Genomic DNA, 57,671 nt, shown 5'->3' on the forward strand with positions numbered 1-57,671 from the left:
CCTGCAGAAGTACATTATCGCAGGAGTGGTTGCCGGTGCGGTAAAATCCTGATTTTTTACGGAAAGGGCTTTTTCCCGGTTCTTCACCCGCTGTCCCGGCGGACGGCGGTGTGGGTAAGCCCTTTACACGATATATAAAAAAATGTAACCGTGATGGTACGGGACAGTGGGAGCAGAATATGGCTGAATGGTTAAAAAAAGCAATATTTTATGAGGTGTATCCTCAGAGCTTTAAGGACAGCAATGGAGACGGCATCGGAGACATTCCCGGCCTGATGGAGAAGCTTGATTATATCAGGGAGCTGGGGATGAACGCCATCTGGATCAATCCCTGCTTTGATTCTCCTTTTTATGATGCGGGGTATGATGTGGCGGATTACTACAGGGTAGCTCCCAGATACGGAACCAATGAGGACTTGAAGCGGTTATTTGAAAAGGCGCATTCTTATGGGATGCATGTTTTGTTGGATCTGGTGCCGGGGCATACGGCAGTGACGCATCCCTGGTTCCTGGAATCCATGAAGGCAGAAAAAAACGAGTATACTGACCGGTATGTGTGGACGGACAGTCCCTATAAGCGGATGGAAAATGTCCGGGGGATCGTGAGCATCCTTCGGGGGATTTCCCCCAGGTACGGAACCTGCGGGGTAAACTGCTTCAGTACGCAGCCGGCGTTAAATTACGGCTTTGCCAGGATAGATGATCCAGCGTGGCAGCAGCCGGTGGACGCGCCGGGGCCGCGGGCTTCCAGGGAGGAGCTGATGAATATCATGCGCTTCTGGCTGGGCCTGGGCTGTGACGGCTTCCGAGTGGATATGGCCGGTTCTCTGGTGAAAAATGATGATGACAAGACGGAAACCATCCGGCTGTGGCAGGAGGTAAGGTCTTTTCTGGATCGGGAGTTCCCGGAAGCAGTCCTGGTATCGGAATGGGGCAGGCCGGAGATATCGCTGAAGGCAGGCTTTCATATGGATTTTTTCCTGCATTTCGGCGATACCGGTTATATGGATCTGTTCCGGACAGAGCATCCTTTTTTCAATGAAGAAGGAAAAGGGGACATTTCCGTATTTGTGAAGCATTATCAGGAAAATGAGAAGGCGGCCGGAGGAAAAGGCATGATGTGCATGCCCTCGGGTAACCATGACATGATCCGGATTTCAAAACAGCTGGACACACGCCAGATGAAGCTGGCATATGCTTTTATCTACGCGCTGCCGGGAGCGCCGTTTCTGTATTACGGGGATGAAATCGGCATGCGTTATGTGGAGGATCTGGTTTCTGTGGAGGGCGGCTATGAGAGAACCGGGAGCAGAAGCCCGATGCAGTGGGATAAATCCACCAACGCAGGATTTTCCAGCGCGCCTGCTGAGGCGCTTTATATCCCTCTGGATCCGGGAAATGACAGGCCCGATGTGGCTTCCCAGATGGAGGAAACGGATTCTTTGTACAATACGGTAAAAAAACTTATTTCTGTGCGACAGGCCCACAGCGCCCTGCAGGGAGACGGAAAAATTGAATTTCTGTATGCCGGAGATCATACGTATCCGCTTGTTTTTGAAAGAAGCTCGGCAGAGGAAAAGGTGCTTGTTATCATTAATCCGTCGGGAAAGGAGCAGGAATGCCAGGTTCCCTGCGAGGGATCCTGGGAGGTTATTTATTCCTGCGGAGGGCTTCCGGTAATGGAAAGCGGGAAAGTGAAGGCGGCTGCTGTCAGCGCCTGCTGGATGAAAAAGATACTGATTTAAGAAAGTTTCTGATTGCCATTACAGTGAGGGCAAGGTATCATGATGACAGGAAGAGTGTCGAATTTTGGAGGAACGTTAATGAATTAACGGTTCCTGGAAAAACGGACGGATATTCACTGGGAGGTAAGTAAGAATGGTAACGATTAAGGATGTAGCGGCGGATGCCGGCGTATCAGTGGGAACAGTATCAAAGGTATTGAATAATATGTATGTCAAGGCTGACAACCGGCGGAGGGTGGAGGAATCCATACACAGGCTGGGCTATCAGGTAAATACCTATGCCAGGGGTCTGAAGGCCCAGCAGACATTTACGGCGGCGATTATTGTTCCGGATTTAATCAACCCATTTTTTGCCCTGCTGGTGAACTATGTGGAGCAGGTGCTGGCGGCGGTCGGCTATAAGCTGCTTGTATGCAATTCCCATTGTAATGAGGACAGGGAGCTTGCCTATATCAATATGGCAAAACAGAACAAGGTAGACGGCCTGATTGCCGTTACCTACAGCAATACGGATGAATATCTGGAGGCGGATATGCCTCTGGTTTCCATAGACAGACATTTCAAGCATCAGATATGCTGTGTGTCCAGCGATAATGAAATGGGCGGCCGCCTGGCTGCTCAGAAGTTTATAGATACAGGCTGCAAAAATGTAATTTACATCAGAAACGGTTCCAATGTGGAGGGGGAAACCCTGAAGAGAGGGAAAGCGTTTGTGGATACCTGTGAGCAGGGAGGCGTGGAGGCTACCCGGATGGATTTCGGAGAGGAAACCACGCTGTCCAAGCAGCAGATGAATAAAATTAACAGCTTCCTGGAGCAGTGCGTAAAGGGCGGAAGCTTCCTGTACGACGGTATTTTTACCAGCTCCGACGTACATGCCATTGTGGTAGAGAAGCAGCTGACTGCGATGGGGATCCGTGTGCCGGAAGACGTACAGATCATAGGCTATGACGGGCTCCGTATCCTGAACGTGGGGGATTACCCGGTGTCCAGCATCGCGCAGCCGGTAAAGGAAATGGCAGTGACCTGTGTGGACACGCTCATCAAGCTGATTGAGAAAAAGCCTGTGGAAAGGCGGATTATTCTGCCCGTTACTTTTGTGGAGGGCGGAACTACAAGATAAAGTTTGAAAGGCGGCAGTAAAATGAAAAAATTAGAAAATAAAGTCATGTTGATAACGTACTCCGATTCCATGGGGCATAATCTGAAGGATCTGGAGAAAATACTTTCCGAATATTTCAGGGATGCAGTGGGCGGCGTCCATATTCTTCCCTTTTTTCCCTCTTCAGGGGACAGGGGCTTTGCGCCCATGGATTATACCAAAGTGGATCCGGCCTTCGGCGGCTGGGAGGATGTGGAACGGCTGGCGGACAAATATTATCTGATGTTTGACTATATGATTAACCATATTTCAGCGCAGAGCGAGTATTATAAGGATTTTCTTGCAAAAAAGGAGGATTCGGAATATAAGGATCTGTTCATCCGCTATAAGGATTTCTGGGAAGGCGGCGAGCCCACACAGGAGCAGGTGGATGTGATTTATAAAAGAAAACCGCGCGCGCCTTATGTGGACGCACATTTTGCGGACGGGACGACGGAAAAGGTTTGGTGTACCTTTGATGAGGAGCAGATCGATATCAACTGCAAGTCGGAAACCGCGAAGAAATTTATCAGGGACAATCTTGTGGGGATGTGCAGGCACGGCGCTGCCATGATCCGCCTGGATGCCTTTGCCTATGCAACCAAGAAGGCGGGAACCAGCTGCTTTTTCATCGAACCTGAAATCTGGGAGCTGCTGGATGAGTGCACGGATATCCTGAAGCCTTATCAGGTGGAAATCCTTCCGGAGATCCATGAGCATTACACGATGCAGAAGAAAATAGAGGATAAGGGCTATTATGTGTATGATTTTGCGCTGCCCATGCTGCTTATCAATGCGCTGTATTACGGACAGACAAAGTATCTGAAGCACTGGCTGGAAATCTGCCCCAGAAAGCAGTTCACCACCCTGGATACCCATGACGGAATCGGCGTTGTGGATGTGAAGGATCTGCTTCCGGATGAGGAAATCAACCGGACAAAGGAGGATATTTTCAAATACGGCGCGAATGTGAAGAAAATCTACAATACCGCCGCTTACAATAATCTGGATATTTATCAGGTAAACTGTACCTATTATTCTGCGCTGGGCGATGATGATGACGCATATCTCCTGGCAAGGGCGGTCCAGTTCTTTGCACCCGGCATTCCGCAGGTATATTATGTGGGCCTGATGGCGGGGAAGAACGATCTGAAGCTTCTGGAAGAAACCAAGGTGGGAAGAAATATCAACCGTCATTATTACACGGAAGAGGAAATTGCCGAAGAGGTGAAGCGTCCTGTTGTGGAGAAGCTGATCCGGCTGATGGAATTCAGGAATTCCTTCCCGGCGTTTGACGGAAGCTTTGCCATGAAGGAATGCGAGGACGGAAAACTTGTCATTGTGAGAGAAAGCAACGGCTATACGGCGGAGCTGGAGGCGGACTTCGCGGAGAAGAAGTTTACGATATACACTACTCAGCCCGGAGGTGAGAGGCAGGTCCTGGATAAATAAGGCTTCTGCCGGGAGTGACTGGTTGTTATCAGCAATTGTTTATATTGAATGTGTATAAAACAGGAAGCAGCGGTGACTGCAGCCGGAAATTTTGGGCTGTGGCGCTGCTGCTTTTTTTGTGGTTTTTATGAGGTTTTCATGGGGGGCATGGGAAGTTCTTACGGGAATGGTGACCTTTCTAATGTGGGAGTATGACAGGGGAATGGTAAAGGTGGGAAAAACAGGAGGAACCGGGTGGACAGGAGAGGAGGAAGGTGATAGATTAAAGATAAAACCAGCCGGAGACAGTTATGCATTTCGGAAAAGGTAATAATAATAAATGATGGAAGCCGTAGAAAACGGCTTCAGGGAGGGGACTATGAAAATACTTATACTTTGCGATGATAAATGGCATCCTGCGGAGGTTGTGGAAAGGGGGCTTGCTTTTCTGGCAGAGGAAGGGCATGCGCTTGATTTTGTCCGGGATGCCAAGGATATTCTGACACCGGCATTTCTGGGCCGGTACCCGGTGGTGATCAATGCCAAGGGGAATGCGCTTACCGGGGCAAATGATGCGCCCTGGTTTGAGGAGGGAGTGACGGAGGCCGGGCCGGAGGAGCTGCGGGAGTATGTGGAAGCGGGCGGCGGATTCCTTTCCCTTCATGCGGGCAACAGTTTTAAGGCGGAGGAGAATAAAGCCTACACGGATTTTGTGGGGAACAGCTTTGTTAAGCATCCGCCCAGATGTACGGTCAGGGTAACGGTTGACAGAACACATCCTGTAACAGAGGGCGTACATGATTTTGAAATCAGGGATGAGCATTATGAGCTGGATCATCTGGCGGCGGATATCCTGCCTCTTCTTTCAACGGTATCGGAGAGCGGAGGGAAGCAGATGGGAGGGTATGTGAGAAGCATAGGCAAGGGGCGTCTCTGTGTCCTGACACCAGGTCATATACTCTCTGTGTGGGAGAATGAAGAATATCGGAAGCTTGTCAGAAATGCGGTTTTCTGGTGTGCAGGCGGTGTGAAGTGAGTTTTTTCTGCAATAAGGAATAAGATGAACAGTAAATAAAACAAAAGGTTGATACATTAACTTTTTTATAAGGGGAGGGCTTGCAGGGTTATGGAAAATGTATTTATCACCGGAGCGGACAGGGGAGTGGGCTTTGCACTGTGTGAAGAGTTTGCCGCGCATGGCTTCCGGGTGCTGGCGGGGCAGTATATGCCTGAATGGGGAGCGCTTGCAGAGCTTGCGGAGAAATACCCCGGACAGGTGGAATGCATTCTTTTGGATGTGTCTGATACGGCTTCGGTACAGGAGGCGGTCAGGACAGCTTCGGAGCTTGTGGATAGGATCGACATTCTGGTGAACTGTGCGGGAATCATCCGGGATGACAGCAGAAAGGGATTTTACGATACGCTGAATACGAATACCGTGGGGACGCTGCGCACTGTGGAGCTGTTTCTGCCGCTGATGAAGGCGGGCAGGCGGAGGCTGTGTTTCTTTTCTTCGGAAGCGGGGAGTATTTCCATGCTTCACAGGACTGGGGATGGAGACACCTCCTATTGCGTTTCCAAAGCGATGCTGAATATGACGGTGCGCCTGATGTTCAATGAACTGCGTCCCGAAGGGTACACCTTCCGGGTTTATCATCCCGGCTGGGTGCGATCTTATATGTCAGGGAAAAAGGCGGACCGGGGGCATTATGAACCTGAGGAGTCGGCAGCGGCTGCCTTCCGGCAGTTTACGCAGGAGCGCAGCTTTGAGGATGCGCTTGTCATGACGGATATTAAGGGAGAGGTTTGGCCCTTCTGATGGGCGGGAGAGGAGAAAAGTGATGAAAACAGCGTTCCTGTTTGATATGAAAATGCCCGGGGCCAGGCGGGCAGCGGACTGGCTGCAAAAAAACGGTTATCAGGTGGACGGCGCAGTGACGGGTGAAATGACAGAGGAAGCTTTGCAGCAGCTGGAGAGAAGGACTCTGGATCTGCTCGTTATCTGCCCGGATACGGATTATGGAGCTTGTGACGGTGCGGTAGGAAGCGGCCATGATTATGAGAAAACAGCGGAATTTGCAGCCGGGAGAATTGCGGAAATCCATGAGGTTTTGGAGCGGAGCATCCCGGCGCTGGACAGAGGCGGAGAAAAACGTATTGCTTTTCTTACCCACGCCTGTTCCAGCATCAACTGGTGTGTAGACAGGCAGGATTTTGCCGCGCATATGCTCCTTAGCGGGCTTAATATGCAGGCAAAGCTTCTGTTTAACAGGTTGCGGCCGCTGGGCTTTACGATGCGGTGCTATGCTTTAGGGGAAAATGGAGCGGGCATTGGCCCGGGAGAATATATCGGGCTGGATTTCTGCTTTGACCCGGGAGAGCCTGTTGTACATTCAGATGAAAACAGGCTTGTAATGCGTGATCGTTTTTTCAGGGAGATTGCGTGGTAGGATAATAATTTTTATCGCCGGATAAAATACGGGAGCCGCTCAAAGGAACGGCTCCCGTAAATATTGATTATTTTAATGTAATTTTAATCCGCAGTGTTAAATTTCAGTGCCATCCTCAGTGTTGTTATCATTTTCCGCCGCTTCACGGGCGGTACTGCTGATGTCTGCAGCATCCTTAACGCTGTCTGTAATGTCATCCGCCGCTTCTTTGACAGTGTCATCCGCCTGTGCCGGTTCCGGGGAAGGAGCTGCTGATTCATCGGTAGTATTTTCGCCGTCTTCGAAAGTGGAGCTGTCGGCCTTTCCGGCCATATCTTCCGCAGCGCCCATGGTCGCATTTATTTTCTGGCCGACCTTGCTGACTGCCTTTTCCGTGGCTTCCTTAACCTTATTGAGGGCGGATTCCATCTGTTCGTCAACATTGGCGTATTCATTGCTGTTCTTAATTCTCTCTACCGCGTCATTTATTTTGTGGGTGACCGACTCAAACTCTTCGGAATTCTTCAGCTTGGTAACCGCCTCGTCCACCTTGCTTGTCACCGTCTCATATTCTTCGGAGGCTTTGATTTTCTGAACGGTGTCTTCCACCTTTTCAGAAACATTATTGAGAAGGGCGTCCGCCTTTTCCTTCGCTTTCTTCAAATCAAGAGAAACATAGGAACGGTTTCCTTCCGTATGGGCCTCGGAGGAGTGTGTCTCCTGTTCCTTGCCTGCATCCGCATTCTCCTGTGTCTCTCCGGCAGCGGAGGAGGCTGCGTCCGTATCGTCATCGTTGAGTTCGTCATCATCAAACTCATCGAAGTCATCAAATTCATCACCGCTGTCGTCACTGTCATTATTGACGCGGGAATCCCTGTTTTTCAGGTAGTAATAGGTGCCGGCCGCTGCTGCGCCGACTACAGCTGCTGCAGCGAGTAATCTTCCAAATCCATTTGACTTTCTGGCCATCGTAAAATACCCCTTTCTTAAGGCTGTGATTAAGCTGAGCAGCACCCTGCGGACAGGTTCAGACGAAAAGTAACCCCTGAGAAAAGTAACCCCTGAACGGCCGGGCGCTATACTGCTATAAAACGGACCGGATGCACCGGACCTGAAATCCCTTCGCGGCAAAATCCGCTTAGTGTTATTTTAATACTATTTTGCGGAATTGAAAAGAAAATATGTATTAAAATTGTATTAATTTCCCAATATTTTTATGACAGGGTTTCCGTATATTTGTTAAAATGCGTGGAGGAACGGTTCCTTTTGACAAAACGGACGGTTTAACTTATAATATACTTAGCAAGACAGCCGGAAGGTGAGTGCACTTCATCCGTCCCGGCGAACATCAGCAAAAATAGCCGTCAGCTTTCCAGGGCAGGACGGCTATTTTTTATGTACATAAGTCAGTATTGCAACAATTAGTAAAGCCACAGATGTGATTAACTGCAATTCTTCATATGTAGATATAATTACCACCCCTTTCCACAAGACCTGGAACGGGTGGGAGCACGTCCTCCGGCTGCCCGGGTAAATATATTAAAAATTAATGTATCACTAAAAAACCTCAGCTTCCGCTGGTATCCTTACAGCGCATCAACTCCTTATCTAATACCGTATCCACCATGTCTTTACCGTATTTATCGAGAAGGCGGTACTTCCCTATATGCTTCATTTCCTCATATCTCAGCCTTTCGGGACAGTAATCCACAGCGTTCAGTTCATCCTGATGCAGGTAATTGGCATCACATTTCAGGGCATTAAAAAGCCTGTACATATATTCCGGCCTCGGGGAACTGAAAGCTTGTAGATGTAGGTTGGTTATACAAGAATAGTGCTGTATACTGCGGGATGCTGCGGGACATAGGTGTATGAGACATGAGTCCTGTATAAATGCCCGGAATATTATGGGTAGGATAACCGAAAGAACAGGGATTTCCTGGTTTAAAATGTTTATTTTTCAGGGATTTCAGGGGTGTGGATACGGAGAAGCTATAAGATATCCCAAAAAAGAAAAAATATGTTTTTTCAGGGTGTATTGATGTAAGATGACGTGTATACTAAATGACATATAAAGGTTACCTTTTTGGGATTGGAGGAAATAAAATGGAATACAGGAAACGTGTGGAAAAGCTGCTGCTGTCTTCAGGGAGAGAGGGGATGGAAAAGCTTCTGGAATGGATGGCGGAAAACGGCTATTATGATGAGCCGGACTGTGACAGCCAAAGCTCTCCGGTGGACGGAAGCCTGGCAGCGCAGAGCTTGTATGTTCTGGGAATCATGGAGGACATGGCCTATCTTCTTCTGCATGATAATGAGGACACATTGGAAGCAAAGCGTAATTCACTGGCTGTCTGCGCCCTGCTGCACAGGATTGGCATTTTGGGGACAGGACTTGAGGAAACAAAGGAGGGCGAAGTGGAAAAAAAGGCTGTCGATATCGTATCTTCTTTTATTACGCTGGACAAGGAAGAGGAGCGGGCGCTGTTATGTAATGAGGTGGTAGGTCGTGACTTCGCGGCCAATAAGGGGGCTGCCGGGATGGATTATGCCCTGCTGTTATTCTTTGCTGAAAAATGGGTGGCAAACGAAGGGAAAAACGGGGTAAAAGGGTGAAGGATATGGTATAATGGCGTTATGTGATTGGCGGCAGAATCATAGATGGCATAAATCTGCAGGCAGAAAAATATGATTGGAGAATCGCGATATGAAGATGTTGCTTGTGCTGTTTGATAAGCAGGGGCAGATTCTGCTGTGCAGGAACCCATCGGGATATTCTGTTCCGACGAATGGGGCCGAGGTTGATGAGGGCTTTGGCTTTGGTTCACCACAGGAAGAAAACAGGTGGTTTTGGGAAAACTGCGGTCTGCTTGTATACCGGCGTTATATTTGCTTTTATAAGGATTATTGTGCCGCTGTATTTGAGCTGTATGGCGAAGGTAATGTGGGAAAAGAGTTTATCTGGATGGACAGCGGCAGTTTAGATAAATTTATTGTGGGGAACAGCTTAACAGTCCTGCTGAAAGCTGTGATGAAAAACTATAATTGCAGCAAAACAGTTTCCTGGGTAAATAAGGACGGATTTCAGCCTTATCTGAATTGGGCATTGAAGGCTGCAGGCAGTGACACTCAATTGACATACGGTAAAATAGAACAGATAAAAAATACTTATGTTTCAACGATTTTCCGATTCCAGGCAGGTGAGGAAATCTTCTATTTGAAGATTCCCGGCAAAACATATCTTAATGATGCTGTGCATATAGAAAAATTTCTTGTTAATTCTACCTATGGCCTGCCGGAAATTACAGCGGTATATCCGGATGGAAATGCCTTTTTGGCAAAAGCTATGGGAGGGCATGATTTATCTGTGGAAACGGATATGGTTTTTCTGGAGCAGGTAGTAGAACAATGGGCTGACATGCAGCAGAGATTTACAGAGAAACAGGATGCATTTTCCTCCAAAATACCATTATTACATAATTACACTGCTGAAGGGATTATGAAGAGAATTGATAACTTCCCGTCAGAGGTATCCGACATTTTTGCATTTTTGAATGAACAGTCCAATGCGGTAGATGCGGCGAAAACCGGACAAATGATACGGGAAGTGAAAAGGCTTTTATCCCTGTTGGCAAAGTGTAAGGTACCGGATACTCTATGTCATGGTGATTTGCGGCCTGGGAATATCCGGGTAGTAAATGGGTTTTGTTTTCTTTATGACTGGGGGATGGGGATGTATGGCCATCCGTTCTATGATGTGGTACATTTTTTGCATGTGACACGCAGACAGCTTTCGCAGGAAATGCAGGAAAAAATAAAGAATACATATTTAAAGCAGTGGGAAATGTATGGAACGGGAAAAGATATACTGCGGAACTATGAGACAGTAGAGCGGCTTAAGGACTTTTTTATGGTCTTAGCGGATGCGGACTGGCTGATGGAGACGATAGAAGCTGTTGGAGGCAAGGTGCCGGAGGGTTCTATGGACAGTTGGTTGCTAATGCGCCGTGTTTACTATTTCAGGAGAGTATTGGGCCGGTTCCTGGCGGGCGATAACAATTAGTATTGCAGGGGTATACCAAAGAGGAGGCAGGACTATGAACGATAAGTTCTTTGATGTGAAAAAAGAGAAACAGGACAGGATAATTAATGCTTCCTTGAAGATGTTTGCGTTAAATGGCTACAGGCATGCCAGTACAGATGATATGGTGAGGGAGGCGGCTATCAGCAAAGGGCTGCTGTTCCATTATTTTGGAAGTAAGCTGGGGCTGTATATGTTTTTATATGATTACAGCACGAGATTTATGCTGTTGGAGTTTTCCAGGGAAATTAAGGCTGTGGATACGGATTTCTTTGTGCTGGCGGGGAAAATGGAGACTGCGCGGATGCGGGTGATGAAAATGTATCCCTACATGAGGCGTTTTCTGGATACAGTGCAGAAGGAAGACTGTGCGGAGGCGGCGGAGGCCGTCCGGGAAATCCGGGAAAAATATCAGGAAAGCCTGAATAAATACATAGGACAGGCCGATTTTGACAGGTTTGTACCGAAGGCAAAACCGGAAATGGTGATGAGATGTGTGGAGTATACGCTGAACGGCCTGACGGAGGAGTTCAGCGGCCGTGGCGGTTTGGAAACAGAGGCTCTGAAGAAAGAAATAGAGGATTATCTGCGGATGTTTGCCGCAGTGTTTCAATAAAGGAAAAACGATGGACAGAGAGGCCTTTTTACAGATATTGACGCCATTGGATGTGCATGATACATATCGGGAGCTGTACTTTCGAAATCCGGCGGCTTTTGCGGTGCCGGTCAGGAGCTGGGAAGAGTTCTGCGGGCGTTATAATGAGCTGGAGGGGGAGGGAAAGACAAAGCTCCCTCCGGTGCCGCCCACGCCGATTGCGCCTGTTTTTTCGGAGGAGGAGTATTTTCCGCAGGAGGACTGGGGAGAGGTGAGCGTGATTGTAAACGCCCGCTACTGCCCGGCTTTTCTGCATGAGCTGGAGTTTATCAAAATTATTTATGTGTTCCGGGGAAGCTGCTTTTTTTATATTGACGGCAGGCGGATATCCATGACGGAGGGAAATGCCTGTATTGTGGCGCCGGGGGTGGAGCAGACCGTTTTTTCCTGTGCGGATGAGGATATTGTGCTGAATCTGCTGATTCGCAGGAGTACCTTTGCGGAGTCCTTCTGGGAGCTGCTGGAATCCAATGACGGCGGCGTGATTGCGGATTTTTTCTGGAAGATGCTTTATCATAAGCCGGGCGTGGAGGTGCTGCTTTTTAACAGCAGGCCGGATATGCTGCTGGAGGAGAGCGTGATGGATCTCTACGAAGAGGCGCTGCTGCAGCCGGTGAAAAGCGGCCTGGTCATGAAGAGCATGATGATGGCTATATTTGCCTATATTCTCAGATGGAAGGAAAAGGACGTGGTATGGCTCAGAAAAAAGGAAAAGCACAGGGAATATCCCCTGGCACAGTATCTGCTGTACATGAAGGAGCATATTGACGAGGTGTCTCTTTCTTCCCTGGCGGAGAATTTTTATGTGAGCGAGGGGTATCTGAGCCGGTATTTCCGCAGGGAAACGGGATTTACCTTCAGCCATCTCCTGCAGGAAATGAAGATGAAAAGGGCGGCGGAGCTGCTGATAAAGACGGAATGCAATATAGAGAAGATTGTTGCGCTGATCGGGTATACGGATCAGAGTATTTTTTTCAGAAATTTTAAAGCAGCCTATGGGATGACGCCTCTTGTTTACAGGAAGAAAAAACGGCAGGCGGAATTCATGTATACATAAAACAGGGGGGAACGGTTTGCGGCTGAGTGAAGGTCTGGGAGAAGAGGAGCAGTTATATAAAAGCCTGTATGCAAGGTGCCCTGAGGTCTGGGAGGAACCGGTGGAGGACTGGGCCGGGCTGGTGAGGCGGTGTCATAAGGCCGGAATAAACGATATTCCGAACGAAGCGCCTTCCATGATGGGCAGCGTATTGACGGAGGATGATTTTTTTACGGAGAATTTCAAGGAGGTTGTCTGCTTTAATAACCTCAGGTATTGTCCGCCGTTTCTTCATAAGCTGGAGTTCATCAAGATTATTTATGTGTGGAGCGGAAGCGTGACCGTGTATCTGGATAATGTGAAATATGAGCTTTTATCGGGGAATTTCTGCATAATTACGCCGGGAATCCGGCATACGGTGTTTTCCAGGCACGATGAGGATGTGATCATCAATATCCTCATGCGCATCAGTTCCTTTGCCAATGCGTTTTCGGGGATCTTGATGGAACAGAATATCCTGGCTGATTTTTTCTGGAAAATCCTTTATACGAAGCACAGCAACCGGGTATTGATGTTCGGCTGCAGTAATGATCCGAAGCTGGACCGGTGGGTGGAGAGGATGTTTGATGAGTCAGCGCGGCAGCAGGCGGCAAGCAACCTTCTGATGAAAAGCTATGCCATGATTTTCCTGGGTATCGTTATGAGGGAGCATCTGCCGCAGCTGCAGCTGAAGGAAGAGCTGACGGACGAGGTTTATGTGCTTCCCGCTATCATCCAGGCGATCAGGCAGAACCTGAAGAGTATTACGCTGGAGGAGCTGACAAGGCAGTTCGGTATGAGTGAGAGTGAATTAAAACGGTATATCGTCAGGGAAAGCGGCTATACCTACCGGTATCTGCTGCGGGATCTGCGGCTGAGAAGGGCGGTGGAGCTGCTGCGGAATACCAACCTGAGTATGGAGAGAATTATGGAGGAAACCGGGTACAGCAATATGAATAATTTTTACCGCAGCTTTAAGGAGCATTTCGGGCAGACGCCTCTGGAGTTCCGGAAAAATGGGGAAGAGATTTTGATTTGAGAGAAGAAACGGCAGGCGGAAAAAAGAAACGGCTGGCGGAGAAAAGAAACGGCAAGCGGAGAGAAGAAACGGCAAGCGGAGAAAAGAAACGGCAGGCGGAGAAAAAAACGGCAGGCAGGGAAAAGAAATGGCAGGCAGGGGAAAACAGCAGCAGGCGAGAAAACGGCAGTTCTTATGCGGGGAAGTCGAAATAAACGTCTGGAAAAATATCATATACTGTAATAAATTCAAACAAAGGAGCCAGTACGATCATTGGATTGTACCGGCTTTTTTTCTGTACTGACGGGGCTTGGCCAAGAGAGTATGCCTGAAATGGAATAGCCCAAAAAGGTCATATAAAACAAGTTTTGTGTAGAGTGATAAAGTAAGATTCTAAATATATAATAAAACCACACAAAACATACAAAACGGATCCAAATAAAAGGGGATTGTATTGTGAAATTATCAAGGAGGGAATGGAAATGGCTAAAAAATTGTCAGCAATAGTTTTGGCGGCAGTATTATCATTGTCATTATTGACAGGCTGCGGAAGCGGAAGTGCGGATACCGCGGCTTCGGCGCCGGCCGAAACGAAGGGGACGGAGGGAAGCGCAGCAGCGGCGGAGGAGGGAAACGGTGAACTGATTCCCGTTACTTTCAGCAGGGCGCAGGACTCCCTGATGGAAACAGATATTTTTGCCAGGATGGAAGGCGCAACCTACGAGGATAATCTGTGGACGGATTTGATCGCGGAAAAGCTGGGATATGATGTGAAATACCTGTGGATCGCTTCCAGCGCGGAGCTTCAGACGCAGAAGTTCAATGCGGCTATGGCGGCGGGGACGATCCCGGATATCGTGTGTGTGAATAAGACCGATTTGAAGCAGCTTGTAGAAGCGGGTCTGGTAGTGGATATGAAGCCTTATTTTGATGAATATGCCAGTGATTTCGTGAAGGAGCTGATTGCAGCCGGCGGGGATGCGGCGATTCAGGCATGTACCTACGACGGCGTGCAGTACGGAATTCCTTATGTGGACTGTGATATTGAAACAGCGCAGATGCTCTGGCTGCGTCAGGACTGGATGGACGAGCTGGGACTGAAGGCGCCGGAAACGCTGGATGAATTAAGGGAAATTTTAAAAACCTTTAAGGAGCATGCCGGAAGCGGCGGCGTTGGGCTGGCTGTCAGCAACGATATTTACGGCAACAACTTTGACATTAAAGGCTGGTGCAATGCCTACGGCGCATATCCCAAATACTGGATCGACGACGGAAGCGGCAAGCTGGTTTACGGCAGCACGACCCCTGAAATGAAGGAAGCGCTGGGAAGCCTGGCGGAGCTGTTCCAGGAGGGGCTGATTGATCCGGAATTTTATGTAAATGACAATGATAAGACCAAGGAAGCGCTTGTAAACGGAAAATGCGGGGCAATGTACGGTTATCATGCCGGTTCTCTGTGGCCTTTGCAGGATGTGGTGGATGCGGCTCCCGAAGCAGACTGGCGTCCTTATAAGCTGCCTGTGAAAAATGCGGGAGACAAAATCAGGCCCGGCATCCATATGTGTACGGCAAGCTGGTATGCGGTGAGCAAGGATTGTGCGCATCCGGAAGCGCTGGTGCAGATGCTGAACCTGTATTGTGAAAAGGTGCTTGATCCGGAGCTGAATGAATATGCGGTATATGCAAATCCCGGCGACGGCCTGGAAGGCGTGTGGAGACTGACTCCGGTAACCATCAACAGCCCGAACAAGAACCAGGTAACAGCCAAGGCGATTGAAGAGCCTCTGAAAACAGGGGAACCCGGGGATTTGACCGGCGAGCAGTACAGTATGTGGGAGTACAGCTACAAGGCACAGAACGGCGATACCCAGCTGTGGGGCTGGAACAGGGTATTCGGTGCGGACGGTTCCCAGCAGCTGCTGATGAACTATCAGAACGACAGCAACGTGGAATTGGTATATGATCAGTTCTTCGGCGCCCCCGGCGAGGTTATGACCACAAAGAAAACCACGCTGGATGATATGCTGGATCAGGTATTTATCAAAATTATTGCCGGACAGGAGCCGCTGGATTCCTTTGATTCCGTTGTGGAGCAGTGGAGCGCGGCAGGCGGACAGGATATGACTGATGAAGTAAATGAGTGGTACGCTTCCAGCAAATAAAAATGTGGTTTTCAGAAACAGTTTTTACATAAGATTTAAGTCGGAATAGGAAAAATGCAGACTTATTTCAGAACATCCGGGGCAGCAGAATATGCTGCCTCAAATGTTCCAGACGTTACAGGCGGGCTGTTTGTGCCGGTTACGTGCATGTCAGGAGGTAAGGAGAGGAGCAGTATGGCTTCAGGAAAGAAAAAGGTAAAAAATAAATATACATTTGCCATATTTAAAAGAGAACTGCCGCTGCATCTGATGCTGCTGCCGGGATTGATTCTGGTGGCTGTGTTCAGCTATACGCCAATGGCGGGGCTAGTCATTGCATTCCAGAAATTCATACCCAGCAAGGGGATGTTCGGGGATCAGCAGTGGGTGGGGCTGGGAAACTTCAGCTATGTGTTCAGCCTTCCCGGCTTTAACCAGGCTTTGAAAAATACGATCGTTATCGCCTTCTGGAAAATCATACTGGGCCTGGCGGTGCCGATTGTTTTTGCCCTGATGTTAAATGAAGTTAACAGAAATGGCTTCAAAAGAACTGTGCAGACTGTGGTGTATCTGCCCTACTTTTTATCATGGGTGGTACTGGGCGGTATTTTCCTGGATATGCTTTCCCCCAGCAGCGGAATCATCAATCAGATCATTACGGCGCTGGGAGGAAAGAGTATTTTCTTCCTGGGGGATAACCGTTATTTCAAGCCTACGCTGATCGTGACGGATATCTGGAAAAATTTCGGCTATGGAGCAATTGTTTATCTGGCGGCCATATTGGGAATCGATACAGACCTGTATGAGGCGGCGCAGATCGACGGGGCCAACCGCTGGAAGCAGGTGTGGCATGTGACGCTTCCGGGAATGCGCATGATCATTGTGCTGATGATGGTGCTCAGCCTGGGGAATGTGCTGAATGCGGGCTTCGACCAGATTTTTAACCTGTACAGCAAGGCCGTGTATGAATCAGGAGATATCCTGGATACCTTTGTATACCGTCTGGGCCTGATAGACGCGCAGTACGGGCCGGCGACCGCCGTGGGGCTGTTTAAATCGATCATTTCCACGATGTTTATTTCGGTTTCCTACTGGCTGGCCTACAGGTTTGCGGATTACCGGATTTTTTAGGGGAGGGAATCACAGTGAAAAAAATGACAAAGGGACGTATTGTCTTTCAAATTATCAATTATACGGTTCTGATTCTGTTATCCGTCCTGTGCCTGTTTCCGCTGCTGAATATACTGGCCATGTCCTTTTCCAGCGCAACGGCGGTATCTGCGGGAAGGGTTTCCCTCTGGCCGGTGGAGTTTAATACCTATGCCTACGGCTATGTTATCGGAAAGCGGGATTTCTGGAATTCTCTGCTGAAATCCGTGGAAAGGGTATGTATCGGCGTGCCTTTTTCCATGCTGATTACCATTCTGGTAGCCTATCCGCTGTCCAAGGAACGCACGCAGCTGAGGCTGAGAAGCTTTTATTCCTGGATTTTCTTTTTCACCATGCTGTTTTCCGGCGGGCTGATCCCGGGTTATCTGCTGATACAGAACCTGCACCTGATGGATACCATCTGGGCGTTGATCCTGCCTATGGCGGTGCCGGTTTACAACATCGTGCTCATGCTGAATTTTTTCCGGGGTATTCCCCACGAGCTGGAGGAGGCTGCCCTGATTGACGGTGCAAACCAGTTCCAGACCTGTTTCCGGATTTATGTGCCCTGTGCCAAGCCGTCCATTGCGACGCTGACCCTGTTCTGTTTTATTACCCATTGGAACAGCTACTTTGATGGATTGATTTTTTCCAATTTTCCGGAAAGCTATCCGCTGGCTTCCTTTCTGTATACGGTGGTGGTACAGCGGGATATGAGCCTTTTGAGCATGGAGCAGATCAGGGAGCTTTCGCTGGTGGATGACAGGACCATCCGCTGCGCGCAGATTTTTATTGCGCTGATTCCCATTATGCTGATTTATCCGTTTGCCCAGAAGTATTTTGTAAAGGGCATGACGGTGGGATCCGTGAAGGGCTGAGTGCTGCCGCCCGCAGCTATTGTTTCGTGGGAAAGCGCCGGGAACGGAGGAAAAAGGTAACTGTGAAGGTACGAAGCAGTTACGGAAACGGCGCAAAGGCAGCTGAAATAGATTACATACCGGGAGAAGGATTTTATAATGAAGCTTACCAGACTTTTAACACAGAATTTAGATAATCCCATTGGCCTGGGATGTACAAAACCCTGCTTTTGCTATACCCTGCAGTCGGAGGAAAGGGGCAGCAGGCAGACTGCCTGTCAGATACTTGCCGCATCCTCGCCGGAGCTTCTGGAGAAAGGACGGGCCGATCTGTGGGACAGCGGAAAAATGCAGGAAGAAAGAAATTATGCCATTCCCTATGAAGGCGCGCCGCTTGCGTCCAGGCAGGAGGTTTTCTGGAAGGCAAGGGTGTGGGATGAAAAAGGGAACGTTTCGCCGTGGAGCGGACCCGCCTCTTTTGAAATGGGGCTGCTTGAGGAGAAGGACTGGAAAGCGGCCTGGATTGGCCAGGGGGATGATTTTACCGGAGATAAGTCGGCGGCGCCGGCCATTGTGGGCCGTTTTACGGTAAAGGCCCGGGAACGGGTAAAAAAGGCGAGGCTCTATATCAGCGGCCTGGGGCTTTTTACAGCGGGCGTCAATGGAAAGCCGCTTTCCGAAAACCTGTTTGAGCCGGGGGAGAGTGAGTTTAACCGCAGGGTATATTATGTTACTTATGATATCCTCCCTTTTCTGCAAGAGGGGGAGAATGCGGTGGGCGTGGTTCTGGGAAATGGGCAGTATGTGAATTTTGCCGTGGATCCTGTGATGAAAAAAGGGGATGGAACCCTGTCGGAAAAGCATCGTTACCAGAAGGATGACACGATTTTTCTCAAGGACGGCATCTGCGGGAACAAGAAGCTGCTTGCCCAGGTGGAGCTGACCATGGAGGATGGAGCTGTGGTAATAGCGGCGGCCAGCAGCGAAGCCTGGAAAACAGGGGAAAGTCCTGTGACCTTTCAGAACTGGTACGGCGGAGAGGATTATGATGGGGTGAAGGCGCTTCAGATGAAGGGCTGGGATACGCCGGAGGCAGAGCTTAAGGGCTGGGGGAATGCGGCAGTCATGGAACCGCCCAAGGGAAAGCTGGCGGCAAGGGAATTCCTGCCCATACGTATCTGGGAAAGATGGACTGCCGCGAGTGTTGTCAGGCTTCCAGGCGGAAACTGGCTGGTGGATATGGGGAAAAACAGCGCGGGTTTTGTCTGCCTGAGGCTGGAGAATACCCGGCCCTTTGCGGGGCAGAAAATTGAGCTGTATCCGGGGGAGGTGCTGAAGGCGGACGGCAGCGGCGTGGATCAGGCCTCCTGTACCCAGAGCTGCGATACGTTGTATCAGTGCAGGGTGATGGACAGCTATGTTGTGGCCGGAACCGGAAGCGAGCAGTGGCATCCGCATTTTTGCTATCATGGTTTTCAGTATGTGGAGGTGGCGGGCTTCCCGGGCATTCCCACCGTGGAAAATTTTGAGGGCTGTGCGGTCAGGCTGATGAATGAAAAGCATTCGGATTTTGAAACGGATCAGGAGATACTGAATGCGGTGAACCGGATGACGGACCGTTCCATTGAGAGCAACATGATGTGCAGCTTTACGGATTGTCCCCAGATCGAAAAACTGGGGTGGCTGGAAACAACGCAGCTGATGTTTTCTTCCATGGCGGCGGGATATGATATCCGCAGCTGGATTCCGAAAATCATGGATGATATGCAGGATGCGCAGGTAACGGAGGAGCTGCTTGGGGAAGCACCCATGAAAAACGATCCGGAAAGCTATCCGGGCTTTGCGTTTGAACGTTTTGACAACAGGGAGACGGAGGAGGCGGGCTTTGTGCCGGGGATAGCGCCTGAGTATTTCAGGATTGGACGTCTTTTTAAGGATCCCAACTGGGGCGGGGCCTGCGTGATGACACCCTGGTATTACTATATGGAATATGGCGACGAGGGAATTCTGCGGAAGAATTTCGGCATGATGAGGGGATATGTGGATCATCTGGAACGGCAGTCCGTGAACGGCGTGCTGAAGGGGTATGCCCATATGGGAGAGTGGGGACAGCTGAATGAGGAGACGCCCACTACGCTGGTGGCAACCTGCGCTTTTTATCTGCAGGCGGTGACGCTTTCCCGGATAGCCGGGATTCTGGAGGAGACGAAACTGCAGGAGCGTTACCGGAACCTGGCGGAGCGGATACGGAGCGGATTTTACGAGGATGGGGAGTGCTGGCGGCCGGAGGAGGAAAGCTATGGAAACGGCAGCCAGGCAAGCTTTGGCTGTGCATTGTTTTCCGGTATTGTGCCGCAGGAGAAGGAGGAGGCCGCGCTGCGCGGGCTTATGGCTGCGGTAACGGCGCGGGGCGATCATTTATCCTCCGGCGAGGTGGGATTAAAGCAGGTGTTTCATGCACTGGCCTCCCGTGGGGAAAATAATACGGTGTACCGTATGGTCATGAACCCTACAGCGCCCAGCTACAGGCATCATGTGGATCAGGGACTGACCACACTGCCGGAGTTCTGGAATTATACGGAGCTGTGGAACGGGCTGGGACGCTCCCGGAACCATGCGATGATGGGACATGTGAAGGAATGGCTGTGCCGATTTGTGCTGGGAATTACGTCTGTTGATCCAGGGTATGGCAGAGTGAGGATCCGGCCGTGGCTGAATGAGGAAATCAGCCGGGTGAAGGGGTCGGTATTCACCGTGCGCGGAAAGGTTAAAGTGGAATGCAGCAGACGGGACGGGCAGGTTTTGATGGTAACTGTGATTCCTGTGGGAGCAAAAGCGGAGGTCTTTGTGCCCTTTGAAGAGGGAAAAGGCTGTTTCCTGGACGGAGAGGAATTCCATGATTTTGTAAAAACGGGGGATGGGTATATCAGAATTGATGGGGTGCCTTCCGGGCGGTATGAATGGAGTGTCGGGTGACAGCAGGGGAATGATGGATGCTGATTAATCCGGATAGCGGATACAGAGATCGAAATCCGTTTGTAAACCGGACTGTAGAACCTTGGCCTGTAATTTATAAAAAGAGCTGGGAGAAAGGAAGAGTTATGACCTTTCACACCGGCTCTTTTTTGCTGTTACATTGGGAAGCTATATGTTTAACAGTTTCCCGCATGCCACGGTCTTTGTCTGTACGGGTATTCTAATCGGTTAAAAGAATTCAGGATTCATAAACGGCATGATCAGTTCGGTCACTTCACCATCGGAATCAAGCCCCCAGTAAGCGCTGTAAATGCCGTCGCCCATACCGCTTGCGAACATGATGACATGGTGCCCTGTCCGGGGCAGCTGCCAGTTAAGGAAGCTGCCGCCCTGATTTTGTACATGGGGAAATTTTCGGCGGCTTTCTTCAAAAAGCGCCGCAAAATAGTCGTCGTACCTGTTTTTCCCCGGATTTTCCTTGTGCCACTGTGCAAAAAAATCCCGGTATTCTTCCCCGATTTTTACGTCGGTACAGCATGCAAGGCCTGTATCCACACCGAAAAGCGTCCATACGCCCGGTTGTCCCAATTCCTCCGGTTTCTTACCCTTTGGCATGGCGATTTCATATCGGACGGCCGGACTGTCACTGACAATAAGCCTTGCCGCGGCAATCCGCAAACCGGCCAGTTCAGAATGTAAGACAGCCAGTTCCAGCGGATAGCTCCCGGTAGGAACCTTTCTGTCCAGATAAGTCGCATATTCGCCGCCGAGATAAGCAAGCGGATCGGCCAGTACAACTTCTCCGGTGGGAAAATCGGCGTTCCCCGGGATAAAAGTTTCCAGCTGGCCGCCGGTCTGAAACAGGCCCTGAAAAAATTCGGAAGGATAATTGTCCTGATTTAAGAACTTCAGGTTTTTTTCAAATGCCAGCTGTACCGGGTGCTTCACCGGCTCCCGGATTTCTTTTCCGTCCCGTGTATCAAAGAAGTAGTTTCCCGACGGGTCGGAGCATAGCTCCAAGTCACTTCCCACGGGCATATAAAAAACATTTACAACCGCCGGTTCAATATTGGCGAGGGTGTTAAAATCCACAATCGTCATATTGTCGGGATTATCAACATATTCCTGGGTATCCGTGTCGCCCAGGGCAACCCAGCCGTTGCCGTATTCGCTGTTTTCCCGGAATAACCATTTCAGCTTTGAGGTGCCTTCCAGAATTGATTTGCTGACAATAGTCCCGCCGGCGCCGGTGATATATTGTTTCATTTCTTTAGGGGGCGGTTCGTTTTTCTTTTTGTTGAATAGTGCCATATTGATTCTCCTTTTATAAGTTTTAAATCAGGTTCTTATATTTCTTATTTATCATTTTAAACTGAATTGTCAGACAAACGTTCCAGTGTTTTTGCCCGATCAAAAGCTAAGCGTAAAAAAATTTCCGGAGGCAGGTTCTGATACCCTCCATTTTCAGCTTCTAATGCTATAGCGCCTTTGTAACCGGATTGCCTGATTTGACGCATAGTAGTCTGCCAGTCAATCGTACCGTCAAAAGGGATTAGGTGTTGATCATCAATTCTGTTATTATCATGCAAATGAAGTGCCATCAGGCGGGAACCATATTGTGCCAGCAGATTACATTCCGGGTGCCAGTAGTGGTGGTGTCCGGTATCATAACAAAATCCGGCGCGCGGGGAGTCAATATTATCTAAGATATATTTTAAATATTCATATCTTCTCATATTTTCAAAAGCCACATATATATTATATTTTTCCGCCTTATCTATAATCCGTCTGATTCTGTCAAGACCAAGCGGATTATATGGCGGTACGTTATTCCCTGAGGAGGGATGCATGACTATCGTTGGTATTCCGTATTCTGCGCATTCGGTTATTAAATGTAAATAGTATTCGGTAAGATCATTCCCGACGCTATTATCAAGCCAAATATTATTTATTCTTTTAAAGGGCGCATGGATATTTTCAACATACAGCCCGGACTTCCGTGCTAAATCCGGATTGCCGCGGTATTCTATGTCACCAAAAGAATCATCCCACCATAACATTACGCCGTCAAAACCGGATTGCTTTATCCTTTTGAAGTTCTCAGACATTGGCAGGTCGTAACCAAACCAACTAAAAGTTGTAATCATAGCATAGCCCCAATGTAAATTTTTGGATTAACCGACAGTGATATATTTAATCCTACGAGGATAATACAATTCTGTCAAATGTATTTGTGGGGTGGAAGAGTATGGCGGAATTATTGAATAAAATGTAATTGCCACCTCCAATACACTTTTGGTACAAAAAAGGATACATCAGCTTTCACGGCTTTTGTATCCTATCATTTGAGTTTCTATCAATTCCGACCGTCTTTGCCATCCAGTTGGTATTGATACGCTTCCGTTTATTACCGGATGACCAGTTCGTTATTGGTGATTTCGGAAACTTTATCAATATAATCAGTACTTATCATATGGCTGTTTTCATCCATGAGTGATGTCAAAGAATCTGCTGCATTTTCTACTTTATATGCAGCAAATTTATGATAGGATAATCGTATGCTTCGGGGAATTACCGGTTTTTCTTCTCCTCTATAGTTATTTTCCACCTTTTCTGAATATAATAAAATATTTGAGGAAGTAAGAATGTAAGGACTGTGTGTGGTGATTATTACCTGGCTGTCGGTGGCATTTACCATTAAAGCAATAAGGCTTATCATATCTTTTTGGGCTATGGGAAATAAGTGGGCTTCCGGTTCTTCAATAACAACAAAGGCCCGTCTGTTTTCTAAAATAATGATTAGGGTCAGCATTAAAATCCACAGGGCTTCCTGTTGTCCGGAGGATCCATACATCAGCTTTACCCAATGGTGTTCATCAAAATAAAATTTTTCACCGTCGCTGTCATTTACATAATCGGCTTTCAATATTTTTTTAATCAGTTCATATGCGTGGGTGACTGCTGAATTATTAATTTGTCCTTTCACTGTTTTTGTATAGTTCTGAACCATTTCTGGTATCTTTGTACCAAAATGGCTTTTTGTAGCTCTGATTAACTTTACAAATTCCTGCATGGTCAAATCCATTTCACTAACAGAGATATCATGCAGCTGCTCTGACATAGTAGCCAGCAGGCTTCTTCCTGCCGGAATATAAATGATTTCAGCTCCATTTTTAAAATGTCGTTGAAGGAGAAAAGGACATAACCATCTTTATTTAGGCAGATCTCTATTTTTTTTCATCAAACAAATAAGTGATACGGAACTTTTGCATATGCTTTGTAGTTCCAAAACACCCAATGAACTGCTTCGTCATTGATTGGGCCAAAATTTCGTATTAAAATCTTATTATTCATAATCTGCTCTTTCTGCACCTGTATTTGATTATTTATTCATTTTATACACCGGATCCGCCGGATACCCGCCCTTGAGCTTCTGCATTCCGCGCTGTACCGCGCCTTTGGAGGTCTTCCAGTCCGCGTCCTTGTTCCGGTAGTCGAATTTTTCGATGAGCCAGTCCACATCACCGGAAACGCGTTCCATATTTTCCTCCATCAGTCGGAATACCAGAGGATAAAAGTCCTTTTTTTCAGCATCACCCAGATGGGCGTCCGCATTCGCGCACAGATCTCCGAAATGATGGAGGCAGAAGCCCTTGCTGTTTTTCAGCTTTTCACGGAAGGCTTCGTCATTTTTATACAGGTAGAAAAAGGTATCCATGTAGCGTGCGTATTCCTTGGTGAAATAATCACAGATATAGCAGGTTTTTTCCTTTTCCGCAACCCAGGAGGCGATGGCGTTGGCATCCGCGGGCCTGCCCTTCAGCTTATCCATCAGGGAGGTTTTGCCGGGAGTGAAGTGGGAGAACTGATCCTTCATTTCCGCAATGAGCTTCTTATAATGGGTCTTCAGAATCCAGCCGTTTCCCAGCGTGTTGCCGTAATCGAACATTTTCTTGTAGTGCATGCGGCAGAAGCCGGCTTTGTCGGTGGCCTCCCTGGTATCGCTTTCCATATAAGAAGCGCAGGAGCCGAGAACATAGTCCATGATATCCTGCTCCACATTTCTTTCGATAAAGCAGAAGGGACATTCATCCTCCGCATTCATGGCATCGTTGAGCGGGATGGTGTATAGTTTTTCTTTCATTAATCTTTCCTCCGGATATAGGTGTATATCTGTTGCCTGTTGCAGTTTGAACGCAGGCCAGGCGGCAGCGTCCGTCTGCGTCCGGTATTTCGGACGCTCTGTTTCTATTGTATCGGATTGGGGGACAGAATACAATCACATATAGGCTTTAAATACTTATAAAAAAAGAATGTACAAACTGCCCTTAGTGAGTAAGCGCTCACAGACAGCTTGTGCATTCCTTTCTTCATGGCTGAACAATAGCCAGAAAGCAGTATAGTACGGTACTGTTTTATTGTATTTTACGGGAAAGCAAATAACTATCTTTTTCCCATGAAAGCTTCAATATCTTCGATACTTCTGGGTGTTACGGCGGAGAGGTTTTCACAGCCATCAGGCGTGATGAGGCAGTTATCCTCCAGGCGGAAGCCGATGCCCCATTCTTCATGGTAAATTCCCACATCTACACAGAAAACCATGCCCGGTTCCAAAGGCCTGCGTCCATCGTTAACATCGACTTCATCATGCACATCATATCCGACATGATGTGCTCCGCCATGCCAGATATAAGTCCCTACATCCTCAAATTTATCACATACGCCTATTTCCTTCAGCTGTTCGAAATTATACCGCCTTATTTCCTGATCCACAAAAGACATTGGAAGACCGGGACGCAGAATACGAAACATATAATTGGAAGTGTTGTAAGCGCAGGTATACAGAAGCCGTTGTTTTTCGTTGAATTTACCATTGACGGGCCAGCCTCTGGATACATCATTGATTTCATTATCCCAGCAGGCGCCCACATCGTTGAGAACCATGTCCCCATCATGTGCCTGCCCTTTGTAGGAATAGTAATGAATGCAGAAATTGTTTTTCCCGGCGGAAACAATGGAAGGAAAGCCGGGAGAAAGAACACCGCGCTGTGCCAGGGCATAATCAAATTCTGCTTTATACTGGTACTCATACATACCGTCACGTGATGCACGCATCATGGCCTGAATGCCTTCGCAGGTGATGGTTTCCGCATAACGCATTGCATCTATTTCACAAGGCTTTTTGATGGTGCGCTGTGCCTTGATTTGATTATGGATATTGGACAATGTTACATAGGGATAATTTTCGCGCAGCTTATTCGCCAGTATGAATGCCTGACGCACAGGCTGTTCACCTTCTTTTTTTCTGTCAAAATCAAGGCAGACGGTGGAGACGGCGCCAGATACAAGCTGTTTATCCAAAAAAGCGGAAAAATCCGTCAGATAACGGAAATCTGAAATCCCGGATACATCCTGCGCCTCCTGCGGACTGAGCCGCTTTCCGTTCCAGCGCTCTGCGTGAGCATCCGGCGGGAGCATAAACAGCATTTCCTGTACACTTTCTTTGTCAACAAGAATTGCCAGTATACTGTCCTGCTGCTCAATCCCGGTATAATATACAAAGCTTCGATCCGCAAAATAAGGATAATCCTCGTCCCCGGTTTTGCGGGGGGCATGTCCGCTGAAAAGAAGCAGCAGGCTTCCGGGTGCAAGCGACTGACAGAGTGAAGCCCTGTTTTCCTGATGGAATTCTTTTTTCATTAATCCTCCTTCCGGCAAAGACGAAATGGTGATTATCCGCTTTGCCATACAAATAATTTATGTGACTTTTTAGTGCTGTTGTTGGGTCCATTTTTACTATTGCCATGTAGTGATGGACTGTAGGTTAATTATATTGACTTTTTGTATAAATTTCATTATAATGAAGAATAAAAAGATAGTCAATATAATATTCATTATTGTGAAAAAATGTTGGATAATATTTCTTTGGTGAAAATGTGCACAAACAAAGGGCGGGAGGGTGTATGAGGGACAGAGAAATTGTAAGAAAAGATATGGAGGAACTGTATCTGGGAAACCTGGGAACTGTGGAATTTGATTTGGAACTGCCGGAATCAGGGAAACATGGTTCGCGGATAAGCTGGCATTCCGATAATCTGAATTTTATGGATCATTCAGGGCGGGTATCCAGGCCTGCCTATGGAAGAGGTAACCGGGAAGTTACCATGACAGCATGCTTTAGATATGGGGAATATGAAGAAGAAAAGTCATATCTGGTGACCGTACTGGAGGAGAATAACCGGATTGAGGTGGAGAAAATCTATCCCATAAGAAAGCAGGCTGTAAAAGGTGAAAATGTCTGCCTGCCCAGTGCTGTTGCGGTAAAAACAAAGGATAACCGCGTAATCGCTCATTTTGTAGAATGGGACGGAGGCCTGGTTCGATGCTGGGAACAGCCGGGAAACTATGAAGTGTATGGCAGGCTGAAGGATACAAAGATACCGGTGAACGGAATTGTGGAAGTTAGGGAAGAAAAGCAGGCCGTATCTCCTGTGCGAAAAGCAGTTATGAGCTGCGCAGACAATACAAAGCTTCTTCCTGGCAGTGATTTTTATGATGCACAGGAAAGGGTGCACAGCTATTTGCTTCATACCAGGGAAGATCAGTGGCTGTATAATTTCAGGCGTGCCGCAGGGCTTCCGGTAGGCGGTGCTTCTCCTATGACGGGATGGGATTCTCCGGAAGGGCTGCTGCGTGGACACAGTACGGGGCATTATTTATCAGCACTGGCTTTATGCTACCAGACATCCGGGGATGAGGAGATTTTAAAGAAAGCGGTTTATATGGTGGACTCGCTTGGTGAATGCCAGGAAGCCTTCGGGCAGAAGGAAGGGTATCATAAAGGCTTTTTGTCCGCCTATTCGGAAGAACAGTTCGATTTACTCGAAAAATATACGCCCTATCCGAAGATTTGGGCGCCTTATTATACCTTGCATAAAATACTGGCCGGACTGATTGACTTATACAAGCTGGCAGGGATTCGGAAAGCGGGAAAAATAGCAGAGGGAATTGGGGAATGGGTATATGGCAGGCTCAACGCGCTGACCCATGAACAGCGAGTGAAGATGTGGAGCATTTATATCGCCGGCGAATACGGCGGCATGAATGAATCCATGGCGGAGCTTTTCCGGATTACCGGGAAAAAAGAATTTCTGGAGGCCGCACGCTTCTTTGACAATGATCGGTTGTTTTATCCATTGGAACAGGGGGTGGATGCACTGGATGGAATGCATGCCAACCAGCATATTCCGCAGGTTATAGGTGCTGTGAAGATGTATGAGATGACAGGGGAAAAGAGATATTATGGTTTAGCGTCCCTGTTTTGGAAGATAGTGACACAGTCCCATATGTATGCCATCGGAGGAACCGGAGAAAGCGAAATGTTCCATGAGGCGGGAAATATTGCGGGCCTGCTTACCAAGAGCACCTCTGAAAGCTGCGCCACCTATAATATGCTCAAGCTGACCGGGGAACTGTATCAGTATCTTCCGGAGCCGGCATATATGGACTATTATGAAAGGGCTGTTTATAACCACATTCTTTCTTCCTGTGATCATCAGCCTACCAGCGGAAGCACTTATTTTCTGTCCATGCGGCCGAGGGCGGTGAAAAGCTTTGATCTGTCAGAAAATAGCTGTTGCCATGGGACAGGTCTGGAAAGCCATTTTAAGTATGTGGAGAATATTTTTGCGATAGATAAAGAAACCGTTTATGTTAATCTTTTTATTCCGTCAGTACTTAGCCTGCCGGACAGCAGTCTGGAAGTGACCGTTAAAACAGAGGAAGAGAATCCTGGCAGGATATGCTTATGGATAAAAGCAGAAGGGCGTAGGGCTTTTAAAATCCGCAGGCCGTATTGGGCAAAAGGAATCCCGGAGATACTTATAGATGGAGTGCCATATGAAGCGCATATGCAGGATGGCTATGTTGTTTTAGACAGAACGTGGAAGGATCATGCCATAATAGAAATCAACTGGCCATGTGTCCTCAGATATGAAGCGGCTCCTGACAGAGAAAATTATTTTGTGGTTTTCTTTGGACCTTATGTTCTGGCGGCTCTCACAGGACAGGAGGAGCGTTTGATGCTTCATGCAGGAAATGCCGATGAGGATTTTGAACGGGAAGTATCCAGGCCTCTGGCTTTCCGGTGCAGAGAAAACGGCTGCCTGTTTATTCCATTGGAAAAGGTCTGGAAAGAAGAGTATCAGGTATACATGAAAAAGGTATAGAGGCATAGAGGCTTAAGCTGATGGAAATTAATCCTTTGGCTTAGGCCTTTTTCGTTAAAATGGGGGAAAAGATATGTATAAGGTACTGTTAGTAGATGACGAGCGGCTGGAACTGAACACGCTGAAGAATTATGTTGATTGGACTAAACTGGGAATAGGAACGGTTTATACGGCAAATAACGGGCTTCAGGCACTGGAAACAGCGGAATTCAAAAAGCCTGATATTGTATTTACAGATATCAGGATGCCGGTTATGGATGGAATCGAATTTGCAAGACAACTGAGGGAAAAGGATAAAAGAGTAAAAATAATCTTTCTGACCGGCTATGATGAAATGGATTTTATCAGGCAGGCCTTCAGGCTTTCGGCAACAGACTATATATTAAAGCCCTTTCTTGTGGAAGATATTGAACGGGTAGTAAAAGGAATCCTGGCATCGTTAGAGCAGGAACAGACGGCAGATCATTCCCGGGTTCATGCGGAACGGAAAATAATAGATAATATATTTAAAGATGACACGCAGCAGGCGGATACTTTGATCGGCCAGTTTTTTGCAATGGAAGATATGGAAGAAGACAGGTTCCGCTTCAGTGTGATCGGACTTTACGGTAAAAGCGGGAATCCTCCTGAAAAGCCTTTTTTTCAGGAATTTCCGGAGGTGTTTTACTACGTGGAGCTGCAGGATCTGAATCTGCTTTTGCTTAAAACAAGTGTGGAATGCAAGGATGTGGCAGAAAGCATGGCGTCCTATCTGTATAAAAATCAGAAAACTCTCGGTGTGGTTTATATGGAAGGACAACACAAACTTGCAGAGGCCAGGCTGATCAGGAGCCGGTTTGAAAAGGCTGCGGATGCCGCTTTTTATCTGGACAGTCTGACTCCGGTTTCTTTATCTGCATTGTTAAAAGTGGAAAAAAGCGGGGAACTGACGGAAGAGGAACGCAAAAAGCTGCATGCGCTGCGTAAGGATATTACGGCACAACTGTCTCATGGCGACAGTCAGCTATGCTTTGAGCGGTTGGAGGAGTATCTGAATATCTGCAGCGGGGCATGTCCAAGTATTTATAAAAACAGCATTGTCCGTTTATACAATCATATCAATGATGAGCTTGTAATTGAAAATGAGGAACTGGCCAGACAATATCCTGCCATGCGTTTTCAGGGGAAAACGATTGTACAGCTGGCAGAGGAAGCAAATAATGACAGCCAGATAAAAGAAGGCCTGATTCAATATCTGAATGTGATTTTAACATGGTACTGTTCTCTTCAGGAAAATGCCAATTACAGGGTAGTCGTATATGTGGAGGATTATATAGAAAATCATTATATGGAGCCGATATCGGTTGAAACGATTGCTTCTGAAATCGGGCTTTCACCCAATTATGTCAGGAGTATTTTTAAAAGCGGCAGTGGGATGACTATAAAGAATTATTTGTCGGAATACAGGTTGGATAAGGCGTGTAAGCTGCTGAAAAACACCTCGGCCAAGGTTAGCCGTGTAGCATCGATGGTAGGTTATGATAATGTGTCTTATTTTTGTGCAATTTTTCAGAAGCGTTTTGGAAAGACACCAAATGAGTGGCGAAGAGGCCTGTAGCTATGGATAAAAATAAGAAATACTTCAGTGTGGGTGTTAAGCTGGTAGGGTTTTATGTTATTTTGGGCCTGATTCCTCTGATCATAGCCTATTTATATACATTTTATGTCCTTCGTTCCGTCCTGGAGGAGGATGGCTACAGGTATATCCGTCAGGAATCCGAGCAGGCGGGAAACCTGATGGATGCCTGGGCAGACAGATATGTCGCCGTAATAGACAGTATTTATATGGATTACTATACCAATGCCTATATCATGGCAGATTACAGTAATATGGGTTATGAGAGTATGTATCCCTATATTGATAAGGCGATGCTGAAACTTTCCCTGCTATGTCCTGAGACTACAAAAATTGAATTTTACAGCTTTAATGAGACTCTTCCGGAGGACGGGAATTATTTCAGGAAGGTAAGCCAGATGAAGGAAGGCTGGTTCCAGAAAGCAGTGGATGCGAACGGATTTACTGTTGTGGCAGGTGTGGACAGCCGGAAAGAATACGGCTATGAAAGGCCATATATCGGGATGGTAAAGCTGTTGAACTATTTTAAAAACGGATCTTTGCAGAATGTCCTCCAGGTACAGGTGGACGCAGTGAGCGTGTGTGATTTGATATATGATGAAAATGAGGCCTGCCGTAAATTTGTGTTAAGCGAAGACGGCACAGTGTTGGCTTCTTCGGAACGGGGAGATTTAGGAAAAAATGCGGAGGAAGTGCTGCAAGGCGCCATAAAATGGGAAGACATTGACTGGGGACAGCCGGGAAGCCTCATGGAGCAGGGAACATACTATATGGTGACAAAGGATTGTCAGATGAATATGAAGGTTCTCGTAATCGCGGATAAAGCTTCTGTACTTGAAAAAGCGGATCTCGTGGCGGAGAAAATCCTGTTTCTTCTGGCGCTTACAGCAATTATGGCTTTTGCCTCCATTCTTTTGTATGGAAGAAATTTCACTCAGAGAATCAACCGGATAGTTTATGCCACCGGGAGATTGAGAAGGGGAGACTTCAGTTATCTTGTCAGAGAGAAAACAAATGATGAAATCGGCAAGGTGGCAGATGCAATGGATGATCTGACACGCCAGATGGAGATACTGATTCATGAAAATTATCAGAAGCAATTAAGGCTCAGGGACAGTGAAATTAACCTTCTTTACGAACAAATCGATCCGCATTTTCTGTATAATGCTCTTTCAACAATTTCTTCTTTATCGATTATGGAAGGAGACGGGCAGACTAACAAATGCGTAAAGGCGCTGGGAGAATTTTACCGGGTTTCACTGAACAAAGGGAAAAGAATTCTATCGGTCCAGGAGGAAGTGGAGCTTCTCAAGAGCTATATGGTTATTCAGAAATTCCGTTTTGATGACAGTATTGATATTACCTATGACATTTCCAGGGGAACGCTGCAGTACCGCTGCTTGAAGCTGCTCCTGCAGCCTGTAGTGGAAAACTCCATAAAATATGGTATCAGGGATAATAATGGAAAAGTTCTTCATATAAAGGTGAAGGTATATGAAGAAAATGAGACGGTTTATTTTGTAATAGAGGATGACGGTACCGGAATGGAGAGGGAGAGGCTGGAAGAGGTCCAGGCTGCGGTAAATAAAGGAAACGGGGGATACGGGCTAAAAAATATAGATATCAGAATTAAATTGCAGTATGGATCTCAATATGGGCTTCATCTGGAAAGTGAAAAAGGAATCGGAACTAAAGTTATTATTGGAATCCCACGTGTATGGAAGGAAATTGCAGAAGCGGAAGGCATGCCGGACTAAAGTCCGGCATGTTTTGTATATAGCTGGCGTTAATAAAGAAATCTGCCAAAGATGTAAATTGTTATAAATATATGAAAAATAGAATTTAAAAATGAAAAAGTTATATGTTTTGTAAGTTAATGATAGAAATAAAATCATAAATATGAAAAATTGTTGTTTTGTGATAAGTATTATTAAAAATTATTGTAGAATGTGCAAGGTGCTGTTGATACAATAAAAACAAGAAATCAGAAGGGGATTGGAGCAAATTGAAAGAGAAAAATAACTGTGGCAGCTGCTTCGATTCTGAAGGTTCAGGAGGTAGAAATGAAACAAAATAAACGGACAGAAAAAGTTCCTGTAGAATACGTTCCATTCAGCGGAAAAAAGAAGCTGGCATTGAAAGCATGGCGGCAGAGATATCTGTTTTTGATGATGCTCCCCGCACTGATTTGTGTAATTCTCTTCAGTTATATCCCGATGACGGGCCTGTATATTTCATTTGTCAACTATGTGCCCAGAGGAGACGGCTTCTATCAGGATATGATGGCCGCCGATTTTGTAGGGCTGGACTGGTTTAAATATTTTTTCTCAACTGATTTTGCAGTCATTATGAGAAATACACTTTGCCAGAGTACGCTGACTCTTCTTTTTTCATTTCCGGCGCCTATACTTTTCGCTATCTGCCTGAATGAAATCAAGAACAATAAAATAAAAAAAGCAGCCCAAACGGCGTCTTATCTGCCTTATTTTATTTCCTGGGTTATTGCGGCGAATATGTTTATCACCTTCCTTTCCGGGGACGGAATTATCAATGACCTTCTGCAGGCGCTGCATATCACCAATAAAGATATCCTGTTCATGCAGGAAGGCAAATATTTCTGGTGGATTCTGGCGCTAGCAAACACATGGAAGAACATAGGGTATGACGCTATTATTTATCTGGCTGCAATTTCCGGGATTGACCAGGAAATGTATGAAGCGGCTGAGGTGGACGGGGCCACAAGAACGCAGAAAATCTGGTATATCACGCTTCCGTCACTGCTTCCTACAATCATGGTAATGCTTTTGCTTGCGGTAGGGGGAATTCTCAATGTTGGTTATGAGCAGCAGCTGTTACTGGGAAATGATGCGGTAATCCAGTATTCGGATGTATTTGATACCTATACATACCGCTATGGTATTATCAACGGCATGTACTCTTATGGAACAGCAGTCGGCCTGTTTAAATCAGCCGTTTCCTTTACCTTTGTAGCAATTACCAACAGACTGTCCAGAAAACATGCGGACGTATCATTGTATTAGGAGGCAAGGCCATGAAAAAGAACAGCATAAAAGGAAAGAAAACGGGCGGCGAGCTGGTATTGGATATCTTTAAAGTATTTTTTGTGCTTCTGGTATCTATAGTATGTGTGTACCCTTTCTGGAATATCTTCATTATTTCTATCAATGACGGACAGGATGCCCTGCGCGGCGGGCTGTACTTCTGGCCCAGGGTTTTTACCCTGGAAAATTACCAGGAAATTCTCAGAAGAAGCGAATTTGTCCGTGCAATTGGGGTTACGGTTTTAAGGACATTAATAGGAACCCCTCTGGTAGTTCTGGTTACCTCCATGCTGGCCTATGTGCTGTCCAGGAGTGAACTGCTGGGGAAAAAGTTCTGGACTCTTATGTTTATTTTTACCATGTATTTCAGCGGAGGAATGGTTCCCTACTATCTTCAGCTGAAGAATCTGGGGATGCTGGATCATTTTATCGTATACATCATTCCGGGGATGCTGAATGTTTACTACATGATTTTAATAAGAAGCTATATTTACGGGATTCCTGAGAGCCTGGTGGAATCGGCCAAGCTGGACGGCGCCAATGACCTGTGGGTTTATGGGAGGATTATTCTTCCCCTTTCAAAGCCGGTAGTTATGACGATTGTACTTTTTGCATCGATAGGGCACTGGAATGCATGGTTTGATTCCAGACTGTATACCAATTCCATGAATTTAAAAACGCTCCAGCTGGTGCTGGTGGAAATCCTAAACCAGTTCCAGACTTCGGGAACAAACGGTGCAACTCTGGCGCAGAGAGCGCAGATGATGTCCGGAGTAACCCAGAAGAGCGTACAGATGGCAGCGGTTATGGTGGCTACGATACCGATTATCTGTGTGTATCCTTTTGTGCAGAAATACTTTGTAAAGGGAATTATGATCGGGGCGGTAAAAGCCTGAGGATAAAAACGATACATATCCGACTTAAATTTTACGCAGGCCGGACAGGCAGAATGAGATTCAGTCGGTTTAATTAAATCCAACAAGGAGGAAAAGGTATGAAAAGAAAGGCATTCAAACAGTTAGTGGCGGTGCTGCTTACGGCAGCCTGTGTGATTTCCGGATGCGCAAGCAATGGCGGAGGCACGCAGACAACAGGGACACAGTCCGGTGAAACCACGGCAGGGACGCAGGAGCAGCAGGCGGCATCCACGGATGGAGAGGTTAAGACGATTACTATTTTTAACAGCGGCGGAACAGTTCCGGAGTTTAAGGATCCTGTGGCTTCACAGATACAGGAGAAGACGGGCTTTAAAATGGAGTATGTTGACGGCGCCGGCGCAGTAGAAGAAAAGCTGAACCTGATGCTTTCCGGCCAGACCTATCCCGATATCGTATATCTGGACAGTGCCAGTCCTGTAAGAAAAGCTTATGAAGAAGCAGGGGCATTGATTGGCCTTAAGGATCTGATTGAGCAATACGGACCTGACATCAAGGAAATGTATGGAGACCTGCTGATTCGCTTTGAATCTGAAGACGGTGAGATTTACGGACTGGGTGACTGGTATGATCTGGATCCGGATCCGAATGTCATGGTTATGATTAAGTATGATCTTCTGAAAGAAGTTGTGGGGCAGGAACGTGCAGACAACCATGAGCAGCCTTTTACGCAGGATGAGTTTATACAGCTGCTCCATGATTTTAAAGAAAAGTTCCCTACCATCGACGGCGTGGAAAGCATTCCGTTCAGTATTGAAGGAAAAGGCTGGGATGTGAGCATGTGCCTGGGCATGTTTGGCATTGTGGAATATTACACCGGGAACGACAAAATCGAGCATAAGGTAAGAGATCCTCAGTTTAAGGAAATGGTTCAGATGCTTAACCAGCTCTACAGGGAAGGTCTGCTGGATAAGGACTGGGTAACTCTGGACTGGAATCAGCTGGAAGAAAAAATTACCAAAGGTTATACCTTCTGTACTGTAGATTCAAACTGGATTGCAACAAGACCGAACCAGTCCCTGCGTGTACAGGGCGGCGAGGATGCGGATTTCCGTTCCTATAAGGTAGTGGGAAATGGAGTAACCGCAGATGAAACAACCTACAACAGCAGAAATACATTGGGCTGGGGCGACTGGTGTATCACCAAAAACTGTAAGGATCCTGTGGCAGCTATGCAGTTCTGTAACTTTATGGCAAGTGAGGAAGGACAGTACCTTACACTTTGGGGCGTGGAAGGCGAGCATTGGGACTATGTGGACGGAAAGCATCAGCCCAGGCAGGAAGTGCTTGATTCCTACCGTGCGGACGAGGTTGCATGTTCCCGTGAAACAGGTATCAGAAGATACAGAATGTTTGTAAAGAACGGCACAGGCAAAGATGGAACGCCTTATGATCTGGTAACAAAATGGGAGCCTACATCAGATTGGCAGTATGCTTACCAGGCCAGCGCGGATACAGATTTGTATGATAACTCTTATTATGCAGGGCTGGAACCGGCAGGCAGTACGCCGGAAGGCCTGATTGCCCAGAAGGTTGCGGATATTTATGACGAATATGTACCTAAAATGGTAAATGCCGCATCGCAGGAAGACTGTGTTGCACAGTACGATGCAATGATATCCAGTATGGAAACCGCAGGGCTTGTAAAACTGGAAGAGGTTATGACCAAGAATTATCTGGCTAAAATGGAACGTTGGGGTGTGGAACCATACTCCCATAGATAAGGAAAGAAGGGGGTGCCCGCCGGGACACCCCTTTTTTAGAAAAAAGCATGGGCGGAAAGGCATGAAAATGAAGGACTGCAGCTATTATATCGATCGGGCGGTAAGGCTGGCGGAGGAAGAGCAAGGCTGTTCCCTCAAAGGACCTGAAGAAATTATTCCCTCCATGGCCAGGGAGGATTATCCGGTAAACTGTATTCTTGATGTCCCTTATGGAAACAGGACGGAAGCGGAAAAGGCCGATATTTACCTGCCGGAGAGAGGAAAAGATAAAATGCCCTGCCTTATTGAAGTGCATGGCGGAGGCTGGTATTTTGGACAAAAATCATCCGTGGAATTCAAACCCTTCCTGTATGGACTGAAAAGAGGCTATGTTCTGGTTTCTGCCGGATATACGCTGTCTCCGGAGGCAAGGTATCCGGCGGCAGTGGAAGAAATCAAAGGATTGATCCGTTTTTTAAGAGCACATGCGGACGAATATCATATTGACGGAGAACGGGTTGCTCTGTGGGGCGGTTCCGCGGGTGCGCAGCTGGCCGGGCTGGCGGCAATGGCTGCGAAAGGGAAGTTTGATTCTGCGGACTTTGGAAATATGGAACAGGATTCGGGAGTCAATGCATGTATTCTGTGGTATGGCTGTTATAACTTTGAAACGGATGCCGGACAGCGCAGGAAACTGCAGATGCCGCTGCGTGAAGGGGATTACTGGACCTACCGGAACTATCTGGGCTGCGATGACCTGGAAAGCTGCAGGGAGGTTCTGCATGAAATGAATCCTGAAAATCATATTTCAATGTTAGCTCCGCCGGTGTTTCTTCAGCATGGAGATAAAGACAGCTATGTTCCTTATCTGCAGTCAGTTGATTTTTATGAAAAGCTGGTGAAGGTAATCGGCGCTGATAAGGTTACGCTGGAAATCCTGCAGGGCTATGAGCATGCGGATGACAGGATGTTTGAGGAAGCTAATGTGAAGAAGGTTTTTGATTTCCTGGATAGCATCAATGGCAGTGTGGACTAAGGAAGGCGGCAGGCATGGTTGAGAAGCTAATACAGTGTAGGAAGAAAAAGGAACCGGACGGCTATGAAAATATGATCAGTACGAAGCATGATCTTATTGAACTGTAAGGCCGGAAAGGGCGTGGGGAAAGATGGAAGAGGCAAAAAAACCGGCGGCAAAGGGTATTCTGATGACAGAAGGACCCATTGCAAGGCAAATCCTGGCATTTACGCTTCCACTGCTTTTGGGGAATGTTTTTCAGCAGCTTTATAACACCGTGGATTCGGTAGTGGTCGGCAATTTTGTGGGAAAAGAAGCGCTGGCGACGGTGGGCAGCTCCTCTTCCATGATAGGTATGATAGTCAGTCTTTTCATGGGAATTGGCGTGGGGGCCTCCGTTATTATTTCCCAGTATTATGGAGCCGGGAACCTGAAAAAAATGGAGAATGCCATATATACGGCCATTGCCTTTGGAATCGCTGCGGGAGTTCTGCTGACAGTTATTGGGATTGTGGTTTCCCCGGTAATTCTGCGCTGGATGAAGACGCCGGAGACGGTTATGGAAGGATCTGTAATTTTCCTTCGCATTTATTTTTTAGGTAGCCTGCCGTCCATGCTTTACAACATAGGCAGTTCCATCTTTCATGCGTTTGGTGATTCTAAAAAGCCGCTTTTATATCTGATAATTGCATCAATTGTGAACATTCTACTGGATTTGCTCTTTGTAGCTGTTTTCAGGTGGGGGATTGCAGGCGCGGGATATGCCACCGTGCTTTCACAGACAATAAGTGCGGCGCTTACTTACATGACGCTGACCGGAAAAAGGAGCATTTACCGGCTGGAACTGAAACGGATTCGTTTTTACAGGGAAGAGCTGCGGCTGATTATCAGGCTGGGAATACCAAGCGGCCTGCAGAATTCCATTATTTCTTTTTCCAATGTTATTGTACAGTCCAACATAAATTCCTTTGGAGACGTTGCCATGGCAGGCTGCGGCGCCTATGGAAAAATAGAAGGCTTTGCCCTGATGCCATCGGGGAGTTTTACCATGGCACTATCCACCTTTGTGAGCCAGAACATTGGGGCCAGAAAGCTGGAACGGGCTAAAAAAGGAGCGGGGACAGGACTTTTGCTGTCCATGGGCATTGTCCAGCTGACAGGAATTATGATTTATTTTTGTGCGCCATATCTGATAAGGCTGTTTAATTCCGAGCCGGAGGTGGTGTCATATGGAACCCTGATGGCAAGAAGCGTATCCATGGGATATTTTATGCTGGCTTTTTCCCATGGGATGGGCGGTGTGCTCAGGGGCGCAGGTCTTTCCCGGGATTCCATGGTGATAATGATAACCTTCTGGTGTGGGCTGAGAGTGGCGTGGATTTTAACGGCGGTCCGTTTTTTCGGGGATATCAGAATCGTATTTTGGGCATATCCCATAACCTGGGCCTGCAGCTTTGTGATTTTCCTTTGGTATTTCTTCAGGAAGGACTGGCTGGGCCATCAAATCATAGAATGAACGGGATAAGGGAAAAGGCGTATATTACGCAGACAGGAGCTTATATGAAAATCAGGAGAACATTTCATACGATAGATACGCATACGGGAGGAGAACCGACCCGTAACGTGGTGGGAGGAATACCGGTCATACCCGGCAGCACCATGGAAGAAAAAATGATGTATATGAGGGAGCATTGCGACTGGATAAGAGAACTGCTTACCTATGAGCCAAGAGGTAACGACGTGATGAGCGGAACCATTATTACCACACCCTGCCGGGAGGATGCGGATGTGGGAGTACTGTATTTTGAGGTGGGAGACTGGATGCCCATGTGCGGACATGACACAATCGGCGTGGGGACAGCACTGGTGGAATCCGGAATGGTTAAGGTAACAGAACCTTATACCTATGTAAATCTTGATACGCCGGCCGGATTGGTCAGGCTGAAAATCCAGGTGAAGGACTGTAAGGCGCAGAATGTCACCTTCATAAATGCACCGGCCTTTGTATTGAAAAAGGATGCGAAGGTAAAGAGCAGCCGTTACGGGGAGCTGGTTATGGATATTGCCTACGGCGGAAATATTTATGCCATCCTGCCCGCCTCCTGCGTGGGACTGACCATTTCGCCAAAGACTGCTTCGGCGCTGATTGAGGCAGGGAATCTGATTAAGGATGAGGTGAACAGTCAGGTGGAAATCTGTCATCCCCTCATCCCTTTTGAAAATAAGGTGACCCATATTGAATTTTATGAACCGGCAGAAGCTCCCGGGGAACCGGTCAGAAATGCAGTGGTGATTCCGCCCGGAGCGATTGACCGTTCCCCGTGTGGAACCGGAACATCGGCAAAGCTTTCCGTGCTTGCGCTGAAGGGGGAAATAAAGAAGGGGGAAGCCTTTGTCCACGAGAGCATTATTGGAAGCCGTTTTACCTGCCGGTATCTGGAGGATGCCCGGGTGGGCGATTATCCGGCGGTGGTTCCGGAGGTGACGGGAAGAGCGTGGGTAACGGGAATTCACACCTTTATGCTGGATGACGATGATCCGTTTGTAAGAGGATTTCAGCTAAGATAACGGATATTATATTTTGGAAAATGGAGGATACATCAATGGAACGCAGAGTTTTGGACCATCCGATTCTGGGGCCGCTTGAGGACGGGGATACGGTGCAGATTACGGTAGACGGGAAAAAATATACGGCCAGAAAGGGAGAAGTGATAGCGGCCGTGCTTATGGCAAACGGTATTATGGTGCACAGACATACGGCCAAACTGTATGAACCGAGAGGTATTTACTGTGGAATCGGGCAGTGTACGGACTGTGTAATGACCGTAAACGGCAAACCCAACGTGCGTACATGCATTACGCCGGTGGAAGAAGGCATGGTGATTGAAACACAGGAGGGAATCGGAAAGGGGGGCGGCCTGAAATGACTAAAAATAAGGAAGTCGTCATTATAGGAGGCGGTCCGGCCGGGCTGGCAGCGGCAATTGAGGCGGCAAAATACGGTGCCAAGGTCCTGCTGATAGATGAAAATAAACGACCCGGAGGACAGCTGTTTAAGCAGATACATAAGTTTTTTGGTTCCAAGGCGCACAATGCGGGTGTCCGCGGCGTGGATATCGGAAGGCAGCTTCTTAGGCAGACAGAGGAAACAGGCGTGGAAATTTGGCTGGACAGTGCGGTTGTCGGCATTTTTTCAGAGAAAAGGATTGCAGTCCTGCATGAAGGGACTACCGTTGTGGTACAGGCGGAAAGGATTCTGATCAGCACAGGGGCGGCTGAAAATGCGCTGCGCTTTAAAGGCTGGACTTTGCCGGGAGTGATGGGCGCCGGAGCGGCGCAGACCATGGTCAATGTAAACCGTGTGCTTCCGGGAAAGAGGATTCTGATGGTAGGCTCCGGAAATGTAGGCGTTATCGTGGCTTATCAGCTGATGCAGGCAGGGGCAAATGTGGTGGGGATTGTAGAAGGGATGGATCACATCGGCGCTTATGGCGTGCATGCGGCTAAGATAAGAAGAGCAGGAGTGCCGTTTTACCTGAATCATACCATTAAGGAAGCCCGGGGCAGGGAGCATGTGGAACAGGCCGTGATCGCACAGATGCAAAGCGGCCGGATTGTGGCCGGCACGGAAGAAATTATCGATGTGGATGCGGTATGTGTGGCAGTAGGACTGCGGCCCCTGACCGAGCTGGCATATATGGCGGGCGTGTATCATGATTTTATACCGGAGCTGGGTGGGTTTATGCCTCTTCATAATGAAAATATGGAAAGCTCCGTACCGGGGATTTATGTTGCCGGAGATACGGCCGGGGTGGAGGAAGCCAATACGGCGATGGATGAAGGCAGACTGGCAGGCATTGCCATGGCACAGTCCCTTGGGTATCTCACTAAAGAAGACGGGGAGACAGCCAAGGAGATTGTCAGGGAACGGCTGACTGCGCTTCGTCAGGGGCCTTTTGGGGAAAGAAGGCTTCAGGCGAAGGAAAGAATTCTTGAGAAGGGAGCAAAAGAATTATGTCAATCTTAACAGACGGCTATCCGTCCATAGAAGAAATTAAAAATGCCACAGGCTGGCCGGATGAGGAACGGTTCGCCAGGGGACCTGTGGCGGTTATCGAATGTGTGCAGAAAATTCCCTGCAATCCGTGTGAAGCGGCCTGCCCTGCACATGCGATAACGGTGAGCAGTCCCATTACAAATACGCCGGTTCTTGACAGGGAGAAATGTATTGGCTGCGGCTTATGCGTATCAGCCTGTTCCGGGCTCGCTATTTTTATTGTGGATAAAACTTATAGTGAAACATTGGGAACCGTAAGCTTTCCTTTTGAGTATCTGCCGCTGCCCCAAAAGGGAGATGAGGTGGATGCGCTGAACCGGGCAGGGGAATTTGTCTGCCGGGGAAAGGTAATCCGTGTGATGAATCCGCCGCAAAATGATCATACGCCGGTGGTGACGATTGCGATACCCAAGGAATATACGGATACGGTAAGGACGATGGGGCGGCTGAACCTGGAGGATACGGATCGCACCTTCCGGAAAGCGGAAGGAGACGAAATTATTGATGATGAAATGCTGGTATGCCGCTGTGAGGAAATAACAGCAGGAGAAATCCGTAAGGCGGTCCGTGAGTATGAAGGCACCTCCGTTACGGAGATAAAAAGAAGGGTCAGAGCCGGCATGGGACTTTGCCAGGGAAGGACCTGCGGAAAGCTGGTAACCAGAATTATTCAGGAAGAGCTGGGGAAAAAGGCGGATGAGGTGGAACCCGCAACAAGCAGGCCTCCGGTGAGGCCGATCACCTTTGGAGAACTGGCCGGAGAGGAAGGAGGGCGGACGGATGAGCAGGGTGTATGATACGGCGGTAATCGGCGCGGGAGTAATCGGCGCTGCTGTGAGTTATTATTCCGCTTTGGACGGGGCGGATGTGATATTGATCGATAAGGGCGATATTGCGGAAGGTACCAGCAGTAAGTCGGATGGCAACATTCTTGTATGTGATAAAATGCCGGGCTTTGACAGTACGCTGGCAAAAATGAGCCAGGATATGTATCCGCAGCTTGAGAAGGAACTGGATTATCCCATTGAATGGCGAAGAAAAGGCAGTCTGTATTTATGCGAAACACAAGAAGAACTGGAAATCGCAAGGGATTACTGTTCCCAGATGGCGGCACAGGGGATTCCCATGCGCATGATGGACCAGAAGGATATTCAGGCGGACGAACCCTACCTGGCAAAGGATCTTGCGGGAGGGATTGAAACGGCCTGCGACGGTTCACTCTATCCTATCGGCTTAAGCTACGGCTATGCCCTGACCGCCAGGAAATACGGCGCGAAGCTGAGCCTGCATAATCCGGTTACCGCTATTACAAAAAAAGAGGACTTTTTTATCATTCAGACAGAGCAAGGGGAAATACATGCCAAGAATGTGGTGAACTGCGCCGGTGTATGGTCACCTGTCATAGGTGCGATGCTGGGGCTTTCCATTCCCGTATCCGCAAGACAGGGGCAGATCCTGGTATCGGAGCAGACCTTCCGCGTGGCGCGCAGAAAGGTGCATGAGTTTGGGTACATGCTGGCTAAATTCGGTACGGGAAATTATAAAAGACCTGTTTCGGAGAGAGTGGAACGAAACGGCGTGGCCTTTGTATTTGAACCTACGGCGGCGGATAACTTCCTGATAGGCTCCTCCAGGCGGTTTGCAGGAGAGGATATCCGGACGGATATTGAAGTGATGCAGGCGCTGGCGGAACGGGCCATCCGTTTCTTCCCCATAATCAGGGATATTAAGGTAATCAGGGCGTATAGCGGCCTGCGGCCCTTTACGCCGGATCATCTTCCCATCATATCCGATACGCCGGTTCCCGGATTCTTTATTGCCGCGGGACACGAGGGGGACGGAATCGGCTTATCCGCCATAACTGGCAGGCTGATGTCCAATCTGATTGCAGGAAGAGAGCAGCCGATAGATATTTCACCGCTGGCCTTCGGCCGGTTTCACCAGAATGAAAATATGAGTTAATGACAGAAAGGACTAAGATAATGAACAAAGAGTTTAAAGGCGTTTATGCTGTAGCGGTAACCCCTTTTCATAAAGACGGAAGCTTTGATTTTGAGGCTGCTAAAAAGCATCTGGATTATCTGATAGAAAGCGGCGTTCACGGAATCTGCATCCTGGGGGCTACCGGGGAATACCAGAGCGTAACCTTGGAGGAACATAAGGCATATGTAAGGGAAATCGTTCCTTATATCTGCGGCAGGACAAGCGTAATCGTGGGAGTGACCAGAGAACGGGCGGATGATGTGATTGAGCTGATTCTCCAGGTAAAGGAGAGCGGCGGCCATGCAGCGATGGTGCTGGCGCCGCCGTACTGCCATCCCACACAGGAGGAACTGGTAGAGAATTATCGCTATATTATGGAAAAGACGGAATTCCCGATTATGATTTACAACAATCCGGGCAGCTGCGGCATCTCCATTGAACGGGAAACCTTCCGGGAGCTGTTTGCGCTTCCGTATACGGCGGTGGTAAAGGAGTCCAGCGGGGATATCCATAAGGTTACTCAGGTGGTGGACGATGCGCCGGAGGCTGTTTCCGTATTCTGCGGTGCGGATAATATTGCATTTGAAAGCTTTGCCGCAGGAGCCTGCGGCTGGATATCCATGCTGGCCAATGTGGCGCCCAAGGACTGTGTGGCGTTATTCCAGGCAGTATATGAAGAAAAAGATCTGGAAAAGGGCAGGAAAATTTACCGGAAGATTCTGCCTGCGCTGGATGTGCTGGAAACCTTCCCCAGGGTCCCCCAGACTTTGAAATATCTGCTGTCCAGAAAAGGGCTGGACTGCGGATACTGCAGAAGGCCCCGTGTGGAACTTTCAGAGGAACAGAAAGCATATGTTGTGGAAGCAATGCATGCGGACGAGATTGAATAGGAGGAAAAAGCCATGTTTACAATTGATGCCTATACCCCTGCCAGGGTGATTTTCGGAGCGGGACGCCTCAAAGAGCTTGGCAGCGTAAGCCTTCCGGGCAAGAAAGCGTTGATCTGTGTTACACAGGACGGCCTGATGGAAAAGCTGGGAATACAGAAACGTGTGATAGATCTGCTGAAAGAAAACGGAACGGAATATGTGATTTTTGACAGAGTCCAGCCGAATCCGACGCAGTCGGGCGTTATGGCTGCGGCCGCGCTGGCCGGGAAAGAGAATTGTGATTTTGTCATCGGCCTGGGAGGCGGAAGTAGTGTGGATACTGCAAAGGCAACTGCCATTATGATGAAAAATCCCGGGGTTTTATGGGATTATGCCCAGACCGGGACCGGAAAAAACCAGCCGGTATCCTGTGCGGCGCCCATAGTGACGATTTCCACAACCTGCGGGACCGGTACAGAGACGGATCCTTATTGCGTTATCACCAATGAGGAAACGAAGGAAAAGCTGGATTTTGCCCTGGATCAGATATTCCCTGCACTGTCGATCATCGATCCTGAGCTGATGTGCTCTCTTCCTCATAAGCTGACCTTATATCAGGGCTTTGACGCGCTTTTCCATCTGGCGGAATGTTATATTACCAACGAACATCAGAATCATCTGGTGGATTTGTACGCGGTGGACGGGATTAAGATGGTGGCTCATAATCTGCCTCTGGTGGCGAAGGACGGAAACAATCTGGAAGCGCGCACCTGCATGTGTTATGCGGCAGATATCCTGGCAGGCTATACCCAGGCGCTGTGCAGCACCACCTCACACCATATCATTGCCCAGACCATAGGGGGACAGTTCCCTGCCGTAGTGCATGGGGAAAGCCTTCTGATGATTGCGGAGAGCTATTATAAAAAGGTAAAACAGCTGCGTCCGGCCCTGTTGGATGAACTGGGAGAGGTCTGTGGTGTACTCAGGGACGGTAAGGATCCCGGACAGGGATTCGTGACCGCATTAAAGCAGTTGATGGACGTAACCGGCGTCAGGGAATTGTATTCCATGGCGGAGGAGGGAATTACGGAAGCGGATTTCCAGACCATTGCGGACGTAACCGTAGACAATACAGGAATTGCTTTTGAAAAATATGAGATTACCAAAGCGGATATCATTCAGATGCTAAAGGACAGCTATGATTCTGTCCGGTAACGGCGTTCGTTCGGGAAAGCCGCATTCGGCGGGGCGAAGGTTTTGTAACCGTTGTTTGGGAGGTTCCGGTGCCGTGTGGCAAATGCACGGCACTGCCTGAGCGGCAGTATGGCCGGAGTGGCGGGATAACTGTAAGACGAGGAGGTGTATAATGCAGGCATTTTATCTGGGAACCCGCATTTTTTCCGGGAAAGAAGGGCTGAAGGAGGCCATGGGAGATTCGCAGAGAATTTTCCTGGTGACGGACAGCTTTCTGGAACAAAGCAAAAAAAGTGCATATATCACGGAAATACTGGAAAAGGAAGGAAAAGCCTGGCAGGTTTTTTCAGAGGTAAAACCTGATCCGGATACGGAAACGATCAGCCGGGGTGTCTGCCGCCTTCTTGAATTCCGGCCGGACTGCATTGTGGCTTTCGGAGGCGGTTCCGCTCTCGACGCAGCCAAAGGGATCCGGTATTTTGCCGCGGGACAGGGAGGTGGAAGATGCCGTTTCATTGCGGTTCCCACCACCAGTGGTACCGGTTCCGAGGTAAGCTGCTTTGCGATTATCAGCAACAGGGAAAAGGCGGTGAAGTATCCGCTTGTAACGCAGGAGCTTCTTCCGGACGCGGCGGTGCTGGATGCCGGGCTGGTATGCTCTGCGCCGCCCGGAGTAACGGCGGCAACGGGAATGGATGTCATGACTCATGCGTTGGAAGCCTATGTGGCAGCAGGCGCCAATGATTTCACAGACGCGGCGGCAGAGAAAGCCCTTCTTCTGGTAAAAGAATACCTTCCGGAGGTTTATCGCAGCCCCCTGGATCTGTATGCCAGGGAACGGATGCACAATGCGTCCTGCCTGGCCGGGATGGCATTCAGCAATGCCGGGCTGGGGCTGAACCATGGCATGGCGCATACCCTGGGCCAGCATTTTCATATTCCCCATGGAACGGCAAATGCGATGCTGCTTCCATGGGTCCTGGCCTTTAATGCTTTTGGCTCGAAGGCACGGGAAAAACGGATAAATCAAACAACGGAAAAATACGCCAGGATAGCGGCGCTCTACGGAATGGATGGTTTCAGTAAAGAAGAGAGCGTCTGGCGTCTGATCCGTTACATTAAGCAGCTGGTCAGAAGGTTGGGGCTTCCGGAAAGCATTCAGGGGGCCGGTATAGAAAGAAAATGCTTTGAGGCGGCGTTGAAGGAAATGGCGGCGGCAGCGCTTCAGGATCCCAGCACCGGGACAAATCCCGAACGCTGTACGCAGGAAGAGGTAATTGAACTTTTCCGGAAAGCCTATGACGGGCGGGGCAGTCGAAAGGAAGGGGATCGGTATGAATGATTATGAAACAGAAGGGGCAGGCGCGGCATTTCAAGGAAAAACAAGAATTATCCAGGAATTTGTCCCCGGGAAACAGGTGACTTTAGCCCATGTAATTCCCCATCCGGTACAGGATTTGTATCCTAAAATGGGGCTGATAGACGCAGAGGGCGCCATTGGGATTTTTACAATTACGCCCAGTGAAGGGGCGATTATAGCGGCGGATGTGGCAAGCAAAGCGGCGGATGTGAAAATCGGATTCGTGGATCGTTTCAACGGATCGTTGATTATTACAGGCGATGTGGCCGGCGTGGAAGCGGCGCTGCATGATGTGATCCAGGTACTTTGTGAAACGATGGGGTTTACGGCTGCCAACATAACAAGATCCTGATATTGTTTTGCGTATTCAGGACAGAGAACAGGGAATACATATGAAACAGAAAAAAAGGGCTATCCTAATCGGCCGTTCCATGGCGGGAAAGACCACGCTGTGTCAGTTCCTGTATCATGAGGAACTCAAATATCATAAAACACAGACTGTGCAGCTTATCAACGACAGCATGATAGATACGCCGGGGGAATATCTGGAACGTGTCCGAATGAGAGGAGCGCTGAACGTAACGGCCGTTGACGCTGATTTGATAATTTTTGTCCAGGACGCCGGGGAGGGCGGAACCATGTTCCCTCCCGGTTATGCCAGTAACTTTGCAAAGCCCTGTATCGGCATTATTACCAAAAGCGATAAGGCGGACAGAAAGATGCTGGAGAATGCGGCAGGCTTTTTACGCCAGGCCGGCGCGGAGCATATTTTTGTGACAAGCAGTTTTCTGGGAACCGGTTTTGAAGAGCTGCGTTCCTGGCTAGAGGACTTCGGCGGGCAGGGGGGAATGCTTTGAAAGAAACCATATGCAGCGTAGGTATTGATATCGGAACTTCGACGACGCAGCTGGTATTCAGCCGGTTGACCATGGAGAACCGGTCCGCCGGCAGCAGGATACCCCGGATTGAAATCGTGGAGAAAGAGATTGCTTACAGAAGCCCCATTTATTTTACGCCTCTGCGGACAGAAGACAGAATTGATGCCGGGCGGCTGAAGGAAATCCTGAAAAAGGAATATGTGCAGGCCCAAATCCGGCCGGAGGATGTGAAAACCGGGGCGGTGATCATTACCGGGGAAACCGCCCGGATGGAAAATGCAGAGGAGGTTCTGCGCGCGGTCAGTGATATGGCAGGAGAGTTTGTCGTATCCACGGCGGGGCCGGACCTGGAATCGGTTTTGTCCGGGAAGGGAGCCGGCGCGGATATGCTTTCCCGGAGGACGGGAAAGGTTACCGCAAATCTGGATATCGGCGGCGGAACCAGCAATATTGCAGTATTTGAAAAAGGGGAATTCGCAGGCTGCGCATGCCTGGACATCGGGGGACGCCTGATTCGGATAAAGGACAGCCGGATTGAGAGCATTTCGCCCAGACTGCTGAAGCTTCTGGAGCATTACCGGATAAATATAAGAGAGGGGGAACGGGCGGATATACAGGAACTCAAAAGGCTGTGTGCCATCCTTGCCTCCCAGCTTGCGCAGGCGCTGTATAAGGAAGAACAGTCTCCGCTGCATGAAAAGCTGTATACCAATAACGGAAAATTGCTGCCCCGGAAGCCGGTGGTGGAAGCCGTCACATACTCCGGAGGCGTAGGCGCCTGCATCTACGGGGAAGAAAAAGACCCCTTCCGTTATGGTGATATGGGAATTCTGCTTGCGGAAGCGATCCGGGAACAGCCAGCCCTCGGTTCTCTGTCCGTTTACCGGCCTTCGGAAACGATCCGCGCCACTGTTGTGGGCGCGGGAATGCATACGACCGCCATCAGCGGCAGCACCATCTGCTGCCAGAGCGATCTGCTGCCTTTGAAAAATATACCGGTGCTCCGTCTTCGTGAAGCGGAGGAGGGGAATCCTGAAACGCTTGCGTCTGCAATCCGTTCAGGGGTGAAGCTTTACGGTTTGGACACAGGAACTCTGGCAATTGCCCTGTCCGGGAAAAACAGCCGCAGCTTTTCGCAGATACAGCTGTTGGCCGAAGGGCTTGTACAGGGAGCAAAGGATATCATCCGCAGAGGAGGTCCGGTGATTGCCATTGTGGAGGAGGATATCGGAAAGGCCCTGGGGAATGCGTTAAAGGCCCGCATCCATAATAACTGCGGGGTGCTGTGTGTGGACAGCATCCATGCGGAAAGCGGGGATTATGTGGATATCGGGGAGCCGCTGGCAGGCGGCGCGGTAGTTCCCGTAGTTGTGAAAACGCTCATTCTGAATGCGCGGGAATCGAGGTGAGACATGGTTTTAAAGACGAAATTATTCGGAAAGGTATATGAATTCCAAAGCCTGCGGGAAGTCATGGCAAAGGCAAATGAAGAAAAGTCAGGCGATGCGCTGGCTGGCATTGCCGCTTCCTGCAACGAGGAGCGGGTGGCGGCAAAGGCTGTGCTTGCCGGGCTGACATTATCCGACCTGCGTGAAAATCCTGCCGTTCCCTATGAAGAGGATGAGGTTACCAGAATTATTCAGGATGATATAAACGAAACCATTTATAACAGCATCCGTTCCTGGACGGTGGGTGAATTGAGGGAATGGCTGCTGGATATCCATACAACAAATGAAATGATACGGAAGATATCCAGGGGCCTGACCAGCGAAATGATAGCCGCGGTCTGTAAGCTGATGGGAAATCTGGATTTGATTTACGCAGCATCCAAAATCCAGGTGACCTCCCACTGCAATACCACGATCGGCCTGCCCGGCACTTTTTCCTCGCGGCTGCAGCCAAACCACACCACGGACAATCCGGCCGGCATCATGGCATCCGTAATGGAAGGGCTCAGCTATGGCTGCGGTGATGCGGTAATCGGCCTGAATCCTGTGGATGGGACCGGAGGAAGCGTGGAACGGATCCTGAAAAGCTTTGATGAGTTTAAAAACCGCTGGGAGGTGCCCACACAGACGTGTGTGCTGGCGCATATAACAACGCAGATGGAAGCCGTAGAAAAAAGGAAAGCCCCGGCAGATTTGATTTTTCAGTCAATCGCAGGATCCCAGAAAGGAAATGAAGCCTTTGGGCTGACGGCAAAAATGCTGCAGGATGCCAATGATTTGATGCTTGAACGCGGAACCGGAACCGGGCCGAATGTCCTTTATCTGGAAACCGGGCAGGGCTCGGAGCTGTCATCGGATTCCCACAATGGCTGGGATCAGGTGACCATGGAAGCCAGATGCTATGGTTTTGCACGGCATTACCGTCCCTTTCTTTTGAATACCGTGGTTGGTTTTATCGGCCCGGAATATCTTTATGATTCCAAACAGGTAATCCGCGCCGGGCTGGAGGATCATTTTATGGGAAAGCTTTCGGGAATCCCCATGGGATGCGACGCCTGCTATACCAATCATATGAAGGCAGATCAAAATGACATAGAGAATCTGTCCGTACTGCTGGCTGCGGCAAAATGCAATTATATCATAGGAGTACCTCAGGGAGATGACTGTATGCTGATGTATCAGAGCGCTGCCTACCATGATATGGCGGCTTTGCGGGAAATTTTCAATCTGCGTCCGGTCAGGGAGTTCGACAGATGGCTGGAAAAAATGGGCTTCTCCGAAGATGGAAAGCTGACGGATCTGGCTGGGGACGGTTCCGTTTTTCTTGTATGAGACAACAAGACGGGCGGTACGGAAGGGAGCGGATATGGAAAATATAAGTGAAGCATTGCTGAAGGAATTAATTGAAAGCGTGCTGGAGGGCAGGAGTGTCCGTCAGGAAGGAACGGCCGGGCTCCTTTTGGAAGAACGGGAAAAGGAACGGGATCCAACGCAGTTACCATATACGGATCTGCCGGCCAAAGAAGACGGCGGTGAGAATAGGAAGGAAGATGACTGTGGGGAAACGGATTGTCCTGATATGACGGCGTATGATGTGAGAGAACAATATCTGGTGGAAAATCCGGTGAACCGAGAGGCCTTTGCTGATTTGAAGAGGAATGCGCCCTGCCGCCTGGGGATAGGAAAAGCGGGAGCAAGGTGCAAAACCCTGCCCATGCTGCAGTTTCAGGCGGCCCATTCAGCGGCGCAGGATGCGGTTTTTTCCGATGTGGATCCGAAGGTTCTTGAGGAACTGGGATTATTCCAGGTGCAGACTCAATGTGAAAGCAAGGATATATTTCTGACAAGACCGGATCTGGGCCGGAAGCTGAATGAAGAGGGGCTGCGGCTGATAAAGGAACGGTGCAGGCAGAAGCCGCAGGTACAGCTTTTTGTAGCCGATGGGCTCAGCAGCGCTGCGGTAAATGCGAATGTGAAGGAAGTGCTCCCAAGCATGGCACAGGGACTTGAGGGCTATGGAATTGAAATGGGAACCCCCTTTTTTGTCAAGTATGGCAGAGTGGGAGTCATGGATCAGATTTCAGAGCTGACAGGAGCCAGGGTTACCTGTGTGCTGATTGGTGAACGGCCGGGGCTTCTGACCGCGGAATCCATGTCCGCGTATCTTGTATTTCAGGGCTATGTGGGAATCCCGGAATCCAGAAGAACTGTGGTTTCCAACATCCATGGAAGGGGGACGGTTCCGGCGGAAGCGGGCGCGCATATCGCAGATGTTATAAAAAAGATATTGGAAACTGAAAAAAGCGGTACACAGCTGGCACTGTAGCGGGGAAGAAAAATGATTGGAGATCTCATAAAAGCGGAAATCCTGGCAGCAAAGATAATACCTGATGTCCATCCGGAGCTGGCGGGAAGCCTGGAGCTGGGAAGCGGCAGGCATTCATTGGGGCTGCTTACCTGTAGCAGTGATGACGTTGCTTATACCGCTCTGGACGAGGCGACGAAAAAAGCCGATGTAAAAGTGGTGTATGCCAGGAGCCTTTATGCCGGGAGCAAGAATGCGACCACCCGATTTGCAGGGGAGTTCATAGGCATACTGGCAGGACCGGATCCTGAACAGGTGCGCAGCGGTCTGGAGGCGTGTGAGGAATATATCCAAAACAGTGCATTTTTCCATTCGGCGAATGAGGAAGATTCCGTCATCTATTATGCGCAGTGCATATCCAGGACCGGGAGCTTTCTGGCCAAACAGGCGGGAATCCGGGAGGGGGAGAGTCTGGCATATCTGATAGCGCCTCCTTTAGAGGCGGTTTACGGACTGGACGCAGCCATGAAGGCGGCGCAGGTGAAGCTTTGTGTCTTTTACGGACCGCCGACGGAGACTAATTTTGCCGGCGGCCTGCTTACCGGCAGCCAGGAATCCTGCCGGGCGGCATGCGATGCCTTTGCCAGGGCCGTGGAACTGACGGCGTCGGGGCCAAGGGATATTTAGAAAGGAAGTGACGGGGTGCAGCTATATGATAAGGACCTTCTGTCTGTGCAGGAGGTAAGAACGCTGGTGGAGAAGGCCAAGAACGCACAGAAGGAGCTGGCTTTGAAAAATCAGCGGGAGGTGGATGAAATTGTCAGCTCCATCGCGGAGGCAGGGGTAAGAAATGCCCGCAGGCTTGCGAAAATGGCGTGTGAAGAGACCTGCTTTGGAATCTGTGACGATAAGGCGGTAAAGAATGTATTCGCCAGCAGAGGCGTGTATGAACATATCCGGGATATGAAGACAATTGGGGAACTGGAATATAATCCGGAAAAAAAACTGAGGAAAATTGCGGTGCCGGTGGGAGTGATTGCAGGGCTGATACCTTCTACCAATCCCACGTCAACAGCACTTTACAAATCGGAAATAGCGGTAAAATCGGGGAATGCCATTGTGTTTTCCCCTCATCCCAACGCGAGGAACTGTATTCTGGAAACCGTGAAGGTAATCCGGCAGGCCATTGCGGAGGCCGGCGGAAACGAGGATCTGGTAAGCTGCATTACCATTCCCACCGTCCAGGCTACGGACAATCTGCTGAAGCATCCGGATATTTCCCTCATCCTGGCCACAGGCGGTACAGCTATGGTCCGGGCGGCCTATTCCTCCGGAACGCCGGCTATCGGCGTGGGACCGGGAAATGGGCCTGCATATATTGAACGCACTGCGGATATCCCTCTTGCCGTAAAGCGGATTATGGATTCCAAGACCTTCGATAATGGGACAATCTGTGCATCGGAGCAGTCTGTTATCTGTGAGGAGGACCAGAAGGAGGAAATACAAAAGGAAATGGAGCGCCAGGGGGCTTATTTCCTGACGCCGGAACAGCGCAGAAAGCTGGGAGGCTTTATCCTGCGCGCCAACGGCACAATGAATCCCATGATAGTGGGACGCAGCGCGGAGGAGATTGCCAGGCTTTCCGGCATTACGATTCCCGGAGGGACCAGGGTCCTGGTGGCGCAAGAGGACGGTGTGGGCCGTGAACACCCTTATTCCAATGAAAAACTGGCTCCTATCCTGGCTTTTTATGTGGGAAAGGATTACAGGCAGGTATGTGATATCTGCTGCCAGATCCTGCATTATGAAGGCGCAGGCCATACCTTCAGCATTCATACCAAGGATCGGGATATGGTGGATTACTTTGCAAAAAGGGTGCCGGTTTCCCGGGTTGTGGTAAATACGCCGGGAGCTCTGGGAGGCATCGGAGGTACTACCGGACTGATGCCGGCTCTGACCTTGGGCTGCGGTGCGGTAGGAGGGTCCGCCACCTCGGAAAATGTGGGCCCGTTTCATCTTATGAATGTACGGTATGTGGCAGAGGGACTGCGGGAACTGTCGGATATCAGGGCAGAGATGCCGGGAGCGTCTGAGGAGAAAATTAAAGTACAGGGAAATGCTCCAGAAGACGGCTGTATGCAGCAGATGGAGATTGAAGAGATAGTGGAACAAATTATCAAACGTCTCAGAAGTATGTAATACATAAAACAATAATATAAGAAGAGTCCATTTATGGCAGGCCGCAAGCAAGGCGGCAGAAAGAGAGGAAAGTATGGCATCTTTACAGGCACTGGGAATGGTGGAAACAAAGGGGCTGGTGGCAGCGATTGAAGCGGCGGATGCGATGGTAAAAGCTGCGAATGTAACATTAATAGGAAAAGAACGGATCGGCAGCGGCCTGGTTACCGTCATGGTACGCGGAGATGTGGGCGCGGTGAAATCAGCGGTGGATGCGGGAGCGGCAGCTGCGGAACGAGTGGGCGAGCTGGTAAGCGTTCATGTCATTCCCCGCCCTCATGAAGAAGTGGAATTCATTCTTCCAAATCAGGTGGCAGGAAACGGAAAAGCTTAATGCTAAGGAGACGGCAGGATGAAGGTGATAACCGAAGAAAAGCTGCGTAAGGAGCTGGGAAGGGACTGTCCTGCATTTTACTGTATTCCCGAAGGGACGCTCCTGACTCCCGCGGCAAGAGAATACCTGCAGCAAAAAAGCATACGGATTATCCCAAAGGATCAGCGAAAGGAAGAAAAAAGCAGCAGGAAGGCCAGGGAAAAACCGGAAGAAATGACTTCCTTAAGGGACGATATTCTGGTGGGAAAGTCACATCCGGTTATCCGTTTCCGGGGAAGCCTGGACAGCCTGCAGGCCCTTATTGTCCTGTATCAGGTAGTGCTGCAGGAAGAGGGAGTGGATGAAAAGCTGCTGGAGGATCTGGAGGAAATTCTGGGTGTTCTCAGGCAGATGATGCGATGTGAAGTGCTTGAAGAAGACTTCCGGTTCGAATCCATTCTCGGACTTACGTCGCAGCAGTTAAGGGAACAATCCCATGATCCGCAGAAGAATTATGGGATTGCGCCGATGCAGCTGCCCTCCTGGAAATTTGGTAAAGGTTATGCCATGCTGAATCATCTGCGAACAGTGGTTCGCGAAACGGAAAGCGCTGCGGCGGAGGCATTCTGTACCAGGGAGGGATGCAGCCGCCCGGATATTTTGGAAGGTCTGAACCGGATGTCCAGCGCCTTTCATATCATGATGTGCAGATATCAGACAGGAATGTATCAGAGGAAGATTTAAACCAGGAACAATCGGGCGGCAGGCAGAGGGAGGGAGAAGGAAAATATGGAGCAGCTTGTGGAAACGATCGTTCAGAAAATGCTTGCGGCGGGCCTGATAGAGGTGGAGGTATCTGCCAGACATGTGCATCTGACGAAACAGCGGATGGAACTTCTCTTTGGAAAGGATGCACAGCTGCATCCGGATAGATATTTATCTCAGCCGGGACAATTCCTGGCAAAGGAGAGGGTAACCCTTTACGGGTCCAAAGGGATGCTGGAGCATGTGGCGGTCCTTGGCCCACTGCGTACCTATGATCAGGTGGAACTGTCAAAAAGCGACTGTGCGACGCTGGGGCTGAAAGGAATACCAATCCGGGAATCAGGCCGTCTGGAACAAAGCGGAAGTATTGTAATTGCAGGAGCTGCCGGACAGATACAGCTTGCCGGGGGAGTGATCACAGCACACAGGCACATTCATGCACCGAAGCATATTGCAGGAAAGCTGGGACTGAGGGACGGTGACCGGGTCAGAGTAAGGATGATAACAGAAAGGCCTGTTGTTTTTGAGGATGTAATTGTAAGAGTGGGAGAACAGTCCGGCTGGAGGATGCATATAGACTTTGATGAAGCCAATGCGGCGGCAGCTTCCGGCTTTACCCTGGGACAGATTCTTTTATTTGGGAAGAAGGAGGGTGAGGAAGATAGAAAACCGGAAGCTGCGGATTGAAGATATCTGCATTACCGTCATAGAAAGGCTGATCCGGCAGGGATATCTTGAATGGAAAAGGAAACCGGACGGAAAGACGGAAGAGGAAATGGAGGCAAAGCTGGACAAACATGTGATTCTGGAAAAGGATGTCAAAGAAATCGGTAATTCCGGGATCCGCAGGGCAGCAGTGGGAAAGAAGGCAATTATTACAGATCTGGCAAAAGAATATGCAGATAAAAAAGGAATTGTCATATACAGAGAAGAAGGTGATCTATGAAAACGGGAAAAGTCATCGGAAATATCTGGGCGACCAGAAAGGAAGAACGGCTTTCCGGGATGAAGCTGCTGATTGTTCAGCCCTTTAATCCGGCAGATGATACTGAAATTGAATTCCCGGTCGTCGCCTCCGATATTATAGGCGCCGGGATCGGAGAAAAGGTACTGTATGTAAACGGCAGCTCCGCAAGGGCTGCGGCGGGAGGACAGGAGATACCGGTGGATGCTGCCGTCGTGGCCATTATTGACGATCAGGAGATTATCAGATAGGCTGGCAGTCAGATGATGAATCCGGTGAGACGGTCTTACAAAGGCAGCAGACAAAAGAGTGGTAAATGTTGACAGCATTTTTTATTTTCTATAAAATAAAAATCAATAGCGGATATTATGGAAGACAGCGGAGAAGGATAAAATGAATGGAGAATAAGAATGAGTACGAGTACAGCAATTGGGGCAAAAGTCAAGATATTACGCATCGGAAAGGAAATGACAATCAAGCAGCTGAGTGAAGCCTGCGGATTGTCTGTGGGTTTTTTGTCTCAATTTGAGAGAGGGATATCCTCCATTGCCATTGATTCGTTGGAGACGATAGCGAATGTTCTTGGCGTACCGCTGTCGGAATTATTTGTGGAGACCGAGGATAAGGTTCCGACAGAAGAACCGGAGGATCCGGTTATGCATGGTATGGAGCTGATCCCGAGCCAGGCGAGCGCTCAGATGTATCAGTATATTTTAAAGCAGCCCCATACGGATTATGCTTTGCTTCCGCGTCTTTATACGCTTCTTCCGCCGGCAGGGGAGGAGGAAGTTCTGGAGATGTATTCTCATAAAGGGGAGGAATTCCTTTTTGTCCTGGAAGGCACAATTACCCTGTATCTGGAAGACCGGAAATATATCATGTACCCTGGCGACAGCATTCATTTTAATTCCTCCAAAAAACATAACTGGACGAATAAGACGGCAAGGATCGCGCGGATTCTTACAGTAAATTCCCCCAATCCTCTTAAGAAAAAAGAAGAATGAATAAACAGCATATCGCAGTTTGCCGATAATTGGAAAGAACCGTCCTCAGGGCGGTTTTTTCCGGCTGTTTCCCGTTTTTTGCATCAAAGATGCCGCGCCCGGGAAGGGGCTTCTTTTTTCACAGAAAATTAACTCCTCTTTCATCAAAATTTACCGTTGTGCACGCCCTCCGGATATGGTAGTATCTTAGGAAGAGTATTTTGGAGGAAAACAACAGGAGAGGAGACAAGATTTTGAGCACGAAAGAACAGAAAGTAAAAGTGGATGCGGATTATTCGCTGATGCCCGTTCCCAGACATGCCCGCCGGAATATCGTGACAATGTTCATGATCATGTTGGGGTTCACTTTTTTCTCAGCCAGTATGTGGACCGGACAGGAGCTGGGAATCGGACTTGATTTGAAAGGTTTCGTCGAAGCATTATTGCTGGGCGGCGCAATTCTTGGTATTTATACGGCACTACTGGCCTATGTTGGCTGTAAAACCGGATTATCCATGGATTTGCTGGCCCAGCATTCTTTTGGTAAAAAAGGCTCTTATCTGCCTTCCGCCCTCATCAGCTTCACACAGATAGGCTGGTTCGGCGTAGGCGTGGCCATGTTTGCCATTCCGGTTGCCAAACTGATTGCGCCGGACAAGCCGTGGGTGGTGCCGCTGCTGGTGGCCCTTGCGGGTATCTGCATGACCGGATCGGCCTTCTTCGGCATCCGGGCCATGACGATAGTAAGCTATATTTCCGTTCCCCTGATTGCCATGCTGGGAATTACGGCCATGATAATGGCGGTCCGCCAGGGAGATGCCTCCCTTGCTGAAAAATTTGCGGAAAGCCAGGGGCTTGGCGTCATCACCGGTGCGGGAATGGTTATCGGTTCCTTTGTCAGCGGCGGTACGGCAACCCCGAATTTTGCCAGATTTGCAAAGACGCCGAAAGCGGCTGTCTGGACCACTGCGATTGCCTTTTTCCTGGGAAACAGCCTGATGTTCTGCTTCGGTGCGTTCAGCGGCGTCTATGTGGGAGGCAACGATATTTTTGAGGTA

At 48.8% G+C, this 57,671-nt stretch carries 54 protein-coding genes (2 of these 54 cut by a window edge); 47 read left to right on the top strand and 7 right to left on the bottom strand.

Annotated features, from left to right (window positions below):
- From HMPREF1548_RS19430 to HMPREF1548_RS19465, 7 genes are all read left to right on the top strand, one after another.
- Window positions 1–52: the 3' portion of a carbohydrate ABC transporter permease gene (locus tag HMPREF1548_RS19430; protein WP_021638197.1), read on the top strand. Its footprint begins 809 nt before the window's first position; only the last 52 of its 861 coding nucleotides appear in the window; its start codon lies off the left edge, out of view; the stop codon is at window positions 50–52.
- A gap of 127 nt (window positions 53–179) precedes the next feature.
- The gene (locus HMPREF1548_RS19435) at window positions 180–1,745 is read left to right on the top strand and encodes an alpha-amylase family glycosyl hydrolase (RefSeq protein WP_035323000.1); all 1,566 of its coding nucleotides are present in this window, start codon (window positions 180–182) and stop codon (window positions 1,743–1,745) included.
- A 133-nt stretch (window positions 1,746–1,878) separates the two neighbouring features.
- Entirely contained in the window at window positions 1,879–2,868 is a 990-nt protein-coding gene (locus HMPREF1548_RS19440; protein ID WP_021638199.1) for a LacI family DNA-binding transcriptional regulator, read from the top strand.
- Between the two features lie 21 nt (window positions 2,869–2,889).
- Entirely contained in the window at window positions 2,890–4,338 is a 1,449-nt protein-coding gene (gene gtfA, locus HMPREF1548_RS19445; RefSeq protein ID WP_021638200.1) for a sucrose phosphorylase, read from the top strand.
- A gap of 358 nt (window positions 4,339–4,696) precedes the next feature.
- On the top strand, window positions 4,697–5,353 hold the full coding sequence (locus HMPREF1548_RS19455; protein ID WP_035323048.1) for a ThuA domain-containing protein: 657 nt from the start codon (window positions 4,697–4,699) through the stop codon (window positions 5,351–5,353).
- A gap of 90 nt (window positions 5,354–5,443) precedes the next feature.
- The gene (locus HMPREF1548_RS19460) at window positions 5,444–6,136 is read left to right on the top strand and encodes an SDR family NAD(P)-dependent oxidoreductase (RefSeq protein WP_021638203.1); all 693 of its coding nucleotides are present in this window, start codon (window positions 5,444–5,446) and stop codon (window positions 6,134–6,136) included.
- Window positions 6,137–6,158: 22 nt separating this feature from the next.
- Window positions 6,159–6,767, top strand: coding sequence for a hypothetical protein (locus HMPREF1548_RS19465; RefSeq protein WP_021638204.1), 609 nt, complete (start codon window positions 6,159–6,161; stop codon window positions 6,765–6,767).
- A gap of 96 nt (window positions 6,768–6,863) precedes the next feature.
- Here HMPREF1548_RS19465 and HMPREF1548_RS19470 read toward each other — a convergent pair whose 3' ends face one another.
- Together HMPREF1548_RS19470 and HMPREF1548_RS19475 are read right to left on the bottom strand one after the other, a co-directional pair.
- The gene (locus HMPREF1548_RS19470) at window positions 6,864–7,715 is read right to left on the bottom strand and encodes a hypothetical protein (RefSeq protein ID WP_021638205.1); all 852 of its coding nucleotides are present in this window, start codon (window positions 7,713–7,715) and stop codon (window positions 6,864–6,866) included.
- Between the two features lie 598 nt (window positions 7,716–8,313).
- A complete protein-coding gene (locus HMPREF1548_RS19475; RefSeq protein ID WP_021638206.1) occupies window positions 8,314–8,523 on the bottom strand; it encodes a hypothetical protein in 210 nt (69 codons plus the stop codon).
- Window positions 8,524–8,852: 329 nt separating this feature from the next.
- On the opposite strand from HMPREF1548_RS19475, the gene HMPREF1548_RS19480 reads away from it, so the two are divergent.
- The 10 genes from HMPREF1548_RS19480 to HMPREF1548_RS19525 all read left to right on the top strand — a co-directional run bounded on the left by HMPREF1548_RS19480 (window position 8,853) and on the right by HMPREF1548_RS19525 (window position 20,698).
- Window positions 8,853–9,362: a hypothetical protein gene (locus HMPREF1548_RS19480; protein ID WP_051358438.1), complete on the top strand. Its 510-nt coding sequence runs from the start codon at window positions 8,853–8,855 to the stop codon at window positions 9,360–9,362.
- 91 nt (window positions 9,363–9,453) lie between these two features.
- Window positions 9,454–10,809, top strand: coding sequence for an aminoglycoside phosphotransferase family protein (locus HMPREF1548_RS19485; RefSeq protein ID WP_021638209.1), 1,356 nt, complete (start codon window positions 9,454–9,456; stop codon window positions 10,807–10,809).
- 34 nt (window positions 10,810–10,843) lie between these two features.
- Complete coding sequence (locus tag HMPREF1548_RS19490) at window positions 10,844–11,443, top strand: TetR/AcrR family transcriptional regulator (protein ID WP_021638210.1); 600 nt, start codon at window positions 10,844–10,846, stop codon at window positions 11,441–11,443.
- A 10-nt stretch (window positions 11,444–11,453) separates the two neighbouring features.
- Window positions 11,454–12,539: an AraC family transcriptional regulator gene (locus HMPREF1548_RS19495; protein WP_021638211.1), complete on the top strand. Its 1,086-nt coding sequence runs from the start codon at window positions 11,454–11,456 to the stop codon at window positions 12,537–12,539.
- Between the two features lie 16 nt (window positions 12,540–12,555).
- Window positions 12,556–13,596 carry an AraC family transcriptional regulator gene (locus HMPREF1548_RS19500; protein WP_021638212.1) on the top strand — a complete coding sequence of 347 codons (1,041 nt, stop codon included), beginning with the start codon at window positions 12,556–12,558 and terminating at the stop codon, window positions 13,594–13,596.
- Window positions 13,593–13,790, top strand: a complete 198-nt coding sequence (locus tag HMPREF1548_RS19505) for a hypothetical protein (RefSeq protein ID WP_021638213.1) — start codon at window positions 13,593–13,595, stop codon at window positions 13,788–13,790. Before HMPREF1548_RS19500 ends, HMPREF1548_RS19505 begins: the two co-directional genes overlap by 4 nt.
- 267 nt (window positions 13,791–14,057) lie before the next feature.
- Window positions 14,058–15,737, top strand: a complete 1,680-nt coding sequence (locus tag HMPREF1548_RS19510) for an extracellular solute-binding protein (RefSeq protein ID WP_035323002.1) — start codon at window positions 14,058–14,060, stop codon at window positions 15,735–15,737.
- 174 nt (window positions 15,738–15,911) lie between these two features.
- Entirely contained in the window at window positions 15,912–16,847 is a 936-nt protein-coding gene (locus HMPREF1548_RS19515; protein WP_025488813.1) for an ABC transporter permease, read from the top strand.
- Window positions 16,848–16,870: 23 nt separating this feature from the next.
- Complete coding sequence (locus HMPREF1548_RS19520) at window positions 16,871–17,743, top strand: carbohydrate ABC transporter permease (RefSeq protein WP_021638216.1); 873 nt, start codon at window positions 16,871–16,873, stop codon at window positions 17,741–17,743.
- A 138-nt stretch (window positions 17,744–17,881) separates the two neighbouring features.
- On the top strand, window positions 17,882–20,698 hold the full coding sequence (locus tag HMPREF1548_RS19525) for an alpha-L-rhamnosidase (protein WP_021638217.1): 2,817 nt from the start codon (window positions 17,882–17,884) through the stop codon (window positions 20,696–20,698).
- 228 nt (window positions 20,699–20,926) lie between these two features.
- On the opposite strand, the gene HMPREF1548_RS19530 is transcribed toward HMPREF1548_RS19525, so the two are convergent.
- The 5 genes from HMPREF1548_RS19530 to HMPREF1548_RS19550 all read right to left on the bottom strand — a co-directional run bounded on the left by HMPREF1548_RS19530 (window position 20,927) and on the right by HMPREF1548_RS19550 (window position 26,398).
- On the bottom strand, window positions 20,927–22,009 hold the full coding sequence (locus tag HMPREF1548_RS19530; RefSeq protein ID WP_021638219.1) for an immunity protein Imm33 domain-containing protein: 1,083 nt from the start codon (window positions 22,007–22,009) through the stop codon (window positions 20,927–20,929).
- 56 nt (window positions 22,010–22,065) lie between these two features.
- Window positions 22,066–22,845, bottom strand: coding sequence for a sugar phosphate isomerase/epimerase family protein (locus HMPREF1548_RS19535; RefSeq protein ID WP_021638220.1), 780 nt, complete (start codon window positions 22,843–22,845; stop codon window positions 22,066–22,068).
- A 260-nt stretch (window positions 22,846–23,105) separates the two neighbouring features.
- The gene (locus tag HMPREF1548_RS19540) at window positions 23,106–23,819 is read right to left on the bottom strand and encodes an AAA family ATPase (protein ID WP_021638221.1); all 714 of its coding nucleotides are present in this window, start codon (window positions 23,817–23,819) and stop codon (window positions 23,106–23,108) included.
- A 261-nt stretch (window positions 23,820–24,080) separates the two neighbouring features.
- The gene (locus HMPREF1548_RS19545; RefSeq protein WP_025488815.1) at window positions 24,081–24,842 is read right to left on the bottom strand and encodes a DUF6062 family protein; all 762 of its coding nucleotides are present in this window, start codon (window positions 24,840–24,842) and stop codon (window positions 24,081–24,083) included.
- A 299-nt stretch (window positions 24,843–25,141) separates the two neighbouring features.
- Window positions 25,142–26,398, bottom strand: a complete 1,257-nt coding sequence (locus HMPREF1548_RS19550) for an aminopeptidase P N-terminal domain-containing protein (protein ID WP_025488816.1) — start codon at window positions 26,396–26,398, stop codon at window positions 25,142–25,144.
- Between the two features lie 263 nt (window positions 26,399–26,661).
- Between HMPREF1548_RS19550 and HMPREF1548_RS19555 the strand changes: the two genes are divergently transcribed.
- The 30 genes from HMPREF1548_RS19555 to codB all read left to right on the top strand — a co-directional run.
- Window positions 26,662–28,926 carry a beta-L-arabinofuranosidase domain-containing protein gene (locus HMPREF1548_RS19555; RefSeq protein WP_021638225.1) on the top strand — a complete coding sequence of 755 codons (2,265 nt, stop codon included), beginning with the start codon at window positions 26,662–26,664 and terminating at the stop codon, window positions 28,924–28,926.
- A gap of 73 nt (window positions 28,927–28,999) precedes the next feature.
- Window positions 29,000–30,523 (top strand): response regulator transcription factor, encoded by a 1,524-nt coding sequence (locus HMPREF1548_RS19560; protein ID WP_021638226.1) that lies wholly within the window; start codon window positions 29,000–29,002, stop codon window positions 30,521–30,523.
- Between the two features lie 2 nt (window positions 30,524–30,525).
- Window positions 30,526–32,298, top strand: a complete 1,773-nt coding sequence (locus tag HMPREF1548_RS19565; protein WP_021638227.1) for a sensor histidine kinase — start codon at window positions 30,526–30,528, stop codon at window positions 32,296–32,298.
- A gap of 306 nt (window positions 32,299–32,604) precedes the next feature.
- Entirely contained in the window at window positions 32,605–33,582 is a 978-nt protein-coding gene (locus HMPREF1548_RS19570; RefSeq protein ID WP_025488817.1) for an ABC transporter permease, read from the top strand.
- 11 nt (window positions 33,583–33,593) lie between these two features.
- A complete protein-coding gene (locus tag HMPREF1548_RS19575; RefSeq protein WP_021638230.1) occupies window positions 33,594–34,499 on the top strand; it encodes a carbohydrate ABC transporter permease in 906 nt (301 codons plus the stop codon).
- 98 nt (window positions 34,500–34,597) lie between these two features.
- The gene (locus HMPREF1548_RS19580; RefSeq protein WP_021638231.1) at window positions 34,598–36,262 is read left to right on the top strand and encodes an extracellular solute-binding protein; all 1,665 of its coding nucleotides are present in this window, start codon (window positions 34,598–34,600) and stop codon (window positions 36,260–36,262) included.
- A gap of 61 nt (window positions 36,263–36,323) precedes the next feature.
- Window positions 36,324–37,277, top strand: coding sequence for an alpha/beta hydrolase (locus HMPREF1548_RS19585; protein ID WP_021638232.1), 954 nt, complete (start codon window positions 36,324–36,326; stop codon window positions 37,275–37,277).
- Window positions 37,278–37,407: 130 nt separating this feature from the next.
- Window positions 37,408–38,772, top strand: a complete 1,365-nt coding sequence (locus HMPREF1548_RS19590) for an MATE family efflux transporter (RefSeq protein ID WP_021638233.1) — start codon at window positions 37,408–37,410, stop codon at window positions 38,770–38,772.
- A 44-nt stretch (window positions 38,773–38,816) separates the two neighbouring features.
- Window positions 38,817–39,824 carry a proline racemase family protein gene (locus HMPREF1548_RS19595; RefSeq protein ID WP_035323066.1) on the top strand — a complete coding sequence of 336 codons (1,008 nt, stop codon included), beginning with the start codon at window positions 38,817–38,819 and terminating at the stop codon, window positions 39,822–39,824.
- A gap of 35 nt (window positions 39,825–39,859) precedes the next feature.
- Entirely contained in the window at window positions 39,860–40,183 is a 324-nt protein-coding gene (locus HMPREF1548_RS19600; protein ID WP_035323004.1) for a (2Fe-2S)-binding protein, read from the top strand.
- Window positions 40,180–41,283 (top strand): NAD(P)/FAD-dependent oxidoreductase, encoded by a 1,104-nt coding sequence (locus HMPREF1548_RS19605; protein ID WP_021638236.1) that lies wholly within the window; start codon window positions 40,180–40,182, stop codon window positions 41,281–41,283. Before HMPREF1548_RS19600 ends, HMPREF1548_RS19605 begins: the two co-directional genes overlap by 4 nt.
- Window positions 41,271–42,110 (top strand): (2Fe-2S)-binding protein, encoded by an 840-nt coding sequence (locus HMPREF1548_RS31055; RefSeq protein ID WP_021638237.1) that lies wholly within the window; start codon window positions 41,271–41,273, stop codon window positions 42,108–42,110. Before HMPREF1548_RS19605 ends, HMPREF1548_RS31055 begins: the two co-directional genes overlap by 13 nt.
- The gene (locus HMPREF1548_RS19615) at window positions 42,094–43,275 is read left to right on the top strand and encodes an NAD(P)/FAD-dependent oxidoreductase (protein ID WP_021638238.1); all 1,182 of its coding nucleotides are present in this window, start codon (window positions 42,094–42,096) and stop codon (window positions 43,273–43,275) included. Before HMPREF1548_RS31055 ends, HMPREF1548_RS19615 begins: the two co-directional genes overlap by 17 nt.
- Window positions 43,276–43,295: 20 nt before the next feature.
- The gene (locus HMPREF1548_RS19620; protein WP_025488823.1) at window positions 43,296–44,186 is read left to right on the top strand and encodes a dihydrodipicolinate synthase family protein; all 891 of its coding nucleotides are present in this window, start codon (window positions 43,296–43,298) and stop codon (window positions 44,184–44,186) included.
- 12 nt (window positions 44,187–44,198) lie between these two features.
- A complete protein-coding gene (locus HMPREF1548_RS19625) occupies window positions 44,199–45,380 on the top strand; it encodes an iron-containing alcohol dehydrogenase (RefSeq protein WP_021638240.1) in 1,182 nt (393 codons plus the stop codon).
- A gap of 151 nt (window positions 45,381–45,531) precedes the next feature.
- On the top strand, window positions 45,532–46,701 hold the full coding sequence (locus tag HMPREF1548_RS19630) for a 1-propanol dehydrogenase PduQ (protein ID WP_021638241.1): 1,170 nt from the start codon (window positions 45,532–45,534) through the stop codon (window positions 46,699–46,701).
- A complete protein-coding gene (gene eutS / locus HMPREF1548_RS19635; protein WP_021638242.1) occupies window positions 46,694–47,071 on the top strand; it encodes an ethanolamine utilization microcompartment protein EutS in 378 nt (125 codons plus the stop codon). The genes HMPREF1548_RS19630 and eutS overlap by 8 nt, the downstream gene beginning before the upstream one ends.
- 40 nt (window positions 47,072–47,111) lie before the next feature.
- On the top strand, window positions 47,112–47,576 hold the full coding sequence (locus tag HMPREF1548_RS19640) for a EutP/PduV family microcompartment system protein (protein WP_021638243.1): 465 nt from the start codon (window positions 47,112–47,114) through the stop codon (window positions 47,574–47,576).
- Window positions 47,573–49,006 carry an ethanolamine ammonia-lyase reactivating factor EutA gene (locus HMPREF1548_RS19645; RefSeq protein ID WP_035323005.1) on the top strand — a complete coding sequence of 478 codons (1,434 nt, stop codon included), beginning with the start codon at window positions 47,573–47,575 and terminating at the stop codon, window positions 49,004–49,006. Before HMPREF1548_RS19640 ends, HMPREF1548_RS19645 begins: the two co-directional genes overlap by 4 nt.
- 3 nt (window positions 49,007–49,009) lie before the next feature.
- Window positions 49,010–50,377, top strand: a complete 1,368-nt coding sequence (locus HMPREF1548_RS19650; protein ID WP_021638245.1) for an ethanolamine ammonia-lyase subunit EutB — start codon at window positions 49,010–49,012, stop codon at window positions 50,375–50,377.
- Window positions 50,378–50,411: 34 nt separating this feature from the next.
- Complete coding sequence (gene eutC / locus HMPREF1548_RS19655) at window positions 50,412–51,371, top strand: ethanolamine ammonia-lyase subunit EutC (protein WP_021638246.1); 960 nt, start codon at window positions 50,412–50,414, stop codon at window positions 51,369–51,371.
- A 12-nt stretch (window positions 51,372–51,383) separates the two neighbouring features.
- A complete protein-coding gene (eutL, locus tag HMPREF1548_RS19660; RefSeq protein WP_021638247.1) occupies window positions 51,384–52,037 on the top strand; it encodes an ethanolamine utilization microcompartment protein EutL in 654 nt (217 codons plus the stop codon).
- 15 nt (window positions 52,038–52,052) lie between these two features.
- Window positions 52,053–53,549, top strand: coding sequence for an acetaldehyde dehydrogenase (acetylating) (locus HMPREF1548_RS19665; protein ID WP_021638248.1), 1,497 nt, complete (start codon window positions 52,053–52,055; stop codon window positions 53,547–53,549).
- Between the two features lie 73 nt (window positions 53,550–53,622).
- The gene (locus tag HMPREF1548_RS19670; protein ID WP_021638249.1) at window positions 53,623–53,922 is read left to right on the top strand and encodes a BMC domain-containing protein; all 300 of its coding nucleotides are present in this window, start codon (window positions 53,623–53,625) and stop codon (window positions 53,920–53,922) included.
- An 18-nt stretch (window positions 53,923–53,940) separates the two neighbouring features.
- Window positions 53,941–54,645: an ATP--cob(I)alamin adenosyltransferase gene (locus tag HMPREF1548_RS19675; RefSeq protein WP_021638250.1), complete on the top strand. Its 705-nt coding sequence runs from the start codon at window positions 53,941–53,943 to the stop codon at window positions 54,643–54,645.
- Window positions 54,646–54,690: 45 nt separating this feature from the next.
- A complete protein-coding gene (gene pduL / locus HMPREF1548_RS19680; protein WP_021638251.1) occupies window positions 54,691–55,353 on the top strand; it encodes a phosphate propanoyltransferase in 663 nt (220 codons plus the stop codon).
- Window positions 55,319–55,612, top strand: coding sequence for a hypothetical protein (locus HMPREF1548_RS19685; protein ID WP_021638252.1), 294 nt, complete (start codon window positions 55,319–55,321; stop codon window positions 55,610–55,612). The genes pduL and HMPREF1548_RS19685 overlap by 35 nt, the downstream gene beginning before the upstream one ends.
- Window positions 55,609–55,881 carry a EutN/CcmL family microcompartment protein gene (locus tag HMPREF1548_RS19690; RefSeq protein WP_021638253.1) on the top strand — a complete coding sequence of 91 codons (273 nt, stop codon included), beginning with the start codon at window positions 55,609–55,611 and terminating at the stop codon, window positions 55,879–55,881. Before HMPREF1548_RS19685 ends, HMPREF1548_RS19690 begins: the two co-directional genes overlap by 4 nt.
- Window positions 55,882–56,040: 159 nt before the next feature.
- Entirely contained in the window at window positions 56,041–56,634 is a 594-nt protein-coding gene (locus tag HMPREF1548_RS19695) for a helix-turn-helix domain-containing protein (protein WP_021638254.1), read from the top strand.
- Window positions 56,635–56,867: 233 nt separating this feature from the next.
- Window positions 56,868–57,671, top strand: partial view of a cytosine permease gene (gene codB, locus HMPREF1548_RS19700; RefSeq protein ID WP_025488833.1) — the 5' portion only. 444 nt of this gene lie beyond the right edge of the window; 804 of the gene's 1,248 nt are visible here — the first part of the coding sequence; its start codon is at window positions 56,868–56,870; its stop codon lies beyond the right edge, outside the window.

The sequence above is a fragment of the Clostridium sp. KLE 1755 genome, from assembly GCF_000466465.2.
Taxonomy (GTDB): Bacteria; Bacillota; Clostridia; order Lachnospirales; family Lachnospiraceae; genus Eisenbergiella; species Eisenbergiella porci.

Coding starts and splice junctions, on each gene's coding strand:
- HMPREF1548_RS19485 (WP_021638209.1), top strand. CDS start 9,454: ATGAAGATGTTGCTTGTGCTGTTTGATAAGCAGGGGCAGATTCTGCTG.
- HMPREF1548_RS19510 (WP_035323002.1), top strand. CDS start 14,058: ATGGCTAAAAAATTGTCAGCAATAGTTTTGGCGGCAGTATTATCATTG.
- HMPREF1548_RS19455 (WP_035323048.1), top strand. CDS start 4,697: ATGAAAATACTTATACTTTGCGATGATAAATGGCATCCTGCGGAGGTT.
- HMPREF1548_RS19480 (WP_051358438.1), top strand. CDS start 8,853: ATGGAATACAGGAAACGTGTGGAAAAGCTGCTGCTGTCTTCAGGGAGA.
- HMPREF1548_RS19550 (WP_025488816.1), bottom strand. CDS start 26,398: ATGAAAAAAGAATTCCATCAGGAAAACAGGGCTTCACTCTGTCAGTCG.
- HMPREF1548_RS19460 (WP_021638203.1), top strand. CDS start 5,444: ATGGAAAATGTATTTATCACCGGAGCGGACAGGGGAGTGGGCTTTGCA.
- HMPREF1548_RS19525 (WP_021638217.1), top strand. CDS start 17,882: ATGAAGCTTACCAGACTTTTAACACAGAATTTAGATAATCCCATTGGC.
- HMPREF1548_RS19520 (WP_021638216.1), top strand. CDS start 16,871: ATGACAAAGGGACGTATTGTCTTTCAAATTATCAATTATACGGTTCTG.
- HMPREF1548_RS19475 (WP_021638206.1), bottom strand. CDS start 8,523: ATGTACAGGCTTTTTAATGCCCTGAAATGTGATGCCAATTACCTGCAT.
- HMPREF1548_RS19675 (WP_021638250.1), top strand. CDS start 53,941: ATGAAGGTGATAACCGAAGAAAAGCTGCGTAAGGAGCTGGGAAGGGAC.
- eutL (WP_021638247.1), top strand. CDS start 51,384: ATGATTGGAGATCTCATAAAAGCGGAAATCCTGGCAGCAAAGATAATA.
- HMPREF1548_RS19530 (WP_021638219.1), bottom strand. CDS start 22,009: ATGGCACTATTCAACAAAAAGAAAAACGAACCGCCCCCTAAAGAAATG.
- HMPREF1548_RS19650 (WP_021638245.1), top strand. CDS start 49,010: ATGGTTTTAAAGACGAAATTATTCGGAAAGGTATATGAATTCCAAAGC.
- HMPREF1548_RS19590 (WP_021638233.1), top strand. CDS start 37,408: ATGGAAGAGGCAAAAAAACCGGCGGCAAAGGGTATTCTGATGACAGAA.
- HMPREF1548_RS19670 (WP_021638249.1), top strand. CDS start 53,623: ATGGCATCTTTACAGGCACTGGGAATGGTGGAAACAAAGGGGCTGGTG.
- gtfA (WP_021638200.1), top strand. CDS start 2,890: ATGAAAAAATTAGAAAATAAAGTCATGTTGATAACGTACTCCGATTCC.
- HMPREF1548_RS19585 (WP_021638232.1), top strand. CDS start 36,324: ATGAAAATGAAGGACTGCAGCTATTATATCGATCGGGCGGTAAGGCTG.
- HMPREF1548_RS19600 (WP_035323004.1), top strand. CDS start 39,860: ATGGAACGCAGAGTTTTGGACCATCCGATTCTGGGGCCGCTTGAGGAC.
- HMPREF1548_RS19695 (WP_021638254.1), top strand. CDS start 56,041: ATGAGTACGAGTACAGCAATTGGGGCAAAAGTCAAGATATTACGCATC.
- HMPREF1548_RS19540 (WP_021638221.1), bottom strand. CDS start 23,819: ATGTCAGAGCAGCTGCATGATATCTCTGTTAGTGAAATGGATTTGACC.
- HMPREF1548_RS19620 (WP_025488823.1), top strand. CDS start 43,296: ATGAACAAAGAGTTTAAAGGCGTTTATGCTGTAGCGGTAACCCCTTTT.
- HMPREF1548_RS19605 (WP_021638236.1), top strand. CDS start 40,180: ATGACTAAAAATAAGGAAGTCGTCATTATAGGAGGCGGTCCGGCCGGG.
- HMPREF1548_RS19560 (WP_021638226.1), top strand. CDS start 29,000: ATGTATAAGGTACTGTTAGTAGATGACGAGCGGCTGGAACTGAACACG.
- HMPREF1548_RS19580 (WP_021638231.1), top strand. CDS start 34,598: ATGAAAAGAAAGGCATTCAAACAGTTAGTGGCGGTGCTGCTTACGGCA.
- HMPREF1548_RS19465 (WP_021638204.1), top strand. CDS start 6,159: ATGAAAACAGCGTTCCTGTTTGATATGAAAATGCCCGGGGCCAGGCGG.
- HMPREF1548_RS19690 (WP_021638253.1), top strand. CDS start 55,609: ATGAAAACGGGAAAAGTCATCGGAAATATCTGGGCGACCAGAAAGGAA.
- HMPREF1548_RS19595 (WP_035323066.1), top strand. CDS start 38,817: ATGAAAATCAGGAGAACATTTCATACGATAGATACGCATACGGGAGGA.
- HMPREF1548_RS19575 (WP_021638230.1), top strand. CDS start 33,594: ATGAAAAAGAACAGCATAAAAGGAAAGAAAACGGGCGGCGAGCTGGTA.
- HMPREF1548_RS19490 (WP_021638210.1), top strand. CDS start 10,844: ATGAACGATAAGTTCTTTGATGTGAAAAAAGAGAAACAGGACAGGATA.
- pduL (WP_021638251.1), top strand. CDS start 54,691: ATGGAGCAGCTTGTGGAAACGATCGTTCAGAAAATGCTTGCGGCGGGC.
- HMPREF1548_RS19640 (WP_021638243.1), top strand. CDS start 47,112: ATGAAACAGAAAAAAAGGGCTATCCTAATCGGCCGTTCCATGGCGGGA.
- HMPREF1548_RS19615 (WP_021638238.1), top strand. CDS start 42,094: ATGAGCAGGGTGTATGATACGGCGGTAATCGGCGCGGGAGTAATCGGC.
- HMPREF1548_RS19440 (WP_021638199.1), top strand. CDS start 1,879: ATGGTAACGATTAAGGATGTAGCGGCGGATGCCGGCGTATCAGTGGGA.
- HMPREF1548_RS19535 (WP_021638220.1), bottom strand. CDS start 22,845: ATGATTACAACTTTTAGTTGGTTTGGTTACGACCTGCCAATGTCTGAG.
- HMPREF1548_RS19630 (WP_021638241.1), top strand. CDS start 45,532: ATGCAGGCATTTTATCTGGGAACCCGCATTTTTTCCGGGAAAGAAGGG.
- HMPREF1548_RS19570 (WP_025488817.1), top strand. CDS start 32,605: ATGAAACAAAATAAACGGACAGAAAAAGTTCCTGTAGAATACGTTCCA.
- HMPREF1548_RS19565 (WP_021638227.1), top strand. CDS start 30,526: ATGGATAAAAATAAGAAATACTTCAGTGTGGGTGTTAAGCTGGTAGGG.
- HMPREF1548_RS19470 (WP_021638205.1), bottom strand. CDS start 7,715: ATGGCCAGAAAGTCAAATGGATTTGGAAGATTACTCGCTGCAGCAGCT.
- eutS (WP_021638242.1), top strand. CDS start 46,694: ATGAATGATTATGAAACAGAAGGGGCAGGCGCGGCATTTCAAGGAAAA.
- HMPREF1548_RS31055 (WP_021638237.1), top strand. CDS start 41,271: ATGTCAATCTTAACAGACGGCTATCCGTCCATAGAAGAAATTAAAAAT.
- HMPREF1548_RS19625 (WP_021638240.1), top strand. CDS start 44,199: ATGTTTACAATTGATGCCTATACCCCTGCCAGGGTGATTTTCGGAGCG.
- HMPREF1548_RS19555 (WP_021638225.1), top strand. CDS start 26,662: ATGAGGGACAGAGAAATTGTAAGAAAAGATATGGAGGAACTGTATCTG.
- eutC (WP_021638246.1), top strand. CDS start 50,412: ATGGAAAATATAAGTGAAGCATTGCTGAAGGAATTAATTGAAAGCGTG.
- HMPREF1548_RS19545 (WP_025488815.1), bottom strand. CDS start 24,842: ATGAAAGAAAAACTATACACCATCCCGCTCAACGATGCCATGAATGCG.
- HMPREF1548_RS19515 (WP_025488813.1), top strand. CDS start 15,912: ATGGCTTCAGGAAAGAAAAAGGTAAAAAATAAATATACATTTGCCATA.
- HMPREF1548_RS19495 (WP_021638211.1), top strand. CDS start 11,454: ATGGACAGAGAGGCCTTTTTACAGATATTGACGCCATTGGATGTGCAT.
- HMPREF1548_RS19435 (WP_035323000.1), top strand. CDS start 180: ATGGCTGAATGGTTAAAAAAAGCAATATTTTATGAGGTGTATCCTCAG.